At 57.0% G+C, this 56,353-nt stretch carries 53 protein-coding genes, 1 tRNA gene and 1 pseudogene (1 of these 55 cut by a window edge); 34 read left to right on the plus strand and 21 right to left on the minus strand.

The genetic code is table 11. The annotated features are described in order from the left end of the window. A partial coding sequence (locus tag Q1J88_RS01260) for a DOPA 4,5-dioxygenase family protein (protein WP_301115586.1) occupies positions 1–209 on the minus strand: 209 nt, incomplete at its 3' end. Positions 210–272: 63 nt separating this feature from the next. On the opposite strand from Q1J88_RS01260, the gene Q1J88_RS01265 reads away from it, so the two are divergent. From Q1J88_RS01265 to Q1J88_RS01295, 7 genes are all read left to right on the plus strand, one after another. Beyond that, positions 273–1,469, plus strand: a complete 1,197-nt coding sequence (locus Q1J88_RS01265) for a benzoate/H(+) symporter BenE family transporter (RefSeq protein ID WP_301115587.1) — start codon at positions 273–275, stop codon at positions 1,467–1,469. Positions 1,470–1,671: 202 nt separating this feature from the next. Next, on the plus strand, positions 1,672–2,466 hold the full coding sequence (locus Q1J88_RS01270; protein WP_301115588.1) for an ABC transporter ATP-binding protein: 795 nt from the start codon (positions 1,672–1,674) through the stop codon (positions 2,464–2,466). Then, a complete protein-coding gene (locus Q1J88_RS01275) occupies positions 2,463–3,458 on the plus strand; it encodes an ABC transporter substrate-binding protein (protein ID WP_301115589.1) in 996 nt (331 codons plus the stop codon). The genes Q1J88_RS01270 and Q1J88_RS01275 overlap by 4 nt, the downstream gene beginning before the upstream one ends. Before the next feature lie 110 nt (positions 3,459–3,568). Continuing rightward, entirely contained in the window at positions 3,569–4,342 is a 774-nt protein-coding gene (locus tag Q1J88_RS01280; protein ID WP_301115590.1) for an ABC transporter permease subunit, read from the plus strand. A gap of 22 nt (positions 4,343–4,364) precedes the next feature. After that, a complete protein-coding gene (locus Q1J88_RS01285; protein ID WP_301115591.1) occupies positions 4,365–5,213 on the plus strand; it encodes a transporter substrate-binding domain-containing protein in 849 nt (282 codons plus the stop codon). Positions 5,214–5,253: 40 nt separating this feature from the next. Continuing rightward, positions 5,254–5,775: an RNA 2',3'-cyclic phosphodiesterase gene (gene thpR / locus Q1J88_RS01290; protein WP_301115592.1), complete on the plus strand. Its 522-nt coding sequence runs from the start codon at positions 5,254–5,256 to the stop codon at positions 5,773–5,775. Between the two features lie 39 nt (positions 5,776–5,814). Beyond that, positions 5,815–6,342, plus strand: a complete 528-nt coding sequence (locus Q1J88_RS01295; RefSeq protein WP_301115593.1) for a histidine phosphatase family protein — start codon at positions 5,815–5,817, stop codon at positions 6,340–6,342. A 66-nt stretch (positions 6,343–6,408) separates the two neighbouring features. Here the strand turns inward: Q1J88_RS01295 and infA are convergent, their stop codons facing one another. Beyond that, positions 6,409–6,666, minus strand: coding sequence for a translation initiation factor IF-1 (gene infA / locus Q1J88_RS01300; RefSeq protein WP_301115594.1), 258 nt, complete (start codon positions 6,664–6,666; stop codon positions 6,409–6,411). A 562-nt stretch (positions 6,667–7,228) separates the two neighbouring features. Here infA and sodC point away from each other — a divergent pair. Continuing rightward, positions 7,229–7,831 carry a superoxide dismutase [Cu-Zn] SodC gene (gene sodC, locus Q1J88_RS01305; protein ID WP_301115595.1) on the plus strand — a complete coding sequence of 201 codons (603 nt, stop codon included), beginning with the start codon at positions 7,229–7,231 and terminating at the stop codon, positions 7,829–7,831. Between the two features lie 2 nt (positions 7,832–7,833). Here sodC and Q1J88_RS01310 read toward each other — a convergent pair whose 3' ends face one another. Then, positions 7,834–8,376, minus strand: coding sequence for a hemerythrin domain-containing protein (locus Q1J88_RS01310; RefSeq protein WP_301115596.1), 543 nt, complete (start codon positions 8,374–8,376; stop codon positions 7,834–7,836). Positions 8,377–8,541: 165 nt separating this feature from the next. On the opposite strand from Q1J88_RS01310, the gene Q1J88_RS01315 reads away from it, so the two are divergent. Beyond that, the gene (locus tag Q1J88_RS01315; RefSeq protein ID WP_301115597.1) at positions 8,542–9,372 is read left to right on the plus strand and encodes a ferritin-like domain-containing protein; all 831 of its coding nucleotides are present in this window, start codon (positions 8,542–8,544) and stop codon (positions 9,370–9,372) included. A 57-nt stretch (positions 9,373–9,429) separates the two neighbouring features. On the opposite strand, the gene Q1J88_RS01320 is transcribed toward Q1J88_RS01315, so the two are convergent. Continuing rightward, positions 9,430–10,053 (minus strand): LON peptidase substrate-binding domain-containing protein, encoded by a 624-nt coding sequence (locus Q1J88_RS01320; RefSeq protein WP_301115598.1) that lies wholly within the window; start codon positions 10,051–10,053, stop codon positions 9,430–9,432. A gap of 161 nt (positions 10,054–10,214) precedes the next feature. On the opposite strand from Q1J88_RS01320, the gene Q1J88_RS01325 reads away from it, so the two are divergent. The 3 genes from Q1J88_RS01325 to Q1J88_RS01335 are packed head-to-tail and all read left to right on the plus strand — an operon-like array spanning position 10,215 to position 13,939. Next, positions 10,215–12,056, plus strand: coding sequence for a feruloyl-CoA synthase (locus Q1J88_RS01325; protein WP_301115599.1), 1,842 nt, complete (start codon positions 10,215–10,217; stop codon positions 12,054–12,056). 2 nt (positions 12,057–12,058) lie between these two features. Continuing rightward, entirely contained in the window at positions 12,059–12,970 is a 912-nt protein-coding gene (locus tag Q1J88_RS01330) for a shikimate kinase (RefSeq protein ID WP_301115600.1), read from the plus strand. A gap of 27 nt (positions 12,971–12,997) precedes the next feature. Continuing rightward, positions 12,998–13,939 (plus strand): 3-hydroxyacyl-CoA dehydrogenase NAD-binding domain-containing protein, encoded by a 942-nt coding sequence (locus tag Q1J88_RS01335; protein WP_301115601.1) that lies wholly within the window; start codon positions 12,998–13,000, stop codon positions 13,937–13,939. Between the two features lie 31 nt (positions 13,940–13,970). Here Q1J88_RS01335 and lon read toward each other — a convergent pair whose 3' ends face one another. The 4 genes from lon to Q1J88_RS01355 form a co-directional block, all read right to left on the minus strand. Further along, on the minus strand, positions 13,971–16,382 hold the full coding sequence (gene lon / locus Q1J88_RS01340; RefSeq protein WP_301115602.1) for an endopeptidase La: 2,412 nt from the start codon (positions 16,380–16,382) through the stop codon (positions 13,971–13,973). A 47-nt stretch (positions 16,383–16,429) separates the two neighbouring features. Further along, positions 16,430–16,831: an Hsp20/alpha crystallin family protein gene (locus Q1J88_RS01345; protein ID WP_301115603.1), complete on the minus strand. Its 402-nt coding sequence runs from the start codon at positions 16,829–16,831 to the stop codon at positions 16,430–16,432. A gap of 140 nt (positions 16,832–16,971) precedes the next feature. Then, entirely contained in the window at positions 16,972–18,678 is a 1,707-nt protein-coding gene (gene recJ / locus Q1J88_RS01350; RefSeq protein ID WP_301115693.1) for a single-stranded-DNA-specific exonuclease RecJ, read from the minus strand. Further along, positions 18,660–19,604: a hypothetical protein gene (locus tag Q1J88_RS01355; protein WP_301115604.1), complete on the minus strand. Its 945-nt coding sequence runs from the start codon at positions 19,602–19,604 to the stop codon at positions 18,660–18,662. Before Q1J88_RS01355 ends, recJ begins: the two co-directional genes overlap by 19 nt. 78 nt (positions 19,605–19,682) lie before the next feature. Here Q1J88_RS01355 and Q1J88_RS01360 point away from each other — a divergent pair, with 78 nt between their 5' ends. Genes Q1J88_RS01360 through Q1J88_RS01370 form a run of 3 tightly spaced genes read left to right on the plus strand, consistent with a single transcriptional unit; the run spans position 19,683 to position 22,554 of the window. Beyond that, positions 19,683–20,954 carry a lipoprotein-releasing ABC transporter permease subunit gene (locus tag Q1J88_RS01360; protein ID WP_301115605.1) on the plus strand — a complete coding sequence of 424 codons (1,272 nt, stop codon included), beginning with the start codon at positions 19,683–19,685 and terminating at the stop codon, positions 20,952–20,954. Continuing rightward, positions 20,947–21,684 (plus strand): lipoprotein-releasing ABC transporter ATP-binding protein LolD, encoded by a 738-nt coding sequence (gene lolD / locus Q1J88_RS01365; RefSeq protein ID WP_301115606.1) that lies wholly within the window; start codon positions 20,947–20,949, stop codon positions 21,682–21,684. Before Q1J88_RS01360 ends, lolD begins: the two co-directional genes overlap by 8 nt. Positions 21,685–21,726: 42 nt before the next feature. Beyond that, positions 21,727–22,554 carry a TatD family hydrolase gene (locus tag Q1J88_RS01370; RefSeq protein WP_301115607.1) on the plus strand — a complete coding sequence of 276 codons (828 nt, stop codon included), beginning with the start codon at positions 21,727–21,729 and terminating at the stop codon, positions 22,552–22,554. Positions 22,555–22,560: 6 nt separating this feature from the next. Here the strand turns inward: Q1J88_RS01370 and Q1J88_RS01375 are convergent, their stop codons facing one another. Further along, the gene (locus Q1J88_RS01375) at positions 22,561–23,820 is read right to left on the minus strand and encodes a flavin-dependent oxidoreductase (RefSeq protein WP_301115608.1); all 1,260 of its coding nucleotides are present in this window, start codon (positions 23,818–23,820) and stop codon (positions 22,561–22,563) included. Positions 23,821–24,076: 256 nt separating this feature from the next. Here Q1J88_RS01375 and Q1J88_RS01380 point away from each other — a divergent pair, with 256 nt between their 5' ends. From Q1J88_RS01380 to Q1J88_RS01390, 3 genes are all read left to right on the plus strand, one after another. Next, positions 24,077–26,542, plus strand: a complete 2,466-nt coding sequence (locus tag Q1J88_RS01380) for a DNA internalization-related competence protein ComEC/Rec2 (RefSeq protein WP_301115609.1) — start codon at positions 24,077–24,079, stop codon at positions 26,540–26,542. Positions 26,543–26,654: 112 nt separating this feature from the next. Continuing rightward, positions 26,655–27,581: an alpha/beta hydrolase gene (locus Q1J88_RS01385; protein WP_301115610.1), complete on the plus strand. Its 927-nt coding sequence runs from the start codon at positions 26,655–26,657 to the stop codon at positions 27,579–27,581. 55 nt (positions 27,582–27,636) lie between these two features. Then, positions 27,637–28,488, plus strand: coding sequence for a 3',5'-nucleoside bisphosphate phosphatase (locus Q1J88_RS01390; protein WP_301115611.1), 852 nt, complete (start codon positions 27,637–27,639; stop codon positions 28,486–28,488). 3 nt (positions 28,489–28,491) lie between these two features. On the opposite strand, the gene Q1J88_RS01395 is transcribed toward Q1J88_RS01390, so the two are convergent. Both Q1J88_RS01395 and Q1J88_RS01400 read right to left on the minus strand, forming a co-directional pair. Beyond that, positions 28,492–29,286 (minus strand): BPSS1780 family membrane protein, encoded by a 795-nt coding sequence (locus Q1J88_RS01395; protein WP_301115612.1) that lies wholly within the window; start codon positions 29,284–29,286, stop codon positions 28,492–28,494. 36 nt (positions 29,287–29,322) lie between these two features. Continuing rightward, positions 29,323–30,291: a homoserine kinase gene (locus tag Q1J88_RS01400; RefSeq protein WP_301115613.1), complete on the minus strand. Its 969-nt coding sequence runs from the start codon at positions 30,289–30,291 to the stop codon at positions 29,323–29,325. 160 nt (positions 30,292–30,451) lie between these two features. Here Q1J88_RS01400 and dusA point away from each other — a divergent pair, with 160 nt between their 5' ends. Continuing rightward, complete coding sequence (gene dusA / locus Q1J88_RS01405) at positions 30,452–31,432, plus strand: tRNA dihydrouridine(20/20a) synthase DusA (RefSeq protein WP_301115694.1); 981 nt, start codon at positions 30,452–30,454, stop codon at positions 31,430–31,432. Positions 31,433–31,480: 48 nt separating this feature from the next. Here the strand turns inward: dusA and Q1J88_RS01410 are convergent, their stop codons facing one another. Continuing rightward, entirely contained in the window at positions 31,481–31,951 is a 471-nt protein-coding gene (locus Q1J88_RS01410) for a CBS domain-containing protein (protein ID WP_301115614.1), read from the minus strand. Further along, the gene (locus Q1J88_RS01415; RefSeq protein WP_301115615.1) at positions 31,935–33,332 is read right to left on the minus strand and encodes a YihY family inner membrane protein; all 1,398 of its coding nucleotides are present in this window, start codon (positions 33,330–33,332) and stop codon (positions 31,935–31,937) included. The genes Q1J88_RS01410 and Q1J88_RS01415 overlap by 17 nt, the downstream gene beginning before the upstream one ends. A 72-nt stretch (positions 33,333–33,404) precedes the next feature. Between Q1J88_RS01415 and Q1J88_RS01420 the strand changes: the two genes are divergently transcribed. The 11 genes from Q1J88_RS01420 (at position 33,405) to Q1J88_RS01470 (ending at position 45,358) form a co-directional block, all read left to right on the plus strand. Then, positions 33,405–33,800 carry a DUF2069 domain-containing protein gene (locus Q1J88_RS01420; protein WP_301115616.1) on the plus strand — a complete coding sequence of 132 codons (396 nt, stop codon included), beginning with the start codon at positions 33,405–33,407 and terminating at the stop codon, positions 33,798–33,800. Then, positions 33,797–35,275, plus strand: coding sequence for a protein adenylyltransferase SelO (locus tag Q1J88_RS01425; RefSeq protein WP_301115617.1), 1,479 nt, complete (start codon positions 33,797–33,799; stop codon positions 35,273–35,275). Before Q1J88_RS01420 ends, Q1J88_RS01425 begins: the two co-directional genes overlap by 4 nt. 126 nt (positions 35,276–35,401) lie before the next feature. Further along, positions 35,402–36,454 (plus strand): chorismate synthase, encoded by a 1,053-nt coding sequence (gene aroC, locus Q1J88_RS01430; protein WP_301115618.1) that lies wholly within the window; start codon positions 35,402–35,404, stop codon positions 36,452–36,454. Positions 36,455–36,478: 24 nt separating this feature from the next. Further along, a complete protein-coding gene (locus Q1J88_RS01435; protein ID WP_301115619.1) occupies positions 36,479–37,384 on the plus strand; it encodes a M48 family metallopeptidase in 906 nt (301 codons plus the stop codon). 256 nt (positions 37,385–37,640) lie between these two features. Next, positions 37,641–39,044, plus strand: a complete 1,404-nt coding sequence (leuC, locus tag Q1J88_RS01440) for a 3-isopropylmalate dehydratase large subunit (RefSeq protein WP_301115620.1) — start codon at positions 37,641–37,643, stop codon at positions 39,042–39,044. Positions 39,045–39,052: 8 nt separating this feature from the next. Next, complete coding sequence (leuD, locus tag Q1J88_RS01445; RefSeq protein WP_301115621.1) at positions 39,053–39,703, plus strand: 3-isopropylmalate dehydratase small subunit; 651 nt, start codon at positions 39,053–39,055, stop codon at positions 39,701–39,703. Between the two features lie 45 nt (positions 39,704–39,748). Then, positions 39,749–40,825: a 3-isopropylmalate dehydrogenase gene (gene leuB / locus Q1J88_RS01450; RefSeq protein WP_301115622.1), complete on the plus strand. Its 1,077-nt coding sequence runs from the start codon at positions 39,749–39,751 to the stop codon at positions 40,823–40,825. 37 nt (positions 40,826–40,862) lie between these two features. Beyond that, on the plus strand, positions 40,863–41,993 hold the full coding sequence (gene asd / locus Q1J88_RS01455; RefSeq protein WP_301115623.1) for an aspartate-semialdehyde dehydrogenase: 1,131 nt from the start codon (positions 40,863–40,865) through the stop codon (positions 41,991–41,993). 56 nt (positions 41,994–42,049) lie between these two features. After that, a complete protein-coding gene (locus Q1J88_RS01460) occupies positions 42,050–43,810 on the plus strand; it encodes a FimV/HubP family polar landmark protein (RefSeq protein WP_301115624.1) in 1,761 nt (586 codons plus the stop codon). A 6-nt stretch (positions 43,811–43,816) separates the two neighbouring features. Beyond that, positions 43,817–44,629, plus strand: a complete 813-nt coding sequence (gene truA / locus Q1J88_RS01465; RefSeq protein ID WP_301115625.1) for a tRNA pseudouridine(38-40) synthase TruA — start codon at positions 43,817–43,819, stop codon at positions 44,627–44,629. A gap of 75 nt (positions 44,630–44,704) precedes the next feature. Beyond that, entirely contained in the window at positions 44,705–45,358 is a 654-nt protein-coding gene (locus Q1J88_RS01470) for a phosphoribosylanthranilate isomerase (RefSeq protein ID WP_301115626.1), read from the plus strand. Positions 45,359–45,402: 44 nt separating this feature from the next. Here Q1J88_RS01470 and Q1J88_RS01475 read toward each other — a convergent pair whose 3' ends face one another. Continuing rightward, positions 45,403–47,328, minus strand: a complete 1,926-nt coding sequence (locus tag Q1J88_RS01475; RefSeq protein ID WP_301115627.1) for a 5'-nucleotidase C-terminal domain-containing protein — start codon at positions 47,326–47,328, stop codon at positions 45,403–45,405. A 143-nt stretch (positions 47,329–47,471) separates the two neighbouring features. Between Q1J88_RS01475 and Q1J88_RS01480 the strand changes: the two genes are divergently transcribed. Both Q1J88_RS01480 and Q1J88_RS01485 read left to right on the plus strand, forming a co-directional pair. Further along, positions 47,472–48,089 (plus strand): class I SAM-dependent methyltransferase, encoded by a 618-nt coding sequence (locus tag Q1J88_RS01480; RefSeq protein ID WP_301115628.1) that lies wholly within the window; start codon positions 47,472–47,474, stop codon positions 48,087–48,089. A gap of 131 nt (positions 48,090–48,220) precedes the next feature. Then, positions 48,221–48,297, plus strand: a tRNA-Val gene (locus Q1J88_RS01485). 61 nt (positions 48,298–48,358) lie between these two features. On the opposite strand, the pseudogene Q1J88_RS01490 reads toward Q1J88_RS01485, so the two are convergent. The 5 genes and pseudogenes from Q1J88_RS01490 to Q1J88_RS01510 form a co-directional block, all read right to left on the minus strand. Then, a pseudogene (locus tag Q1J88_RS01490) lies at positions 48,359–48,530 on the minus strand (transposase); the annotation flags it as partial. A 298-nt stretch (positions 48,531–48,828) separates the two neighbouring features. Further along, positions 48,829–49,740, minus strand: a complete 912-nt coding sequence (gene prpB / locus Q1J88_RS01495; protein ID WP_301115629.1) for a methylisocitrate lyase — start codon at positions 49,738–49,740, stop codon at positions 48,829–48,831. A gap of 89 nt (positions 49,741–49,829) precedes the next feature. Then, entirely contained in the window at positions 49,830–50,450 is a 621-nt protein-coding gene (locus Q1J88_RS01500; protein WP_301115630.1) for a VOC family protein, read from the minus strand. A 124-nt stretch (positions 50,451–50,574) separates the two neighbouring features. Then, positions 50,575–52,170, minus strand: a complete 1,596-nt coding sequence (locus Q1J88_RS01505) for an AMP-binding protein (protein ID WP_301115631.1) — start codon at positions 52,168–52,170, stop codon at positions 50,575–50,577. 9 nt (positions 52,171–52,179) lie between these two features. Further along, complete coding sequence (locus tag Q1J88_RS01510) at positions 52,180–52,509, minus strand: hypothetical protein (RefSeq protein ID WP_301115632.1); 330 nt, start codon at positions 52,507–52,509, stop codon at positions 52,180–52,182. A 248-nt stretch (positions 52,510–52,757) separates the two neighbouring features. On the opposite strand from Q1J88_RS01510, the gene Q1J88_RS01515 reads away from it, so the two are divergent. Then, positions 52,758–53,594: a fumarylacetoacetate hydrolase family protein gene (locus Q1J88_RS01515; protein ID WP_301115633.1), complete on the plus strand. Its 837-nt coding sequence runs from the start codon at positions 52,758–52,760 to the stop codon at positions 53,592–53,594. Between the two features lie 46 nt (positions 53,595–53,640). Next, positions 53,641–54,267 (plus strand): nitroreductase family protein, encoded by a 627-nt coding sequence (locus Q1J88_RS01520; RefSeq protein WP_301115634.1) that lies wholly within the window; start codon positions 53,641–53,643, stop codon positions 54,265–54,267. An 11-nt stretch (positions 54,268–54,278) separates the two neighbouring features. Here the strand turns inward: Q1J88_RS01520 and Q1J88_RS01525 are convergent, their stop codons facing one another. After that, positions 54,279–55,187 carry an ABC transporter permease gene (locus tag Q1J88_RS01525; RefSeq protein ID WP_301115635.1) on the minus strand — a complete coding sequence of 303 codons (909 nt, stop codon included), beginning with the start codon at positions 55,185–55,187 and terminating at the stop codon, positions 54,279–54,281. A gap of 15 nt (positions 55,188–55,202) precedes the next feature. Further along, positions 55,203–56,353, minus strand: partial view of an ABC transporter permease gene (locus Q1J88_RS01530; RefSeq protein ID WP_301115636.1) — the 3' portion only. Its footprint extends 91 nt past the window's final position; 1,151 of the gene's 1,242 nt are visible here — the last part of the coding sequence; its start codon lies off the right edge, out of view — the gene reads right to left on this strand; its stop codon occupies positions 55,203–55,205.

The following is a 56,353-nucleotide window of genomic DNA, read 5'->3' on the forward strand; positions in this document are numbered from 1 at the left end:
CGGTAAGCCAACTGGCAGCTCCAGTCGGGGTGAGGGCCGACCGGCCGCTCATGGACCCGCCCCATTTTCAGTTCGAATCGCCTGGCTGCTTCGAAGCATAGCCGTTTTGCTTGCTCGACGGAGTGAGCATCAAAATACACATGCGAGTGGTATCCGGCGACAATGCGCTCGGACCAACTGGACGATTGAGCATCAAAATTCGTTTCCATCCTTATACATTAGCATGGTTACAATGCAGCGAACCGGTGTCGCTCACCAGCACCGGAACAATAATGCAAATGAAAGGGGGGTGCCAGGTGTTATTGAAGGACTGGTCTGTATCAGCGGTTGCAGCGGGTTTTCTGGCGGTACTGATCGCCTACGCCGGCCCGGCGGTGATTTTCTTCCAGGCGGCGGCCGTTGCAGATATTTCTACCGAGATGCTGTCGTCGTGGATATGGGCCATATCGATCGGGCCGGCCATCACGGGCATTTATCTGAGCTGGAAATTCAAGACGCCAATTGTCACCGCTTGGTCAGCGCCGGGCACAGCGCTGCTCGTGACGTTGTTTCCGGCCATAACCGTAAACCAGGCTGTGGCTGCCTACATTACCTCGGCCGTGATCCTCTTCATCATCGGCGTGTCCGGGTGGTTTGATCGCATCATACGGAGTATTCCACGGGGAATTGCGTCAGGCATGATGGCCGGAATTTTGTTTCAGTTCGGTCTTGATGCCTTTCGTTCGGCCGCGACGGCTCCGGCGCTGGCATTTGGGATGATCGCTGCATATATCGTCTTTCGACGCTTCTGGCCGCGCTATTGCGTTGTGCTGGTACTGATCGCGGGGATTGCACTGGCGGTGCTGATGGGACAGACAAGCTTGTCCACGCTGGATCTTGAGCTTGCCACACCCGTGTTCATCATGCCCGAGTGGACCTGGGACAGTACGCTCAGCCTGGCGCTGCCTTTGGTTCTGGTCAGTCTTACCGGGCAATTCTTGCCAGGCATGGCTATCTTGAAAGTGTCGGGCTACGACATGCCCGCCCGACCCATCCTCGTTACAACCAGCGCGGCCTCGGTCGTGGTGGCACTGTTCGGTGGCATCAACGTGGTGATCGCTGCGATTACAGCCGCGCTGTGTACCGGAAAGGATGCACATGAAGATCCTTCACGCCGCTACGTGGCGGGCATCGCCAACGGTGTGTTCTATTTGATCGGCGGTCTGTTCGCAGGAACCATTGTGCTGCTCTATACCGCGTTGCCAAAAGAATTCATTGCGGTGCTCGCGGGTCTGGCGCTGGTAGGTGCCATTACCAGTAATGTTGCGGGAACGATACAGGACGAAGAGAACCGTGAGGCCGCGATGATTACCTTCCTCGCGACGGCGTCCAATATGCAGTTTCTGGGCCTGGGTTCGGCGTTCTGGGGGGTCGTGATCGGCGGTTTTGCCTATGGAGTATTGCGCTTGCGTACGCGCCGGGCCGTGTAGCGGACAAGAGGGTTTATTAATAAATTGCTTGGGGTTGATCTCTTTTTATAACGTCAAGGCATAAACAAAGACCTCAAAATTTGTTCGTGAACCGCAACTAAAAAAGTACAGTTTCATATATGTCAACCAATGTGTTTGGCGTGGGTTTAATACCCATCCGGCTATAAGGCCGCATTTGAGCCAAACGCATCGAGAATCACTTATGAAACTTGAATTCAAACACATCAAGAAGAGCTTTGGCGATCTGAATGTCGTCCAGGACTTCAGCCGCGAAATCGATTCCGGCGAGCTGGTCGCCCTTGTTGGACCTTCTGGATGCGGCAAATCCACACTTTTACACATCGCGGCTGGTCTGGAGCACCCCACTGCGGGCTCCATGCTGGCTGGCGGAAAGGCGGTGCGAGGCCCAAACCCCGAACGTACACTCATGTTCCAGGAAAATGCTCTTTATCCCTGGATGACGCTTGTGCAAAACGTTGCATTGGCCCTGGAGTTCCAGAATATTGACAAGAAGCTGGCTGACAAACAGGCTCGTGAATGGCTCGAGAAAGTCAACCTGAAGAGCTTCGAAGATTATTACCCGCATCAGGTGTCGGGCGGGATGCGCCAGCGAGCCGCCTTGGCACGCGCGTTCATCACCCGGCCAAAGGCTTTGCTGCTTGACGAGCCCTTTGGTGCCCTTGATGCGCTTACACGCATGACTCTGCAGGACGCTCTGCGACAGTTGATTCGCGAGGCAGGTCCTACTGTGTTGCTGGTGACGCACGACGTCGATGAAGCGCTATTTTTGGCCGACCGGATTCTGGTGTTCAGCAAGCGCCCGGCAACCGTATTGAAGGAATTCACCTTGTCCGAGCACGAGAAAACGCATGATCTGTCGCAGTTCGCGGATATGCGCCGCGAGATTCTGGGGCTTTTGGGCATTCATGCCGAGCATGATCAAAACCCCGGCGCAGAACCGCAAACACAGGATTCACTTGAAGGAGTTGCAGTATGAAGTTCTTACGCATGTTGTTGCCGGCCTTGGCCGCACTGGCGCTGTCCAGTCAGGCGATCGCGGCAGAAAAGTTCAAGATCGGCTATCTGCGCGTCATGGATGACGCTCAGGTCATGGCTGCCTACGAAGGCGGCTTTTATAAGAAACACGGCCTGGACGTCGAGCTGGTGGAGTTCAAATCGGGTACTGACCTGATCAAGGCTATTGTGGGCGGTCAGCTGGATACGGGTGTCCTTGGCTTTACGAACGCGGCTTCGTGGTCGTCGCGTGGCGCCGACCTTAAAGTGGTGGGCGGTGCCCAACACGGATATCACGCCATTGTTGTGCGCGATGATGCCAACATCAAGACTGTTGCCGACCTTAAAGGGCGCACTCTTGCATCGCAAAAAGAAGGCAGCACCGCCGACACCGTGCTGCGCGGTGTGGTACTGAAGGACGCCGGTCTGGCGCCCACTGACCTGAATATCATGGGCGTCAGCCCGCAAGTTGCCGTTCAGTCTCTGGTAGGAAGCCGTGTGGACGCAGCATTCCTGTTCGAACCGCAGGCCAGCATCGCCAAGCTGGTGGCTCCCGTTACGGAAATCTACGAAATCGGCGAAGTATGGCCATTTCCCTGCATGGTCGTCATTACTTCCGGCGAGACGCTGCGCAAGAACAAGGAAGGGGTCTGGGCTTCCATGGATGCCCAGCGCGAGGCCATCGAGTTGCTTACCAATAATCCGGAAGAGGGCGCAAAGCTGATCGCCGGCTATTTCATTGCCGAACCCAAGCTCAAGACACTCGAGCATGGTGAGATTGCACGCGAAGACGTTATTCGCGACGCTATCGCAAGCCAGACTTTCAGCCCCATTCTTACGCCCCAGGAACTGGACCGCATGCAGGAGATTGCCGACATCATGCAGAGCCAGGGTTCGCTCAAGACACGTGACGGATCGCCATTTGATGTGAACACCATTGTCGATCTCAGCTGGCAGAAAGCTCGCCAATTGTAATCCGCTCGATTCTTACCAACCCGGGCGTAGCGGCACACGGCAACTGCCTTGTGTGGCTGCGCACTGAAGATGGCCGGTAACCTTCCGGCCATCTTGTTTTAAAGCCATTCATGAGTTCACGTTCACAATTATCAAGGTTCCAGAAAGCCACTGCGATGACGGTGGCGATATTGTTCATTTTGCTGATCTGGCAGGCTGCGGCCTGGACACTGCCCGACTTCCTGATGCCTGGCGTACCGACAGTCATCATGCGTTTGTGGGAAGAAATCCAGACCGGCGAGTTTCGTCAGGTTCTATCTGGCAGCCTGGCACGGCTGGGGCTGGGCTATGGGTTTGCGCTGCTCTTCGGGATAGGCCTGGGTTTGCTGGGCGGTGTACTGTTTTTTTTCCGCGAGGTGCTCAAGTCGGTGATCATCATCTTGCAGTCGATCCCGTCTATCGCCTGGGTGCCGCTGTTCCTCATCTTGATGGGCTTTGGCAATGTGCCGATCATCGTTGTCATTGCACTGGCCGCATTTTTTCCGGCTGCCTTGTCGGTGATGAATGCGACCGAGAGCGTCCTGAAGGTGCATGTCTCGGCTGCGCGTGTCATGGGGGCTTCGCGTTGGGGAATGATCAAGCGCGTCTACCTGCCGGCAGTCATGCCCGAACTGATTACGGGGGCGCAGCTTGCCTTTGGCAATGCATGGCGCGCCCTGATTTCTGCGGAAATGCTGATCGGCTTTGGGCAAGGCCTGGGCAGATCTCTTGCCTATGCGGGTGAAACAGCGGACATGACCGGCGTGATGGCGAACATTCTCACGATTGCCATTCTCGCAACCTTGATCGATCAGGTTCTGCTGGAAAACCTCAAGCGCAAGTTGCTGCGGTATCAATACGTTTAAGGACCGGCACGAGCGTGCCGGCATGAGCATGTCGAATTATCTGTTGCGAACGGTCGTGTGTGTGTGGTTGGCAGGTTGTGGGCTTGGCGCCGTCGGCGCCCAGGCGTCGCCCGGCGCACCGACCCAACGCCCCGACGTGGCCAGTGAGAGTGACGGCGAAAGAGCCGGTGAACTTGTTGTCGGAGTGCGTCACGTCGTTCCGCCTTTCGTTGCCGGAAGCAAAGTCAGAACGCCGGAAAACATAGAAACACTGCTGGTGGACGAGGTAGCAAAAAGCATGCAACGCACGCCTCGATACATTGCTGCCGACGCAAGCAGTAGCTCGGTATCGCCCGAGACCTTTGATTTTGTCGTGGCGGATCTTCCCAAGGGCAGTCCCCCGGTCTTTCCGTCCATGACCGCCATCGCCACCGGTCAGGTGACACGGCCCATGGCCATCATGCGCACCGACACAGACATCAAGTCGTGGACGCAGCTGAAGGGCAGGACAGTCTGTCTGGCTGAAGATGGGAAATACGTCGGGAAGATTGCACAGCAGTACGGAGCCATCGAGCAGGTTTATCGAGCTCCCGCCGACTCCTTGCTTGCCCTGCGCATCGGTGAGTGCGACGCTGCAGTGCATGACGACACGATGCTGAAGGCATTATTGCGCTTTCCGGAATGGAAGAAGTTCTCGGCAAGTCTGCCGCCCGGTAACGCCTCCGCGCAATATTTTCTGGTGCCTGCCCAGCGCAAGGAACTTGCAAATCGACTTCGCAAATTGGTGGCGGGATGGCAAAGTAAGGGGTATTACGGCAAACTGATTGCAGATATGACGCATGATATTGCGTTCGAAGTGTATCTGGATCAGACCGTCCCTGATTGCCATTAATGTACATGGCAAGTTTGTTAATCAAGCATTTAGCCTGCTCATGTCTTCAGATTCCGATCGAACCGGCCGCCTTTTTTTTGCCCTTTGGCCCGATGAACAGACAGCCGGCCTTCTGGCACAGAGGCAAGCCGTGCTCGAGGGCGCGCGGCACACCCACGCGCGTGACTTCCATCTTACCCTGGCGTTTCTGGGCGTTCAGCCGATGTCACAGCTGGCTGCTTTACAAGCCGTGGTTGAACAGATTGAATTCAGCGCGATTTCAATGACGTTGAACACATACGGCGAGTTCGCACGCCAAAAGGTCGTGTGGGCAGGCATGACAGACGTTCCGGAGTCGCTGCGGGAGCTGCGTGTTCGTCTATTGGCAATGCCAGCCTTGTCCGCAGTCTCATTTCGACGAGAAGCCGGGTTTGTACCCCATGTTACTTTGGCGCGAAAGGCGGCGTTGCCGCGTGCCGGGTTCGAACCAATACACTGGACAGCCCGACGCATTGCACTGGCCACCTCGCAAGAAGCCGGTACGATGCCACGCTATCGCCTGTTGGCTTGTCGAGACGTTTAGGGTGGGTTACCTTTTAGCCTTTGTGCTTAAGGATCCTGGATGTCCGGTTCGAATCGTCGCCTGTTTTTACTGCGCCACGCCGAGGCGGCGCGCCCACCCGCCATCCATGACCATGAGCGTCCCCTTAGTGCGGTGGGTCAGACCGATGCTGCGTCCATGGGAATTTATATGGCGCGAGCCGGTCTGGTCCCCGATTTCGCACTGGTATCGACGTCAGCGCGCACGCGCGAGACATGGGCTCTGGTCCAGAAATCCCTGCCAGAGGTGGTTCCCGCGGTATTTGAAAGTCGAATCTACGAATCTGGCCCGGACGATATCCTGACGGTGATCCGTTCTGCTCCCGCAATGGAAGAGAAGCTGATTGTTGTGGGACATAACCCCGGCATGCACCGGCTGGCGCTGTATCTCGTGGGCAGTGCCCAACGAAATGCATATGCCCGTTTGCATGCGGATTACCCGCCCGGTTCGCTGGCAGTCATTGATTTTGACGTTGATTCCTGGAGCGCCATCGGCGAGCAGCAGGGTGTGCTCGAACGATACGCCACGCCGGCCAGTCAATCAGAATAAAGCGGATGCGGGGTGTGTTCGGTGCGCGGTCGAACGCCTGGCAAGACGTCGCCGGCAAGCAAAGTTTTAGTTGCGCCTGCGTGCGGGCGAGTAGGCAGGACGATTTGGCAGATGACGGAAGGTGATTCTTCCCTTGCTCAAATCGTAGGGTGACATTTCGAGGGTGACCTTATCACCAGCAAGGATGCGAATGTGGTGCTTGCGCATTTTTCCGCCAGTGTAGGCGATGACGGGATGCCCATTATCCAACGTGACGCGAAAACGCGAATCAGGCAGGACTTCGGTAACGGAGCCGCTCATTTCCAATAATTCTTCTTTAGCCATATGTGATTCTCCTGTAAAAAACAGTGCAGCAAATCCACGCTGGTGGCGCGGTTTGCCAATGTTTCAGTGCGCGGGTAGCGCAGGTTGAGTAAAGCGACGGAACCTGGCGGTTCGTAAAGGGAAGGTCGCCGGCTGTAGTGGCAGGCGAATCGAGAAGGGCCCGTATGTAGGTCGGGGTCGAAAAAGCTGAATATCAGCTTTTGAACGTGCCCTTATATAACTTGCCGCTATATAACTGGTTTGTCTTTTGAAAGACTTCTATTTAACTAAAAATAGTAACCGATACCGCGGCGTTGGTCAAGGTTCCGGATTCGCTTTATTTCGGGGGGTCACGGGGCTGGCAAAGGGAACGTAGTTTGCTGGCGCCATATGGCCATATGGTCCGGCGTTATAGGGTCCGTTGGCGCTATGGGGTCGCATGCGGGCATACGGTGGCATACGGTTCCAGCGGCCTTCGAGGCTGCATTATTGATCTGATCCCCAGGCATGTATCGACGCGCCGTGTATGTATCGACGCACCGTGCATGCATCGACGCGCCGTGTTTTTGAACAGGAGATTTCCATGCACACACTTGCAACGTCTCGCATTAATTCCGCAGACAGACGATCAAATGCTTTACGCCGCCGTCGCTCGCGACAATCCTCAGGTGCGCTGATTGCAATATTGCTATCGGGCGGAGTATTTGCCACAGCGGCACACGCTGATGTCACCGTTACGATGCACAAGGTGTCCCAAGAAGGAATCACTGACGAGATTGGCAATATCAAGGTGTCCGAATCGGAATTCGGTTTGGTGTTTACGCCTGAGCTCAAAGGGCTGTCGCCCGGAGTGCATGGATTCCACGTTCACCAGAACCCCAGTTGCGATCCGCTGGAAAAGGATGGAAAGGTCACACCGGCTGGTGCGGCGGGCGGTCACTACGATCCCGATAATGCCAAGAAACACGCAAGCCCGTGGGGTGACGGACACCTGGGCGATCTGCCTGCCTTGTACGTTGACGCAGAGGGCAATGCACGGTTGCCGGTATTGGCTCCTCGACTCACAAAACTCGACCAGATCAAGGGACGCGCATTGATGGTGCACGAGGGAGGCGACAATTACTCTGACCACCCCATGCCGCTTGGCGGAGGGGGTGGGCGCATGGCCTGCGGGGTAATCCGGTAAGCTCAGTCGGGGTTGCGCCGATGGTGCATCGACTTGCCCATCTGGTCCAGGGCGCTGGTGGGCAAAAGCCGCTGCGCCATGGGCAAGAGCTCTTCATCTTCAGTTATCAGGTGCGCGGCATACTCCTGGATGAAGCGATCGACGTCGTCCAGGGGAAGCTCGGCTGCCGATCCACTCTGGATTTGCAGCAGAACGGGACGCAGACGCTGCCACTGAGCTTCCAACTGGCGATGCTCGGCCGAGAGCCGCCCAAACAGTTCGCGCATACACACGGCGTCGGAACCGGCTACGGCCTCCAGCAGCGCTGGGAACAGGTCCTGTTCTTCGTCCGCGTGATGAAACAGGGCCGGGCCGTCGAAGTAGCGCAGTATGCTCTGGGCCGCGCTTCTGGCTTGCTCGTCGGCTCCATGAGCCGCAATATGCGCGGGCAGGCGCGACAAGGTATCGCAGCGGCTTCGAAGTTTGTCGTGGCATGCCGAAAGCAGCTGGATGGGTTCATCAAAACCTGCAGCGGGAGCGTTGAATCCGGGAATGGATTGAGTCATGGCATGTCCTTGAATCGAGCGGGTGTAGCGGCTTGCCGAGCACGGGTGCAATGGTCGCCGGCCATTGTGTGCCAGGCGTTTTTATCGTCCAGATTTAAGCGTACACTAGCAATGATTCGAAAGTCACGCCATTCATAGCGCAACCAATTTACGCGGGAACAAGCGATGCAAGAGTCCACCATTCAGGCTCCACGATGGGGGCTGGATAACATTCCTTTCGAGCAGATTGATGTTTCAAAAGCGCGCGAGAACGAAGACCTTTTCTATCTGGTAACCAGCGCATCTTTTATCGAGATTGCTTCAGATCTGTACACCAGCAATCTGATCCAGCATTTTTCGGGCGATGACGACGTTGTGCGTTGGTTGGAAGATCATTGGCAGCACGAAGAGATGCGGCACGGGTATTCGCTGCGAGATTACGCATTGAAAGTGTGGCCGGAATTCGACTGGCAAAGCGCATATGGATCGTTTTTTGAAGAGTACTCCAGCATGTGCACGATGGAGGAATTCGAACCTACACGAGGCCTCGAAATGGTGGCACGATGTGTGGTCGAGACCGGCACCGCCACGTTCTATACAGCGCTGAGCCAGCATTCCACCGAGCCGGTACTGACCGGAATCGCCGCCCGGATCCGGGCCGAAGAGGTGGGCCATTACAAGCATTTCTTTCAGTACTACAAGCACTATTGCCAGCACGAGTCGCCAAGCCGTTGGCGCGTCTTGGGTGCCATTCGTCGGCGCGTGGTCGAAGCGCGTAATTCTGATGCAGAAGTCGCTTTGTGGCATGTCTATGCACACCGCCATCCGGGTGCCGACCGAACCCGGGACAGGCAAGCCTTCAAAAAAATGATGTCAGGGCTGGGCAAGGCCGTCAAGCAACACTATCCGGTCAGCATGGCGGCCAAGATGGTGCTGCGGCCGTTGGGTCTGCCCGCACGCGTAAATCACGTCATCGAAGGGCCCTTGTCACGGGCAGCCAGCCTGTTGCTTCGCTAAATACTTTCTACCGGCCGGCGAGTCGGCTTCAATGGCCCCCGGATCTGTTTATTGCGCTTACGCGCCGGGCCCCAACACACCCTGCAGCAGGAGATATTTCTGAATGCGCTCCAGGCGCGCCTGCGGATCTCGCATATGAAGCAGGTGCTGACGCTGAAGGGCAGTCAATGGAAGCATTTCGGCCCAGCGGTCGGCTACCCAGCCGCACTCATCCAACCGGAACGGGGGGCAGATCGGCATGGCGTCCGCCGGCGTTCCCTCTTGCTGAAGACGCGCTATGACACGGCCCAAGGCGTCAGCACAAGCTTGCAGAGACGATGGGATCGCTACGGGAGAGTCAGTTGCCAGAGGGGTGCTCCGGCCCATCCATAGACCAAACTTTTCCTGACGGCTGTCCTGCAGTTCGAACGGGGAGGTTCCAATGCACCGCAAGTGAATCAAGGCAGGAATGGGTGCATGCCAAGCATCAATACGCGCCATGGTTCCGGCATTGCTGAGTTTCTCTACCCCTTCGGGCGATCTGACCTCGCGACCTTCAAGCAGGCCGACTACCCCGAATTCCTTCCCCTCATCGATGCAGCGTCGAATCATGTTCAGGTATCGAACTTCGAATACGCGCAAGTGCAGGACACCATCAGGAAAAAGTGCGCGGCCGAGAGGGAATAAAGGGATTTCTTCCATGAAAAGATGCCTTCGAAAAGAAACTTGAGAGCGGTCTAGGGGTTAACTATAAATTGTTAGGCGGCAGCGAGTTGCGTATAGTATTTGTATCCCGGCAGCAACCGACTGCCTGCGGCGCGATGGCTGGCGTCGCCATAAAATCAATGGAGACAATAGTGAATATGCCCGAAATTCAAGGCGCGCGCTTGTTCGCTGACCCCGCCGTAAAGGTCGAAACCCGGGCCGACGGCGTTCTGGTGCTTGATAACCCTGTTTCGCTTGAGCCGTATGCCAGATGTGTGGGGCAATACCTTGAGCATTGGGCAAGAGTCGCTCCCGATCGCAAGTTCCTGCAGGAACGCGGGCCGACCGGCGAGTGGACGGGGGTTACTTACAAAGTCGCTCTTGGGCAGGTGCGCCGTATTGCGGGCTGGCTTCTTGAGAATCATAAACGTCCTGACCATCCGGTATGCGTGCTTACGGACAACACCGTCGAACATGGCTTGCTCATGTTGGCATGCATGCACGTGGGCATTCCTTACGCGGCCCTGTCGCCCGCCTATTCACTGGTGTCCAGAGACTTCGCCAAACTCAAGAACCTGATACAGCGGCTGGACCCGGAGTTCATATATGTGGGTGGCGTCCAGCGCTTTGTACCTGCCCTGGAGGCCATCAAAGGCTTGCATCAGGCGAACCTGATTGTATCTGACGCCGATACGCCACCTGAATCTGCGCTGCGCTTCTCTGATTTGCTGACGGGGAGCGACGGACCGGCGGTCGAAGAGGCATTTCTTCGAGTCGGGCCCGATACCATCGGAAAAATTCTATTCACCTCCGGTTCAACCGGTTATCCCAAAGGGGTCATCAACACCCAGCGCATGATGTGTGCGAGCCAGCAGGCAAAACGCCAGGTGTGGCCGCTATTGCTGGACAATCCCCCCATTTTGCTCGATTGGCTCCCGTGGAATCACACCTTCGGTGGAAATCACAACTTCAATATGGTGCTGGCTAATGGGGGGACCCTGTACATTGACGGTGGCAAGCCGCTTCCGGGCCTGTTTGATCAGACAGTACGAAACCTGCGCGACATTGCGCCTTCTTTATATCTGAACGTACCTCGCGCGTTCGATATGTTATTGCCTGTGCTTCGCGCCGACGCCGAACTGCGCCGCCATTTTTTCTCGAATTTGCAGGTGATCTTTTACGCTGCGGCTGCGTTGCCCCAGCACCTTTGGGACGGCCTGATCGAGCTTTCGCGGCAGGAGCTCGGGCATCCCGTTCCCATGGTTACGGCCTGGGGCTCGACGGAAACCTCTCCGTTGGCAACAGACTGCCACTACCAGGCCGATCGCTCGGGCGTAATCGGCTTGCCGGTGCCTGGCGTTTCCATCAAGCTCATTCCCAGTGGCGACAAGCTCGAAGTTCGTGTCAAGGGGCCGGTCATCACTCCAGGGTATTTCAAGCAGCCCGAAGAAACCGCCAAAGTATTTGATGACGAGGGCTACTATCGAATTGGTGACGCAGCCAGGTTCGCTGATCCCGAGAATCCCGCGGCGGGCCTGATGTTCGACGGCCGGGTCTCTGAAGATTTCAAGCTTACGACAGCAACCTGGGTCAGTGTTGGGGCGCTGCGGGTCAAGGGGATAGAAATGATGGCCCCCGCAGTTCAGGATATCGTCGTGACGGGTCACGATCGAGACTCTGTTGGTTTCTTGATCTTTCCCAATGCCGCAGTATGCCGCAAGCTTGCCAACCTGCCCGAGGACGCTTCATTGGAGCAAGTCGCTTCTCACCCTGCGGTGCTGGACCACATCACCAGGGGCATGAAGGCTTTGCGGGATGCAGGTACCGGCAGTTCAACCTTCGCCGACCGTGCCATGATACTTACGAGCCCGCCGGCCGTTGACCGCGGCGAGATCACCGACAAGGGCTATATCAATCAGGCGGCCGTGCTGAAGGCGCGTGCCGATCTGGTGGACAGACTGTATAAAAGCGACCCCGATCCTCTTATCATCCGGTTGTAAGCATGGATTCGACAGCATCATTTTCCATCGAGGTTCCTGACCTCCAGCAACGTGTCGCGCAGCGGGTGCGGGCTGCGAGGGCGGCAAGAGCCATGTCCATGAAGCAACTGGCTCATGAGTCCGGTATTTCGTTGCCATATTTGTCCCGTGTTGAGCGCGGGGAAGGCAACATTTCGCTGGCTGTGCTTGCCAAACTGGCGGCGGCGCTGGGTTTGTCCGCTGACAGCATGTTGGCTGATGATGAGCGCTACGGCGCTGACTATGCCCTGATTGTCGAGCTGCTCAAGCGCCAGACTCCGGCTCGACTGCGCGAGCTTCGCAAAGCCCTGATGGACGGAGATCCCCCGCACAGGAAACCCAGACGCATTGCCCTGACAGGATTGCGTGGTGCCGGAAAGTCCACTCTTGGTCCCTTACTTGCTCATCGGCTCGGGCTGCCCTTTGTGGAACTCAATGGCGAAGTCGAAAAAGAAGCCGGCATCTCATTGGATCTGATCTTTTCCATTTACGGACAAGCAGGGTTCCGGCAGCTTGAAAAGCGATGTCTTGATCGTGTCATTGGCCAGTATCCCGAAGTTGTTCTGGCCACGGGCGGAGGCATAGTCGTCGAACCGGCTACATACGAATTGATCCTGCACACGTTTTTCTGTGTGTGGCTGCACGCCGAACCGTCCGAGCATTTCAGACGCGTGATGGCCCAGCACGATGCGCGAATTGCCACGCCCGAACTTCAGGAAGAAGCTTTGGCCAACATTACCGCCGCTGTTGAGGCTCGTCGCAAACTGTATGCCTTGGCTCACGCCAACGTCGATACAACCGGGCGCGATGTGGAAACCCTGGTCCAGGAGCTCGAGTCTTTGGTGTTGCAGCGACCCACTGCGGGTCACAGTCTTCAGCAGGCCTTGTGCGCCTGAACCCTTACAACCATCCGGAGTCAATCAATGCGTCAGGAGATAAAACGGGTCGCCGTTATAGGTACAGGTGTTATCGGATCAAGTTGGGCGGCCTATTTTCTGGCGCGTGGCCTTGATGTGATCGCTACTGACCCTATGCCGGATGCCGAAACACGCCTGCGGGAAACCGTAGCGCGACTGTGGCCCACCATGCAGGCGATCGGGGTAAGCGTCGGCGCGTCGCTGGATCGTCTGCGCTTCGAAACAGATATGCTCGAGGCCGTTAAAGACGCTGACTTCGTTCAGGAAAACGGTCCCGAAGAAGAAACGCTCAAAATTGACCTTTTCCAGCGCATGGATTCCGTTGCACCGGCCGACGTCGTGCTCGCCTCAAGTTCCTCCGGGCTGCTGATCAGCAAGGTGCAGTCGGCCTGCAAGCATCCGGAGCGTGTTGTTCTGGGGCATCCTTTCAACCCGCCACACCTCATTCCGCTGGTAGAGGTCATCGGTGGAGACCAGACGTCCCAAGCCGCGCTAAAGGCTACCATCGATTTTTATAGTTCCATCGGCAAGAGCACGGTCAATCCTCGCAAGGAGGTGAAAGGCCATATTGCCAATCGCCTGCAGGCCGCTCTGTGGCGGGAAGCTTTTTACCTGGTAGAGCAGGGCGTCGCCACCGTACATGACATCGATGTAGCGATCTCTCATGGACCAGGCTTGCGCTGGTCGTTGCTGGGGCCATTCATGAACCTGCATTTGTCCGGTGGGCAGGGTGGTATCGAGCACATGCTGGAACACTTGGGCGGCCCGATACAGGACTGGTGGGACGATCTGGGATCGCCCACCATGACGCCCGACCTCAAGCGGAAAGTCGCCACGCAGCTGCGGGAGGTTTTGGCCAGTACGGATGAATCCCGGTTTTTACCCGAGCGCGATCGCATCCTGCTGGAACTGATAGCGGCAAAAAAAGCCTCGGGCAAGTTGCCTTGAGTTCTGCCCCGGGCCCCAAAGAAGCTTGGCCCTAGCTGACGCTTGCGGCCGCCTCTTCTAGCGCGACCGCCAGTGCCTGCTCGACGTTTTCAAGAAACACAAACTGCAATTGCTGCCGCGCCTCTTCCGGGATGTCTTCAAGGTCTTTTTCGTTGCGCGCCGGCAAAAGCACGGTGCGAATCCCTGCTTGTAGCGCTGCCAACACCTTTTCCTTGATTCCCCCGACAGGCAGGACTAAACCTCGCAAGCTGATTTCGCCTGTCATTGCAAGGTCATAACGGACCGGTCGCTCGGTCATGAGCGACGCCAGGGCCACAAACATTGCAGTTCCCGCGCTGGGTCCATCTTTAGGAATGGCACCCGCCGGGACGTGAACGTGAATATCCTGTTTCTCGAAGCTCTCCGGTTCTATTCCCAGGCTTTTTGCTTTTCCTTTCAACAAGGTCAGGGCAGCCTGGGCACTTTCCTTCATCACGTCTCCGAGCTGACCGGTCAGTATCAGGCGCCCATTGCCGGGAGCCCGGCTTGCCTCGATAAACAAAATATCGCCGCCCACGGGGGTCCACGCAAGGCCCGTTGCCACCCCCGCCAAACTTGTGCGCATGGCAAGCTCACTTTCGTACTTGCGCGCCCCCAGGATTGAGTGCAAATCGCCTTCATCTACGGTGACGCGCTTGTCAGTGCCTTCGGCTATCCGCATGGCGGCATGGCGAAAGACACTGCCAATTTCTCGCTCGAGATTCCGAACCCCCGCCTCGCGCGTATAAAAATGAATGATTGCTCGCAGTGCAGCGTCGGTCAGTTCGCATTGTTCTGAAGTAAGTCCGTTCGCCTCGAGTTGCCGCTGAACCAAGTAACGGCGAGCGATCTCCATCTTTTCGGATTCGGTATAGCCAAGAAGCTGGATGACTTCCATGCGGTCTCGCAGCGGTCCGGGAATGGCATCCAGAACGTTTGCTGTCGTGATGAACATGACTTTCGACAGGTCAAACGGCACCGCCAGGTAGTTGTCCCGAAACGCTGAGTTCTGTTCCGGGTCAAGTACTTCAAGCAGCGCCGCTGCCGGGTCCCCGTGCACTCCGCCGCCGCCCAGCTTATCGACTTCATCGAGCATCAACACGCAATTGCGCGAGCCCGCCTTGTGAATGGCCTGAATGATGTTGCCGGGAAGTGCGCCAATGTATGTACGGCGATGTCCACGGATCTCTGCCTCGTCATGGACGCCGCCCAAACCCAGACGCGCGAACTTGCGCCCGGTTGCCTTTGCAATACTTTGGCCCAGGGATGTCTTGCCTACGCCAGGCGGGCCGACGAAACACAGTATTGGGCTGCGGCCTTCGGGGTTGAGCTTGCGTACAGCCAAATATTCCAGGATGCGCCGCTTGATTTTCTCGAGCCCGAAATGATCGGCGTCGAGCGTTTCACGCGCCTCTGAAATATCAATGCGCTCGTCGGTCGTGATGTTCCACGGTAATTCTGTCAGCCAATCGAGGTAGGTTCGTAATGACGAGTATTCGGCTGATGCATCGGGCATATTGCTGAGGCGGCGCAATTCTTTACGCGCAATTTTTTCGACCTCCTCAGGCATCTGCGCCTTTTCGATATTGGCTTCAATCTCAGCGATTTCTGCCGCGTTGCTTTCAGTTTCGCCAAGCTCCTGCTGTATTGTCTTGAGTTGCTCGCGAAGCAATACTTCGCGTTGGCGATCCTCGAATCGTTCCTTGGTCTGCTTGTCGATATCCTGGCTGATACGCAGGACCTCGGCAAAATGCACCAGAAAGCCAAGAACCTTGTCCAGTCGCGGCAATAAATCAAAGGTTTCGAGTATGTCCTGCTTTTCGGCGGGCTTGATATCCATCAGGCCCGACACAAAGTCGGCCAGCACTGCGGGCGACGTGATACCCGCAGCTGTATTGGCCAGCTCCGGCGGAGCCTGTGGCAACATGCGCAAAATATCGGCTGTCCTGGTCTTGAGCTGCAACATCCGCGCTTCGATCTCGGGATCGGTTGTCTCGGGCTCTTCGTAAGTTTCCACCCGGGCGACCAGGAAAGGGTAGTCAGGCAGATATTCCTTGATGACGAAACGCTGTTCGCCCTGGCATATCAAATGGTGCTGGCCGTCCGGGGTTGTCACATATCGCAGGATGCTCGCAAGCGTTCCAACCCGGTGAAGGTCGACCCCCATGGGTTCATTGTTGTCGGCGTCTCGTTGCAGGACGATACCCACCTGGCGCCCCGAGCGAGCCGCATTCTGTGCCGCCTTTATCGAGCTTTCGCGTCCGATGCCAATTGGCGCAACCATCTGCGGGAACACGACCAGGTTGCGGACCGGAATGATGATCAGCGCGTCGTCGGGAATATTGAGTTCTGTTTGATCTGCAGCGGCTGCCTGAGAGTCTTGCGCGTGGTCAGTCGAGATTGGATCGTTCGTCTTTGTGTCCATGGCTTTCCCTTGTAATTGCTGGATAAGCACCTTTGAAGAGGCAGGCCCTACAGTTTGCGCAAGGTAAGTACCAGGCAACCGTTGGCCAAGGAGGACTCTTGTATTTCGAATTGCCCGGAAGGCAGCTCGATACGACGTTCGAACCGGCCGTACGGAATCTCGATTCGGCGTATGTGTGTAGAAGCGGGTGCGGGCATCGGGCGCTCACCCACCACAATCAGCGTGCCTCCGTCTATCAATACCTCGACCCGGTCAGGAGCGACCCCGGGCAGGGCCACCACGACGGACAGATGGGTAGCAGTCTCGAAAATGTCGGCGGGTGGTTCCCAGGTGGGACCGCGCGACGGATGTGGGCTGAGCTGGAAGAATTGCCGATGAAGCCGGTCGGCTTGCTCCAGCATTTGCACGGCTTGCGCCAGCATCAGGTTTGGCGATTTTCGATACGTCATGTTGGTGTCCCCAAAATCGGCATGTCGGCAGCTGTATGGTCAACTATAGAAGCAAACCGGGGACCTTCGCAATTGGACTCATGGCATGGGCGACGCGGTGAAACTGGGCAGACGCGGCATGGCTGGCACTTATGGTGAAATCAGGCGGGGCAGGCGTACTCGATGATCAACTGCGCCGAGACTGTTCCGTTCCAGACGTTTTGCTCCAGGCGGTATGCGACGTCCACGTGCTCGGGCAGGAGTTCCGCATGGTTGAACCAGATTGCATCAAAGCGTTGATGGCTGCGTTCCAGGCTAAGTTTCAAATGTTTGTCCTTGAGCAGGCGCTGATGCTGCACTCGGAAAACGTCGCGAAAGACGGGTGCTGGAAACCCGGCTCCCCAAACCTGTTCTGAAAGCATGCCGGCCACCTGTGCGTTGGCATAGCCGGTCTCAAGCGACCCGTCTGTTTCTATTACGGGTTCAAAGCTGCTTCGGCCTGTTAGGTGAACGACAGCATCGTCGAATCCTCGCAGGAACTGTTCGTAAGCGTCTTCGCGCAGGGTAAGCCCCGCTGCCATGGCATGACCCCCGAACTTGAGGATAATGCCGGGATGTTGTTTGGAGACCAGATCCAGCACATCGCGAAGATGCACGTCCGGAATGGAGCGCCCTGAGCCGCGCAGCTGTCCGGGCTCGGACCGGGCGAAAGCCAATGTGGGGCGCCAGTATGTCTCTTTCAGACGAGAAGCGACCAACCCAACCACACCCTGATGCCAATCGGGGTGATAAACGCAGACGCTGGCGCCTGTAACGGGCTGGTTCTGTTCGACGGCCAGCAGAGCCTCCTCTCGCATGGTTCCCTCGATGCCGCGCCGCTGCTGATTCATTTCGTCGAGTTCGCGAGCCAGTTTGAGAGCAAGGTTTTCGTCATCGGTAATCAGACAGTTGATACCCAGACTCATATCGGCAAGGCGCCCGGCAGCGTTGATGCGAGGGCCCAGAGCAAAACCCAGGTCGAATCCGGAAGCCTGGCGCGGTTCGCGACCGGCCACGGCAAACAGGGCACGCAAGCCTGCTTGCATTCGCCCTGAACGCATCCTTTGCAGCCCCTGTGTCACCAGGAGGCGATTGTTGCTGTCCAGTTTGACTACATCGGCAACAGTGCCAAGCGCGACGAGATCAGACAGGGCATCCAGCCTTGGTCCGCCGTCGGCCGGGTACACGCCTCGCCGTCGCAGTTCTGCACGCAGTGCCAGCATGAGGTAAAAAATGACCCCTACGCCAGCCAGGTTTTTCGAGGGGAAGCCGCAGCCGGGCTGATTGGGGTTGACTATGGCCACGGCATCCGGAAGGACCGGTCCTGGCAGGTGGTGATCGGTAATCAATACCTCGATTCCGGCCTGCCGCGCTGCTTCCACCCCATCAACGCTGGCAATCCCGTTGTCGACAGTAATGAGCATGTCGGGCTTGCCGGAAGGGTGCGATACGGCAAGTTGAACCACCTCGGGAGACAATCCGTAACCGGTTTCGAAGCGATTGGGCACGAGAAAATCGACATCTGCGCCCATGGCTCGCAACGCGCGAATTCCCACAGCGCAGGCTGTGGCTCCATCACAATCGTAGTCGGCGATGATAAGCAGTTTCTTGCCAGCCCGGATCGCATCAGCCAGGATTCGTGCTGCCGTTTCAACGTGCGTGAGCCGCGACGGGGGGATCATTGCGCCCCATTTGAGCAAGGTCTCATCCGCGCTGCGCACGCCGCGCGCCGCCCACAGACGACAAAGAAGGGGATGTATTCCCGCCGCTTCGAGTGCCTTCAGGGCATCTTGGTCAGCTTGGCGGGTACTTAGTTTTGGGACAACCACCATTTACTCCACGAATTACGACCTCGCCCCATCCATTTGCTCAGGCGAGCGAAGGGCCTGGGGGTTAGCGTAACAATACTGTTGCGGCCCGTCAGGACCAGCACCGGCGCTTGGCCATGCCTGGCCATCGGCTTGAATACTTGTGTCTCGAGTTGTGAAAGAGTTGCCAGCCAGGCACCCCAGTCCTGCGCCAGGAATGGGCCGAGCAAAGCGTCATGGCTGAGCGTATCATCGGTGGTCGGCGACATTCGTAACTGGCTCGGTCTGGCACCACCGAACAGCCACAGGCCGTTGATGGGGCGTTCGCCTTGTCGATGCCTGCTGACATTGACGGGCGAATCAAACCACAGCATTTGTATCTCGTTGAACAGGCGTCTCCAGGGTCGAATGGACGCATCTTGCGGCCACCAGTCGTTGACGGATGCTGTGGAGACCAACGAGGGACTGCTGCTGTTGAATGTGAATCCTGGAGGAGGGATCACCCTCCAGCGGGCCACGCCATCCGGATGCAGTTGGAAACCAGTTCCTTCGAACAGGGAATGTGCGGAGTCGAACAACGCTACACTCTGTTCTCGTGTAATGTTCAAGTCGTCCGAAGTCAGTAAAGCTGCACTGCTTTGCGTGGGTGCCATATGAACGAGCTCGGCCAGCCAGACGGGTTCCTGAGGGTCGATTTTGTGATTTTCCGACCACAATGGACCCAGCCCCGCGCTAAGATTCTGATTCGCGTCGGGCGTGAAGCCGGCTTTTTCCAGCTGCCACTGTTCAATCGCAGTGCAGCCCGATTTGGCAGGATCCACCGATTGCGTCCGGGCACTTCCGGCTGCAAGCCACCCTACAAAGGTGGGGGCGGTTTTTTCCAGGTGGGAAAGTAGGGCGCGCGCCGCGTCAGGACCAGGGAGCGCGCCAGGAAGTACGATGTGCATGCGTGAATTGTAGTGTCTGTGGAACAGGGCGCGAAATCCTCACAGGTACGGACGAGAACAAAAAGGTGGTTTCTAAGAATGTCTTATGAATTTTGGATAGGTTCACGCTATGCCGGCGTTTCGCGGGGCGCGCGGCGCGGCGGTCGCAGAGACCGCTTCGTGTCATTCATTGCCGGCACATCGATGGCTGGAATAGCGTTAGGCGTTGCAGCGCTTATCGTGGTGTTGTCCGTCATGAACGGCTTTCAGACCCAGGTTCGCGACCGGATGCTCTCCGTGCTGCCCCATATCGAAGTGTTCGTGCCGGGCGTCGAACCGGGACAGGTTCTGGATCGCTGGGAAGATTTGGCACAAGATGCCGCCCGAAATCCCGCGGTACGCGGAAAGGCTCCATTTGTTGCCGCCCAGGCCATGCTGGTTCGAGGCCAGTCGCTTAGCGGCGTGCAGCTGCGCGGCATTGATCCCGGGCGTGAAGCTGAGGTTTCCGATATTGCCGCCCAGATGACCGATGCCGACTTGGGCGTGCTTGAGCCCGGCTCATTTGCCATTGTCCTGGGAAGCCATCTGGCAGATGCGCTGGGAGTACGCGCTGGAGACACGCTGCTGGTGTTGGCCCCGCAGGGGTCGGTATCACCCGCCGGCTTTACGCCTCGTATGCGCCAGTTCACGGTAAAGGGTATTTTTTCATCTGGCTACTACGAGTACGATGCGTCAATGGCGTTCATCAACGTGCAAGATGCAGCTCGTGTATTTCGTGAGAGCGGTACCAGTGGCGTGCGCCTGAGCATTGATGACATGCAGCGCGCCCCTCAGATTGCGCAAGCACTTCGGAGCGAGGTTCCCGGCTATGCGCGTGTACGCGACTGGACCGAGAACAATCGAACCTGGTTCGCAGCGGTGCAAACCGAAAAGCGCATGATGTTCCTGATTCTGGCGCTGATTGTCGCAGTGGCGGCTTTCAATCTCTTGTCCTCCCTCGTGATGGCCGTGAAGGACAAGCAATCTGACATTGCCATATTGCGAACGCTGGGTGCCACGCCTCGCGAAATAGGTCGCATCTTTCTGGTGCAGGGAGCACTCATTGGCGTGATTGGCACCCTTGTGGGCGTGGGCCTGGGAATGTTGCTGGCCTTCAATATTGATGTCATTGTCCCGTTCATCGAGCGCCTGTTCGGAATTGAATTTCTTCCTCAGCAAATTTACTTCATCAGTGAGCTGCCCTCGAACCCCCAGGCCAGTGACATCTTGATTGTCACCATCACTTCTTTAGTCCTGTCGCTGCTTGCCACCATTTATCCAAGCTGGCGGGCATCGCGGCTCCAGCCTGCGCAGGTGCTTCGCCATGACTGATACGAACACGCCACTGTCTGACCACGTTCTGGTCGCCCGGAACCTTGTCAAATACTATGAAGAAGGGGGGCAAAGAGTCGACGTGCTCCGTGACGTGAGCCTCCATGTGGCCCGAGGTGAAATGGTTGCGGTAGTCGGTGCGTCCGGCTCAGGAAAAAGCACCATGCTGCACCTGCTGGGCTTGCTGGATCAGCCTACCTCGGGTTCGGTGTGGGTCAATGGTGTGTCCACCGAGGGGCTTTCCGAGGCACGGCGCAGTCAACTGCGCAACCGCAGTCTGGGCTTTGTGTATCAGTTTCATCATTTATTGTCCGAGTTCTCAGCGCTCGATAATGTTGCCATGCCGCTGATCGTACGTCGCGAGCGTCGCAGCGACGCTCGCGAGCAAGCGGCCGTCATGCTTGAGCAAGTCGGGCTGGCACACAGGATGACGCATTATCCTGGACAATTGTCCGGAGGCGAGAGACAGCGTGTCGCCTTGGCGCGTGCTCTGGTAAGCCGGCCTGCCTGTGTGTTGGCAGACGAGCCTACCGGTAACCTGGATCGCCACACGGCACACTCCATGTTCGAATTGCTGGTGCGGTTGAATCAGGAATCAGGTACAGCGTTTGCCATCGTGACCCATGATCCTTCGCTGGCTGCGCTGGCTCATCGGCAGCTCCACATGAATGATGGTTCGCTTGTTGATGCCGATCCGGCAGAAACTGCAGAAGCAGGGCGTGGTGGCTGACGTGTCGCCGCCTGGCCTACACGACAGAGCAAGGGTGGATTCATGCTTATCGACACGCACTGCCATCTTGATGCAGGCGAATTTCAGAGCGATCGCGACGAGGTTCTGAAGCGGGCTCACGACGCACGGGTGCATGCGATTGTCATTCCGGCAATTGCCCGCAGTAATTTTGATCGGGTTCGCGAACTGGCTCACTCATTTGCTGGCGGTGTGTATGCACTGGGCATTCACCCGATCTGCGTGCCGCAGGCGTCGATCGACGATCTTGCCGTACTGGAGTCCGAAATCCGGGCGTCGTTGTCAGATCCCAGGTTTGTCGGCATCGGTGAAATCGGTCTTGACTTCTTCTTGCCCGAACTCAAGACAGATGCCATGCGGCGACGTCAAGAGGAGTTCTATTCAGCGCAACTGGACTTGGCCGTTCAATTTGATTTGCCGGTAATCCTGCATGTACGCCGCTCTCACGACATTTTGCTCAAACACTTGCGTCGCCGTCCTCGCATAGGCGGTATTGGCCATGCCTTCAATGGAAGCTTTCAACAGGCAGAGCAGTTCATTGCGCAGGGGTTTGTGCTGGGAATGGGCGGGGCCATGACGTTCGACCGCGCCTTGCAGATCAGACGATTGGCCCAACGCCTTCCGCTTGACGCCCTGGTTCTTGAAACTGACGCACCGGATATTCCGCCGGCATGGCTGGAGTCGGGCAGTAGAAACGAGCCCTCAAGCGTTGCGGGTGTGGCCAGGGTGCTGGCACAGATCCGTGGCACCACCCTGGACGAGGTCATCGTCCAGACCGGGGCAAATGCCCTTAGAGTATTGCCCCGACTTGCGACAGTGCTGCCTCGGCAAGCGCCGTTTCAGGCTTGCTGAACGTGTTCAGGCTTTGTTGGCCTTCAGTTTTGATGGATCAAAGCCGGCTGCACGCTTGTACCGCAATGACACCTCTTCCAGCACCTCTTGGGGGATGACGTCATTGATGTGCGCGAATCCGTCGGGAGCACGCTCGTGCGCCATCTGCATGACTTGTTCCGGGCCATTCAGGCGATTGCGCAAGATGATGCCCGTGGTGGCGGGCAGGCGTTCAGCCTCGTATTCTTTTAGTGCCGCCTCGACATTGCGATGGTGCTTTTGCACGGTTTCGAGCAGCCTGTCGGCCAGGCAGCGTGCGTCGAGAATGGCTTGTGCAGACCCGTTTGACCCGATGGGATATAAAGGGTGGGCTGCATCACCCATCAATGTCGCCTTGCCGTGAGTCCATCTGGGAAGCGGATCTTTATCAACAAGGGGAAATTCATAGATCGCCTCTGTTCCGTCAATCAATGCCGGGATATCGATCCAGGGCCATTTCCAGCTTTGAAATTCGGAGGCGAATACCGACTTGTCGACAACCCGGTTCCAGTCGGTATACGAGACGCGGTCTTCGGGAACGCTGAGCTCGGCAATCCAGTTGATGGCAACGGTACCTGCCGGTGCCGCTTCGTCCACGATAGGATAGGCGACGAATTTCTGGTCCTGGTAGCCGGCCATGAACATCGTGCGGCCATCCAGGTAGGGCCGGGTATAGGTCACCGCGCGCCAGAGAATGCGTCCCGAAAAACGGAATTCGTCACGGTCTGGGTAGAAGCCTTTGCGCACCGCCGAATGGATACCATCGGCGCCAACAAGGACGTCACCCCGAAAGTCGACAGCAGCGCCATTGTTGGAGCGATCCCGGAAAAGAGCAGTGACGCCATCGGCGTCCTGTGTCAATGATTCGAAGGCCTTGCCGGTATGGAGCTTGTCGGCACCCAGGCGCTCGCGCACGGCCTCGGCGAGCAGAAGCTGCAGGCGGCCCCGATGTATGGAAAGCTGCGGCACTGCATAACCCGCAGCCAGACCTCGCGGCTCTTGCCAGATGCTTTGACCGAAGCGGTTGTAATAGTGCAGGGCGGAGGTCTCCACAGCGTTGGCTTGCAGCGTCTCCAGCATGCCCACATCTTTGAGTTCGGTCGCGGCATGCGGCAGCAGATTGATGCCGACGCCGAGGGGTTTGAGCTCGCGCACGCTTTCAAATACTTCGCATTCGATGCCGCGCTTGTGCAGCATAAGTGCCAGAGTCAGGCCACCTATTCCGGCGCCGACGATGATGACTTTCAAGATCTTCTCCTAAAACGTGGCGCAAATAATAACAAAACACTACGGGTGGTGTGGGAAGTTGCGGTCAACTGAGTGCAGCGGCTGGCAGCTGGGTTTCTCTGGTTACTTCGTGGAAACCTCGCTGGACGCAACCGTCACGTATGGGGACCCGGAATGATTTGACCGTCCTACCATGGGCAAGGGAATGTCGCCGGGCTCATCGTCGCATGGGGCTTCCCGGGTTCCCATTTATTTTTGAATGGATAAAGGGCATCGTATGCTTGGGCGACTGAGTGTGTTGTCTGGCCTGACCGCCGCCGCTCTTGCGCATGGCCTGCCGCGTTCGCCCGATGCAGTCGAGTGGGCAGGTCTTTGGGGTGCCGTACTTGTCGCCGCCTTCGTCCTGCGTCGACGTCGACCCACCTGGATCATGCCGGCGGTTGCGTTTTTGTCCGGGTGGGCATGGGTGTCGGTGAACATCGATCATCGATCCGCGGAATTCCTTAGAGATTCCGACGAAGATAAAGTGTCGAGGGTGGTATTGCGTATCGAGACCCTCCCTCAAGTGTCTTCAGAAAGTCGACGCTTCGATGCGTATGTTCTTGAGTCATTGCCGGACGGCGTGCCGCGGCGTATACGGGTATCGTGGCATGCACCCGGCTATAGCGGTCCGTACGGAAGACGGCCAAACGCACAGAAGGCCTACAACGACGAGCCGGAATTTCCTTCGCTGGTTCCTGGGCAGGTGTGGCGCATGTCGCTGAACCTGCGTCGTCCTCACGGACTGTCCAACCCTCATGGCTTCGATTATGAGAAACACGTGTTCGCTGCTGGTGTGCGAGCAGTGGGCAGCGTACGTGGAACACCTCGCTATTTATACGACCAGCCCTGGTCCAGCCTGAGCGTTATTGCTGAACGTACACGTCACAGGGTGCGCGAGGCCATGGCACCGTATCTTGAGAACAAGCGATATGGGCCGGTATTGCTTGCGCTGGCCATTGGAGACCAGGCAGGTGTGCCGGCGGCTGATTGGCTGACCTTTAATCGAACTTCGATTACCCATCTGATATCAATCAGTGGAAGCCATATCACAATGATCGCGGCGCTGGGCGGAATGTTGACGCTTTGGCTGTGGCGACGCCTGAGCCTGGGCGGTGTATTCCTCGCTGAACGCGTTCCGGCGCAAGTGGCCGCCTGCGTGGCGGCGCTGCTTGTTGCCTGGCTATATTGTCTCTTGGCGGGCTGGGGAGTACCCGCGCGACGCACATTTCTGATGTTGTGCGTTCTGGCCTTTGCCCATGTTTCCCGACTTCCGCTCGGTCCCTGGCGCGTGCTGCTTCTGGCTGCCACTGCTGTCGTGATCCTTGATCCGTGGGCGCTGCTGGCCAGCGGCTTCTGGTTGTCCTTTGGAGCAGTGGCCGTACTGCTGACAAGTGGCCGCTGGATTGGTGAAGCTATTGATGGAGCGGAATCATGGCGTCACTGGCGCTGGTTGGTCACCGCGGCCAAGTTGCAGTTAACCGTCACGGCCGGGTTGATGCCGGTTCTGGCATTGATGTTCAACGAAGTTTCCGTCGTATCTCCTTTCGCCAATGCCTATGCGATTCCTGTGATCAGCCTGGTCGTGACACCATTGGCGCTAGTTCTGGCGGCTGTTGCGATGGTGCCAGGGTCGGGTCCGGCAGCAGGCGTCCTTGCTTGGCTGGCACATCTGCCCTTGAGCTGGATGATGGCTCCCACGCATTGGCTGGCCGGTTTGAAACTGGCCAGCATTGACGCCGCCGCAGCGCCCGGATGGGCGGTGGGGCTTGCATTGATCGGGCTGGCATGGGCGTTGATGCCTCAGGGATTGCCATGGCGAGGGATGGGGTGGCTATTGATGCTGCCGGCCTTGTTCTGGAAGCCCGAGCGTCCGCCTCGGGGCAGCTGGGATATGGTGGCTCTGGATGTCGGTCAGGGTTCAGCGGTGCTGTTTATGACGCAAAATCATACCCTGCTGTTCGACACCGGTATCAGGCATGGTCCGGAGACTGACGCCGCGGCCCGCAATATTGTTCCGTTTCTTCGCGCCAGGGGCATTGGCCGAATAGATGTTTTGGTAGTATCGCACGCCGACATCGATCATGCAGGTGGCTTGCGCAGCGTGCTTGAATCCAGGCTCGTAACGCAGTCATACAGCTCTTTTGATATGGTGGCTTATCTCAAGCGGGAGGCAAGGCTGTTGGGAGTTTCCCGTGATCTTCCGGTCTTGCCCGCGGTCATTTCGCGTTGCCACTACGGTGCGCGGTGGGTTGTGGACGGGGTGAAATTCGAATTTCTGTGGCCGCTTCCGACAGCGCCTCTTGTAGGAACGAATAGCGATACCAAGCTGCGTAATGCCCAAAGCTGCGTGCTACGGATACAGGGCAGGCATCACTTCGCGTTGCTGACAGGCGATATCAGTGCTGCCCAGGAGACGGAACTGGTTGCGCGTGACATCGGACCGATTGACGTACTGGTGGCTGCACATCATGGTTCGCGAAGTTCGTCCGATCCGGAACTGGTTCGACACACCGGGCCCTCACATGTCATCGCGCAGGCAGGCCGCTGGAATCGATATGGGCATCCCCATGCGGTTGTTGAACGCCGGTGGCAGCGCAGCGGAGCCACATTCTGGAGGACCGACCAGGATGGAGCGATTATGGCCAGTTCACGCGATAGCGGCCTTCAGGTAAAAGCCAACAGGAGTGGGCGAAACCCATAGGGTCAGAGATCGGTTACTATTTTTGAGCTCTGCCTTGGCTTGTTGCCAACGGCAGGCCTATCGCCCAGATTGGCATTCTTTGAGTTGTGCTTTATTTCGCATAGGTCCAACCATGATCGAACCCCGTCTCAAGTTTGTTACCTGCGCCAGCCCTTCGGGTGTCCATCGTATGGCGTATTGGGAGTGGGGCGATTCCTCTAGCAGTAAAACCCTGATATGCGTACACGGCCTGACGCGCTGTGGCCGGGATTTTGACGAATTGGCTCAAAAGCTGGTCCCGGAGTACCGTGTGGTGGCGCCGGATATCGTAGGCCGTGGACGTTCTGACTGGCTGGACGACCCCAGTGGTTATGCCGTACCCCAATACGTTTCTGACATTCTGACCTTGATCGCCCGACTTGACGTGACCGAGGTCGATTGGCTGGGTACGTCCATGGGCGGGTTGATCGGCCTGGGGCTGGTGGGCGCGCTCGCGGCATCTGCAGCCGGTCGCATTCGACGTGAAGGGTTAGGGTTGCCCGTCGATAGCGCACTGAAATTACGTAAGATCGTACTGAACGACATTGGCCCCGGACTCGAACGGCAGGGACTGGCGCGCATTGCGTCTTATGTTGGCACCGACGTTACCTTCAATACCTTTGACGAGGCGGTCGCCTACGTTCAGTCAGTGTCATCAGGTTTTGGGCCGCACTCTCAAGCGCAGTGGAATCGCCTGACCCGGGACGTCTTTGTGCAGAAAGACGGGCGATGGATACGACACTACGATCTGCGCCTGGCCCAGCCAATGATGCAACAAGATGAAAGTGCTCTGGATGCAGCCGAAAAAATGCTCTGGTTCGCCTATGACAGCATCACTTCTCCCATTTTGGTGATTCGGGGCTCGGAGTCTGATGTACTGACCAGGGAGACGTTGAAAGACATGAGCCGCCGTAACCCACAAACCCGGTCTGTCGAGTTTGCAGGGGTCGGACATGCGCCAACGCTCATGATTGACGAGCAGATCCAGCCTGTCGTGGATTTCCTGCGCGGCTCTGTCTGAGACGATGGGTCCGGTTCTTGCCGGTAGGCGTGTCCAGACAAGTACAATGATTTCAATGACTGGAACCAGACTATCCATCAATGCTGATCTGCATTGTCACTCGCGGGTATCAGATGGGGTGTTGACTCCGACTGCGCTGGCGCAGCGTGCCCGCGAAGGCGGGGTGCAATTATGGTCTCTTACCGACCACGACGAGCTTTCGGGCATCAGCGAAGCGCAAGAGGCATGCTCCCGGTTTGATCTGGCCTTCGTACCGGGTGTCGAAATATCCGCGACGTGGGCCAAGCGCACGGTGCACATCGTCGGTCTCAATATCGATCCGTCGAATCTCGTTCTCCGGCAAGGGCTGGCGTCGGTCCGCGAAGGGCGTGTGGCCAGGGCTCGCCGTATTGCCGAACGACTCGAGAATATGGGTATCCAGGGAAGCTTTGAGGGCGCGCTCCGCTACGCGTCCAATCCTCAACTGCTCAGTCGCACCCACTTCGCCCGATACATACTCGAGCAGGGTTATTGCTCAACCATGCAAGAGGTATTTGATCAATATCTGGGCGAAGGTCGGGCCGGGAACGTCCGTGTTGACTGGGCGAAGCTCGAAGACGCCGTGCAGTGGATAGTTGGAGCCGGCGGCAGGGCAGTTATTGCTCACCCCGGTCGTTATGCGTATGACGCGACCCAGGCAGATGCCTTTTTTGACATTTTCAAGCAGCTGGGCGGAGAAGGTATCGAGGTGGTAACCGGCAGCCACCGGCCAGAGCAATTCAAGAAGTACGCCGACGTCGCCCGTCAATATGGCTTTCTGGCATCACGCGGGTCGGATTTTCATGCACCCAGCGAAAGTCATATTGATCTGGGTTCATTACCCCAGCTGCCGGAGGGCTTGAAGCCGGTCTGGCACGACTGGGTCTGAGCCTTACGTCTCTGAACCGGCAGCGTCGTAGGCGCGCTCGTAATTGACGCCAAAAACACTCATGTATGTGGGATAAAAACTGCAATATAGAATCGCCACTACCACGATATTGACCGGCATCAAGACCAGCTGCACCACCCCTGCGGGCAGGCCCAGCGATGTCAACAGGCTTCCGCTGGTTTGCACAGCAACAAAAATTGCACCCCAACTGACGCCATATAACAAGAACGGCCATTTGTTGCGCCAGCATGCGACCATGGAGTAAAAAAGCGCCTGCACCAGTCTGATTCCGTGCCAGCCTGTCAAGGCCGGCGCATGCCAGAACAAGGCCGAAATCAGTATATAAAGGATGGCGAAGGTAATCAGCGGAGGGAGCAGGGCGTCAAACAAGACCGCGGGATCAATGTTGCTGCCATCGCCGATAGCGGTCGACAGCTGACCCAAAAATGGCAAGGTCGAGATAAAGCCGGCAATCATGCAGCATCCCAGGTAAGCCAGACCCAAACGAAAAAGGCGGCGTCGTACCGCCTTATCGCGTAAAGGCTCAAGCCACATGCCAGGCATCATCTGGCGACCCTTCGAAATATTCCTGCAGGCGCAAAGTGTGATGAAAGTAAGGACTGGGGTCGCCGCAATCAGAACCATCTGGCCGATGATCGGGATCGCCGAAGATATGGTGATGAACAGGCTGGTCAGAAGACCCCAGAAGAACATTGCCAGAGGCTGTTGCCTGAATATCCGGCCGCCTTCCTGAATCCAGGACCAACCGGAACGAAAGGGAAGTTTTGCTGCTTGCATGAGATTTCCTGCTTGACGGTGCCCGTGGACTGCAGATCAGGGCAGCGCCGGCGCGGGCGTTTCACGCCGTTTTCGCAAAATGCGCTCGAAATGTCTCGGATCATGTGGCTTGAGCGTTTGAGCGGGCCGAGGCAAAAAGAAGTCGAACAGTCTGGAAGTCCAGAAACGAAGGGCGGCTGCTTGCAACAGCAATGGCCAGGCTTCCCGCTCTTCAGCCGTGAACGGCCGGACTTCTGCGTAGGCCTTTAGCCAGGCATTGATCTTATCTTCGATGAATGCACCGCTATTGCGTTCGATACACCAGTCGTTGACGCTTACCGCAACGTCGAAAAGCCAGGTGTCGCATCCCGCGAAGTAAAAGTCGATAAAGCCACCCATGCGAGGGTTTTCGTATGTGCCATCGAACAAAACGTTGTCGCGAAACAGGTCGCAGTGTGCCGGGCCGAAGGGCAGCTTTGCATAAAGCTCAGACGCAGCAAATGAGATCTGCTCGTCAAGCACCGTGTTGATCAGGTCGGACTGATGCTCGTCGAGAAAGGGCACGACTTTCGGAATGGTGGATCGCCACCAGTCCAGGCCTCGCAGATTAGGTTGCTTCAGGGAAAAATCCTGCGCGGCAAGATGCGTCCGGGCAAGCGTTTGGCCTGCCAAGGCACAGTGCAAGGGGCCGGGGTCTGGTTCGTAGCCTCCTGAAAGGCGACTGACAATGGCGGCCGGCTTGCCATGCAGGACGCCCAGTCGCTCGCCGTTCTTACGGGTTTGAGGCTGGGGAACCGGAATTCCCCTGTTGGCCAGGTGATGCATCAGCTCGATGTAGAACGGCAATTGCTCGTATGTGAGCACCTCGAATAAGGTCAGTACATACTCGCCCTGGGTGGTTGTCAGGAAATAGTTGGTGTTCTCAATACCGGCGGTAATTCCCCGCAGAGTAACCAGCTCGCCCAGAGTGTAATGATGCAAAAGCTCGCGTGCGTCGTCGTCGCTGACAGGGGTGAATACGGCCATAAAGAAAATAAGCAGTCAAGGATTTTGGGCACTGCCTGGAGCAGCAATGCCGGATTGTAAAGCAGTGGGTTCAAAGGGGGAAACGTGCCTCTATGGCTCCGAACGTTAAAATCGGCTCTGATCCCTAACTTATTCACTATACCGTATCGTGAAATCCACCTTGCCTGCCGCTTCAGGGTGGCGCTTGTGCGTTGCTCCCATGATCGACGTTACTGATCGTCATTGTCGCTTTTTTCATCGTCTCCTGGCACCCAGGGCACGACTCTATACCGAGATGATTACGACCGGCGCCCTTATGCACGGAGACGTCGCCAGACACCTGGATTTCAATGAATCCGAAACGCCGGTGGCACTTCAACTGGGGGGCAGTGATCCGGCGGCATTGGCAGAGTGTGCCAAGCTTGGCGAGCAATGGGGCTACGACGAGATCAATCTCAATTGCGGTTGCCCTTCGGATCGTGTTCAACGGGGAGCGTTTGGCGCCTGTCTGATGGCAGAGCCCCAACTGGTGGCCGATTGCATAAAGGCCATGCAAGATGCAGTCACTGTTCCGGTCACCGTCAAGCATCGGCTTGGCCTGGACTACGATGACTCGTACAGCTTTGTGAGAGATTTCGTGGGGCAGTTGCATCGGATTGGCTGCAGGGTATTTATCGTCCATGCCCGTAACGCGGTGCTCCAGGGATTGTCTCCCAAGGACAACCGCGAAATCCCTCCATTGCGGTACGACGTCGCCCACCAGCTCAAAATTGATTTTCCGGACTCTGTCTTTGTGTTGAATGGCGGGCTGGCACAGCCTGATCAGGCTATAGCCCAGTTGCAGCGTTTTGATGGCGTCATGCTGGGTCGAGCGGCATGGCACACTCCCGGGGTGCTTTCCGGGATTTCCCGAGACCTGTACCCGGAAGAACCCCTGCTGGAGCCAGGCCAGGTCGTGCATGCAATGGTGGAGTATGCGCAGGCTCAGGTCGCGCGGGGCGTTCCCTTGCGCATGGTATTGAAACCCATGCTTGGCTGGATGTCGGGCAGGCCGGGGGCGCGATACTGGCGCCGCATGCTTTCTGATGCCTCGTTGTTGAACAGGAATGATCCCGGGATGCTCGAACAAGCGTGGCACGATCTTGTACGACGGGCCGAATAAAAAATAATGGCGCCTTTGCGGCGCCGGTTAATCAGGCCAGGGCTGCGATCAATTTCCTTCTTCTGTCTGAAGGGCCTCGCCATCGCCCGGCCAATCGCGAATGTATGCTTTCAGCATGTTGTTCTCGAACTGCTGCGCCGCCACGATGGCCTGCGCCATATCGTAAAACGATATGACGCCTTGCAGGACGGGCCCGTCCATGACAGGCATATACCGTGCGTGCTTATCCAGCATCAGGCGCTGGACCTCTTGTGCGCTGGTGTTGGGTGTGACACTGACGGGTGCATCGTCCATGATGCTGCGAATGGTGTAGTTGCCGGTGTTTCCGCCGTTGGCATGCAGATGCCGGATGATTTCGCGGAAGGTGAGCATGCCGACAAGTTCGCCGTGCTCCATGATGACCAGCGACCCGATGTCTTGTTCGCTCATGGTTTCGAGCGCTTTTGTAATGGGCATGTCAGGGGTGGCGGTATAAAGGGTGTGTCCCTTGACGCGCAATATCTCACTGACTTTCAACATGGGGGGCCTCCTCCGTCTGCCTGATTTTATTTGTATTTTGCCTGAGATCCGCAATTTGGGGTAGAACACTTCCGGTTTGTGAACCATCGTTGCTGCGTGCTACAGGAGTTTGCTCCGGCAATCCGGAGTCGATCAGGTCGCCTAACGACAGGTCGGGGTCGCTGGTAAGCACCGCTGCGATACCCGTCAAGAGGTAGGGCACGTTGTCCAGTCCTGACTGGTGACGATCAATCAATAACAAGTCGACCAGGCGTCCCAGCTTGGCCTGATTCAGATCACATGCAAGTACCCATTGATCGGAACCCTTGTCCTTGTCCTGGGTGGGGACCGCATAGCCCAGGCCATGCAGCGTCGCCAGTATGTGATTGAGTTCGTCGGGATGCAGCCTCAGGTGTGCACTGAGAAACCGCGAGCTGCGTCCAGGGGTGGGTGTTCCTTGTGCGCTTCGCAATAGACGCATGATATTGATGGCGTCCACAATGGCTGCGCCAGGCTGGCGCTGCTCGGCCCATCTTCTCATGCGCAATGCCGGCAACGTGGCTGCAACGGTGGCACCCAGCAAAATACCCAGCCAGGAAAGATAGATCCAGAGCAAGAAGATGGGTAGCGTTGCAAACGCCCCGTAAATGATCGTGTACGACGGGAAGTGCGAAATATAAAGTGCGAATCCCCACTTCATGATCGCCAGCACCACAGCGGTACCCATGCCGCCCACCAGTGCATCTCGCCAATAGACTTCCCGATTAGGGACATAGACGAAGAGGGCGGCAAATCCCAGGCCAGTGAACAGAATCGGTGCCACCGACAACAGCAGATTCATGGCCGCTGACATTTCACCGACCAAGCCCAGCGACTGCTGTGTAAGAACAGTTGTGGTCCACAGGCTGGCGCCCGCCAATATCGGCCCCAGCGAAATAATCGCCCAGTAAACCAGAATGCGCTGACGCAGTGGTCGGCGATGTTCGACGCTCCAGATGTCGTTGAGCACCCCATCTATGGTCATGATCAGCATGATCGACACGATGACCAGGAAGGCCGTACCCACTGCGGTCAGCCCCGACGCCTTGGCGGCAAACTGATTCAGATACGCCATGACGTTGTCGGACACGGCAGGTGGCATCAGGCTGGTGGTGAGGAAGTTTTCAAGCGCCAGTTTGAATTCCGCAAAAAGCGGAAAGGCCGTGAACAGGGAAAGCACGACGGCAAGCAGCGGGACGATGGCCAGGACGGTTGTGTAAGTCAGGCTTGCGGCGATCTGTGGCAGCCTTTTTTCGCTGGCACGCTGCAGCGCGTATTGCACCGCCTTGCCCAAGCTGCTTAGTCGGTCGGCGCTTGCTGGCGGGATTTCGCGATTGGAGTCGGTACCGTCTTCATGTTGCATGATGCATGCCGATTGCGGCCTGTATGCCACTGTGCTGGAAACTCGTTCGTCAATCCGGGTAATAATACCAGTATGACTACACCCCGACTCAATCCTGTACTGCGCCATGGCGCCTCGGTATCGCTGCTGGCGCTGATTGCGCTGTGCCTGTTGTGGGAGCTATGGCTCGCACCATTGCGCCCAGGGGGCTCCTGGCTGGTATTGAAGGTACTGCCGTTATTGCTGCCATTGCGGGGTGTACTCAAAGGCAATCTTTACACCATGCAATGGGCGTCGATGCTCATATTGATCTATTTCATGGAAGGTGTGGTTCGCGCGTACTCCGACCCTGCGCCGGCGTCGGTGGCCATGGCAGGCCTCGAGATTGTCTTCAGCCTTGTCTTTTACCTTTGTTCCATTTTTTACCTGAGGCCCGCAAAGCGTGCAGCGAAACTCGCGGGGCGCACCTCGAACGGGGTGCGGTCATGAGCGTTGACTCCATCGACGATCTGTCAACCGACAACTCATTTGCTCGCCTGCCTGGGCAGTTTTATACACGTTTGAACACCCAGCCCCTGGATCGTCCCCGTTTGCTGCATGCAAACGTGTCTGTTGCGCACATGCTTGGGTTATCTGACGAGGCTTTGACCCGTCCAGAGTTCCTGGATGTCGTTTCAGGCAATAGGGGTTTGCGCGGTGGTGACACTCTGGCGGCCGTCTACAGTGGACATCAATTCGGCGTATGGGCAGGCCAGTTAGGAGACGGCAGAGCACATTTACTGGGCGAAGTCCTTACGCCACAAGGCGGGCTCGAGCTTCAGCTGAAGGGCTCCGGTCTTACACCGTACTCCAGAATGGGAGACGGCCGGGCTGTAATTCGTTCATCGGTGCGTGAATACCTGGCTAGTGAAGCCATGGAGGGCCTGGGTATCGCAACCACGCGTGCACTGGCCGTGGTTACTGCCCAGGATCCCGTCTACCGCGAGACCGTAGAAAGGGCGGCTGTTGTCACCCGGGTGTCGCCTACCTTTGTCCGCTTCGGTTCGTTTGAACATTGGACTCAGCATCCAGAGCTGATGCAAGCGCTGCTCGATTACATCGTTGATCGCTTCTACCCCGAATGCCGCGTCGACTCCGCCGGTGACACTCGGGGCACGCATGCAACCATTCTTCGGTTTCTACGGGCCGTTATCAGGCGTTCTGCCAAGCTTGTCGCCGATTGGCAGACAGTGGGCTTTTGCCATGGCGTGATGAATACCGACAATATGTCGATCATTGGCGTGACCCTTGATTACGGTCCCTATGGCTTCATGGACGCCTTTCAGATCGGCCACATCTGCAACCACACTGACACCCAAGGTCGTTATGCCTGGAATGCGCAGCCGTCGGTCATGCATTGGAATCTGTACCGGCTAGCCAGTGCGCTGGCCGTTCTCGGGCCCGAGCCCGACGACCTGCGTGAGCAATTAAGCGGTTTTGAGCCTGATTTTCTCGACGCATATCATAGCAATCTCGTCCGAAAGTTCGGCTTGCGCGCCTGGCAGGACGCAGACGAGGCATGGGTCGACGATTGGTGGCGGCTGCTGCACACCCAACAAGCTGATTTCACCTTGAGTTTTCGTCGTCTCGCGACGGTGACGACCGATCCGGAATCTTTCCTGGGCCTATTTTCGGATCGTGAGGCAGCCAAGGCCTGGCTGGAAAACTATCATGCGCGAATCGAGCGTGACGCGCTTCCCGAGCAGGAGCGAATCGCGCAGATGAATCAGGCGAATCCCGTCTATGTGTTGCGGAATCATCTTGCCGAGTTGGCGATCCAGGCCGCCGAGAAGGACGATGCGACCGAAATCGATACGCTGCTGAAGTTGCTCAGAACGCCCTACGTCGAACGGCCAGGGTACGAAGCTTATGCCGCGCCTGCTCCTGATTGGGCCAGGGATCTACATGTGAGTTGCTCATCGTGATCCTGTCTCGTAAAGCATGAAGTCACCCCGGCTCATATTATGATGTCGAAATCCCCGATACCTGGCGCTGCAAGGCGCAGCGTCTGAACAGTTTGCAGATCTTTCTCTACTATCCAAGTACCTACTATGTCCGGCAACACCCTAGGCAAGATTTTTTGTGTCACTAATTTTGGCGAGTCCCACGGTCCCGCAATCGGTGCCGTTGTTGATGGTTGCCCGGCCGGCATGGCGCTGACAGCCGAAGACATACAGCTGGAACTTGACCGGCGGCGTCCCGGTACTTCCAGGCACGTTACGCAACGGCAAGAAGCCGACAAGGTCGAGATTCTTTCGGGTGTCTATGAAGGCGTGACCACCGGGGCGCCTATCGGTTTGCTTATTCGTAATACCGACGCGCGAAGCAAGGATTACAGCGACATCGAAAACACATTCCGCCCCGGCCACGCCGACTATACGTATTGGAACAAATACGGCGTGCGTGATCCGCGCGGAGGCGGTCGCTCTTCGGCACGCCTGACAGCGCCTACCGTTGCAGCCGGAGCCATAGCCAAGAAATGGCTGGCACAACAGTACCAGGTTCGCATTCGAGGATACATGAGCCAGCTTGGTCCGATTGTCATTCCGTTTGAAAGCTGGGACGAAGTCTCGAATAATCCGTTTTATGCGCCCAATGCCGCCATCGTTGAAGAACTCGAAGCCTATATGGATCAGCTTCGACGTGACGGTGATTCGATTGGCGCGCGTATCGAGGTTGTCGCGGAAGGCGTGCCTGCAGGTTGGGGCGAACCGCTATACGACCGACTTGACGCCGATATTGCCCATGCGATGATGGGACTTAATGCGGTTAAGGGCGTATCGATCGGTGCCGGTTTCGAAAGTATCGCCCAGCGCGGTTCGGAGCACGGCGACGAAATCACACCCGAAGGGTTCATCAGCAACAATGCGGGCGGTATATTGGGCGGCATATCTTCGAGTCAGCCCATCACCGTTTCCTTGGCCATCAAGCCCACATCCAGTATCCGGATCGAACGGCGATCCGTCGACAAACAGGGTAATCCGGTGCAGGTCAAGACACTTGGGCGGCACGATCCTTGCGTCGGAATCCGGGCAACGCCCATTGCCGAATCATTGTTGGCCATTGTGTTGATGGATCACGCCTTGCGTCAGCGCGCATCGTAAATACTTGCCGTCGCGGAGATGAATATGAAGACAGTTCAGGTTCTTAACAAACATTTCCAGTCCGTAGCGTCGTATGTATGTGCGAAGTCACCAGCGGAACTGCACACAGCCCGGCTGCTGAGGCGTGCCTTGACCGTGCTGGGTTTGTCTGGTGCGGCACTGCTGGCCGGCTGCGCAGCGGTGCAGACGACCGGCTCCGGCGCGGTAGGCGTTGATCGCAAGCAGTACATGTCCAGCCTGGTCTCTGAACAAGCCCTTGTCCAAGAGGCCCAAAAGCAATACACCAGTATCGTGGCACAGGCGCGGGCACAAGGCGCACTTGATACAAACGCCGCCCAAACGAATCGCGTCCGGACCATCGCTCAGCGGCTCATTGGCCAGGTCGGGGTGTTCCGGCCGGATGCCGCTCACTGGAACTGGGAAGTCCATGTATTGAATTCAGACGAAGTGAATGCCTGGTGCATGCCCGGTGGAAAGATCGCTGTCTACAGCGGAATGATCAACAAGCTCAAGCTCACGGATGCAGAGCTTGCGGCAGTTATTGGCCACGAAATGGCACACGCCCTGCGCGAGCACTCGCGCGAGCAGGTGTCACAACAGGTTGCTGCCGATGTCGGACTGAGCGTGTTGTCTGCCTTGACAGGCAGTGCAGCCACCGCAGACCTCGGGGGCAAGCTTACAGAAGTCATGTTTACCTTGCCCAACAGCCGGACACACGAAACCGAAGCGGACCGCATGGGCGTCGAGCTGGCAGCCAGAGCGGGCTACGACCCTCGCGCAGCGGTAACCTTGTGGCAAAAAATGGGCTCCTTGAGCGCAGGCAATGCACCACCGGAGTTCCTGTCGACCCATCCTTCGGCCGCTTCTCGAACTGCAGACCTTACCCGGATTGCAGAACAGGTCATGCCTTTGTATGAAGCGGCCAAATAATGTCGTGCATGTCCGGAACGATGCTTTGACCGGTGCGTACGTTTCAGTGCGCCTGCACCGGGGTTGAGTTATTTCGGGGGCCCAAATTGGGCCCTTTTGCCGGCTGGCGCACTCATTATGGGATCGTAAGCACTTGATCCCACAAGGATATCACTATTAATACTAGTATAACTGCTGCACTTGTACTAGGTTGAGAACTTGCGATAATAGTCATGACTCTTTCGCAGTTAGAACGCACATCCTTATCGAGATCCCTATGGCCCAGACCCTTTACGACAAATTGTGGGATGCCCACGTCGTTGATCAGGATGCCGATGGCACCTGTCTTATTTATATCGATCGCCACCTGGTGCATGAGGTGACCAGCCCTCAGGCATTCGAGGGCCTGACTTTGGCGGGTCGTAAACCTTGGCGCGTCAACGCCAACCTGGCGGTGTCCGACCATAACGTACCGACCGCAGGACGGGATCAGGGTATCAAGGACCCGATCTCGCGCCTTCAGGTCGACACGCTGGACGAAAACTGCGCGACGTTTGGCATAACGCAGTTTCGAATGAATGACATTCGGCAGGGCATTGTTCACGTTATTGGCCCGGAACAAGGGGCGACTCTTCCCGGCATGACTGTTGTCTGCGGCGATTCCCATACCAGTACGCACGGTGCGGTCGGAGCACTGGCCTTCGGAATCGGAACCTCTGAAGTCGAGCACGTTCTGGCGACGCAGACCTTGCTCATGAAAAAGAGCAAGAACATGTTGATCAAGGTCAACGGCAATCTGCCGTTCGGTTGCACGGCCAAAGATCTGGTCCTGTATGTGATTGGCCAGATCGGAACTGCCGGCGGCACCGGATACGCCATCGAATTCGGTGGGTCGGCGGTCCGCGAGCTGTCGATCGAAGGGCGAATGACTGTTTGCAATATGGCAATCGAGGCGGGCGCGCGATCCGGTATCGTAGCCGTCGATGACAAAACCATCGACTATTTCCGTGGCCGCCCGTATGCGCCCACCGGCGAACTGTGGGATCAGGCAGTTGAATACTGGAAGACCCTGCACTCAGACGAGGGCAGCCATTTTGATCGTATCGTCGAACTGGATGCCGCCAATATTACGCCGCAGGTAAGCTGGGGTACGTCGCCCGAGATGGTTTTGTCGGTCAACGACCGGGTACCTGACCCAAGCCGGGAAACTGACGAGGTAAGGCGCTCCGGAATGGAGCGTGCACTGCAGTACATGGGGCTCGAGGCCAATACGCCGCTTACCGACATCAAGATCGACAAGGTGTTTATCGGTTCGTGTACCAACTCGCGAATCGAAGACTTGAGGTCGGCCGCCGAAGTGGTGCGCGGCAAAAAAGTGGCTGAAAACGTCAAGCAGGCCATGATTGTTCCTGGTTCGGGCCTGGTCAAGAAGCAGGCCGAACAAGAAGGATTGGACAAGATCTTTCTTGAGGCCGGATTCGAATGGCGTGACCCTGGTTGTTCGATGTGTCTGGCCATGAATGCCGACCGCCTCGAGCCGGGCGAACGTTGCGCTTCAACATCGAACCGTAACTTTGAAGGTCGCCAGGGGCAGGGTGGGCGTACCCACCTGGTCAGCCCCGCGATGGCCGCCGCTGCAGCGATTGCCGGTCATTTTGTCGACGTCCGCACATTTGGATAGGATCCGCCATGAAAGCATTTACCACGCATAAGGGCCTGGTGGCCCCTCTCGACCGCGAAAACGTCGACACCGACCTGATCATTCCCAAGCAATTTCTCAAGTCGATCAAGCGCACCGGCTTCGGTCCAAATCTTTTCGACGAACTGCGATACCTCGACCACGGCGAACCGGGCATGGATAACTCCAAGCGTCCCCTGAACCCGGATTTTTCCTTGAATCAACCGCGTTACCAAGGCGCTTCGATCCTGCTGACGCGCAAGAATTTTGGCTGCGGCTCCAGCCGGGAGCATGCGCCCTGGGCTCTGGATCAATATGGCTTTCGCGCGATTATCGCGCCTTCATATGCAGACATCTTCTTCAACAACAGTTTCAAGAATGGTCTGTTGCCCATTGTGCTTCCGGAAGAAGAAGTGTCTCGTCTGTTCGAAGAGCTTTACGCAAACGAAGGCTACAGCCTCGAGATCGACTTGCCCCGCCAGGTGGTCATCACACCCGACGGACGCGAGCTGGCGTTCGAGATAGAACCATTCCGTAAGCACAGCCTGCTAAACGGGCTGGACGAGATCGCCACCACACTGCAAAAAGCCGACAAGATCCGTGCCTTTGAATCCGAGCGTCTGGCCCGCCACCCCTGGCTGGCTGTCGCACCTCGCGCCTGATTGTCGCCTGAATCTGCTTATCGAAAACATAACGACACAAATACCATGACTCATAAGATTGCTGTATTGCCCGGCGACGGCATAGGTCCCGAGATTACCGAACAGGCTACCCGGGTCCTGCGTGCGCTTGACCTGGATCTTGATCTTCAGACAATGCCTGTCGGTGGTGCAGCGTATGACCAATTCGGTCATCCGCTGCCACCGCAAGTGCTGGAACTGGCAAAAAGTGCCGACGCCATCCTGTTTGGAGCCGTCGGCGACTGGAAATACGATTCGCTAGCCCGTGAGCTGCGTCCCGAGCAGGCCATCTTGGGGCTGCGCAAGGCACTGGGTTTATTCGCCAATTTGCGTCCCGCCATTTTGTATCCCCAACTGGCCAATGCGTCGTCACTGAAACCTGAAGTCGTATCGGGGCTTGATATCCTGATCGTGCGTGAACTGACTGGAGACATTTACTTTGGCCAGCCGCGAGGCGTGCGCGAAGTGGAAGACGGACAATTCAAGGGGGAACGTCAGGGTTTCGACACCATGCACTATGCCGAAACCGAGGTGCGTCGCATTGCCCACGTCGCGTTCCAGGCTGCCCAGAAGCGGAGCAAGAAGCTCTGCAGTGTCGATAAGTCCAACGTGCTCGAGACCTCGCAGTTCTGGCGCGAGATCGTCATTGATGTTGCCAAGGAATATCCCGACGTGGCGCTCTCCCACATGTACGTCGATAATGCCGCCATGCAGCTCGTTCGCGCACCCAAGGAGTTCGACGTCATCGTCACGGGCAACTTGTTTGGCGACATTCTTTCCGACGAAGCGGCCATGCTTACCGGTTCCATCGGCATGTTGCCGTCAGCGTCTCTCAACTCGGCCAACCAGGGCCTGTACGAACCCAGTCATGGGTCGGCTCCGGACATCGCCGGCAAAAACATGGCGAATCCGCTGGCCACCATCCTCTCTGCGGCGATGTTGCTTCGATACTCCTTGGGCAAGGCTGATCAGGCCCAGAAGATTGAGCAGGCAGTACAGGCGGTTCTCGAGCAAGGACTGCGTACCGCCGACATTTTCGAAGAGGGTCTTACCAAGGTGTCCACGTCCGAAATGGGCGACGCCGTATTGAAGGCGTTAAAATAACAGGAGTTTTCCTGATTACTAACACAAAGTGAGCCATATGACCCAGGCAGTAGGTTTGGTCGGCTGGCGTGGCATGGTGGGTTCGGTCCTCATGCAGCGCATGCGCGACGAGAATGATTTTTCCTTGTTTCAACCGGTGTTCTTTTCCACCAGCAATGCGGGTGGAAAGGCACCAGCCTGGGCGGAAGGGGCCGATGCGCTGCAAGACGCCTACGACATTGAAACGCTCAAAAAGCTGCCTGTCATTGTGACCGCGCAGGGGGGTGACTACACCTCGGCGGTGTATCCCAAGTTGCGTGCAGCGGGCTGGGATGGCATCTGGATCGATGCCGCCAGTACCCTTCGCATGGCAGAGGACTCCATCATTGTCCTCGACCCGGTCAACCGGTCGGTCATCGACGCAGCCCTTCAGCGTGGGGTCAAGAACTTCATCGGCGGCAACTGCACCGTCAGCTGCATGCTGATGGGCTTGGCCGGATTGTTCAACAACGATCTGGTCGAGTGGATGACCAGCATGACCTACCAGGCTGCTTCCGGAGGGGGTGCGCAGCACATGCGCGAGCTGCTAACCCAGTTTGGCTTGCTCAACCAGGCAGTTCGTCCTTTGCTGGACGACCCCGCTTCGGCAATTCTGGAAATCGATCGTGGCGTCCTGGCCAAGCAACAAGACGTTGATCTGCCCCGCGATCAGTTCGGTGTTCCCCTGGCCGGCAGCCTCATTCCCTGGATCGACAAAGATCTGGGAAATGGCGTTTCGCGCGAAGAATGGAAAGCAGAGGCCGAAACCAACAAGATTCTTGGTCGAGGCGAAGCGTTTGGTACTGCGCCTACGCCTATCGATGGCCTGTGCGTCCGTATCGGAGCCATGCGTTGTCATAGTCAGGCCCTTACCATCAAGCTAAAGCGCGATGTACCCCTGGACGAAATCACCGATCTTTTGCGCGAAGGGTCCAACTGGGCCAAAGTGGTGCCAAACGAACGCGAGGCCACCATGCAGCAATTGACGCCGGTGGCGGTTACAGGTACTTTGGACATTCCAGTAGGTCGCTTGCGCAAGATGTCCATGGGTCCCGAGTACCTTAGCGCTTTCACCGTGGGCGACCAGTTGCTGTGGGGGGCGGCAGAGCCACTGCGCCGCATGTTGCGCATTACTTTGGGCGAACTATAAATATGGGGAAATCTTGTTGTGCGGCCGCCGGCTCACCGGTAGTCCGATACACGCCAGTGGCTTTTGCCCTGGCCGCACTGCTGGCGATGGTGTCGCCGGCCGACGCAGCAAGCATAGGTCATTCGCGTCTGGTTTCCGCGCCGGGCCAGCCCTTGCGCATTGATGTCCCGATACGTGACCTTACCGAGTCCGAACAACAATCGTTGCGCGTGACCGCTGCTCCATTGTCGTCATGGCAGCAGGCCGGCCTCACTCCACCGGTCGAACTCAGCACCTTGCAAATCAGCGTCGAGCCCGGGTTCAGCGCTGATTCACGTCGGATTCAGGTGCGGTCAAGCCAGCCGTTTACGGGTGTCGTTGCCGATCTTCTGCTGCAGATATCCACGTCAGTTGGCAGCCAGCAGCATCAGGTCAGCCTCTTGGCCGGAGCGTCTCAAGTCGCCTCAGACAGCGGTCAATCCGTCTCAAGTGTTTCGGGTCCATCCGGTGTTTCTGTGGGCGCGCAATCGTCCCGCGGAACGATTACAGTGCGACGAGGCGATACGCTGTTTGCCCTGGCGCGAGCCAATGCCGTCGAAGGCGTCACCGTCTACCAGATGATGGTTGCCTTGCAAAAGGCCAATCCACAAGCCTTTATCGAAGGAAACATCAACCTTGTCAAAGCAGGGGCAACGCTGGCCATACCTGATACGGCCGCGCTGCGGGCGATTTCCGACCGCGAAGCCCGGCGCATTTTCCAACAGCATACCCAGGCGTTTGCCGAATACCGGCAACGCATTGCTTCCCGGCAGGGTGGGGCTGTAGCAGGTGGGTCGACGCAAAGCGGCCCGGTTGTCGCAGGCGAATCTGAAGCGCCCTTGCAGGTGGCTCCGCCGGCGTCCGGTGACCAGGTAGTCCTATCCAGTGGATCCGGTGCCGATCCAGACGCACAGGCCGACGAGCAACACGCAACACAACGCAACATCGAGGAATCCCAGGCCAGGGTATCGCAGCTTGAACGGAATGTGCAAAGCCTGAATCAGGCACTGCAGATGCAGGGCGAGGCCGCCAAGGATGCTGTGGTTGAAGGCGCTGCCGCGGTGGGACAAACGCTCTCAGAGGCAGCTGCCAGTATCGGGTTGTCGTCAGGCGAACCCGAATCCGCTTCAGTTCCGGGCCAGTCTGCTCAAGCCGTTGACGGCCAATCAGGCGTACAAGGTACAGTCCCCGCTGGCCAGGCAGGTACCAGCGGTGATCAGGCCGCGGGCCTGGCACCGCAAGACAATGGTCAGGCTCAAGCTGGAAGCACGGCGGGCACTGAAGGTGATCCAGCCTCTTCGCCGACCTCCCAAGCGGGTTCCGACGCGGGCAACGAATCCGTGACCACGCCGCCGGCTTCGCCTGCAGAGGCATCCACCCGGGCAGATACATCGCAACCCGATGCATCAACTTCCGATACGGTTTCGGCTCAATCTGGCGCACAGTCACAATCTGGCTCAGCTGCCAATGGTGGTGCAGGCGCAATGGCTCCAGATAGTGGTGTGGCCCTTTCAGTACCTGGCCCGTCTGGTGCCGCTCAAACCAACGAATCCAACCCATCCATTTCCAGCAAGGCAGAGCAACCCGTGTCCTGGATTCAGCAAAATCTTTTAGGCGTCATTACGGCGATATTGGCGCTGGTCGTACTGATTATTGCCTGGGTATTGCGCCGGGCAAGTGCTTCCCGCAGCGAAGGGCAGGGCGTCGTTACCGAGGCAATGGTCCAGGAGCGCCTCGAGCAGATCGATCTCGATCTTTCGAATCCGCCAAGCGACGAGCGCCCGCCCAAAGCCGGTTAATCACGTATGCCTCGTGTGGCGTTGGGCCTGGCATACGATGGTGAGCCCTGGCAAGGGTGGCAAACCCAACCCGGCGGGCTCACTGTTCAAGATGCCCTGGAAGCGGCGTTGGCACAATTTCTTGCCCACGCTACGCCGACTATCTGTGCCGGCCGTACCGACACTGGAGTTCACGCGCTTTGCCAGGTCGTCCACGTCGACACCGAGGCTCAGCGGTCTTCCGAGTCGTGGGTCCGGGGTCTTAACGCGCTTTTGCCCGATAGCATCGCTGTCCAATGGGCCAGGCAGGTCGACGACGACTTCCACGCGCGCTTTTCGGCTCTTTCGCGTACGTATGTGTACGTACTTCGACAGGCTCGCATACGATCTCCCTTTACTCATGGACGTGCCGGTTGGTCTTTTCGACCGCTCGAACTGCAACGCATGCGTCAGGCGGCCGAGCGCCTCATCGGGGAACATGATTTCAGTGCCTTTCGCTCGTCGCAATGTCAGGCAGCCAGTCCGGTGCGTACCCTGTACAGCCTGGATATAGAGCAAACCGACGGCAGCTTCATCTTTACATTCAGGGCTAATGCTTTTTTGCATCATATGGTGCGCAATCTGATGGGTGCCCTGATATACATCGGTCAAGGCAAGCACGCGCCCGGCTGGATCGATGTTTTGCTAGAGCAAGGTGACCGTCGCCTGTCGGCGCCTACCTTTTCGCCGGCGGGCCTGTATTTGGCGAATGTTGAGTATCCGGAACGTTTCGGATTGCCAATCTTCGACTTGCAGGATCTGATGGCGACTCACCATTTGCCGGTGGTTCGGAATTGCTGACCTCGAGCCTGTCAGGTGGCCGGAAGGGCGAGGGTAAAATGCTTCTTTGGTCTTTTTGAATCCGGGTCTCAATCGATGCTTCGTCCTCGCGTAAAAATTTGCGGAATCACGCGTGCTTCTGATCTGGCTGCTGCGGCAGATGCCGGTGCCGATGCTGTCGGGCTTGTGTTTTATCCCAAGAGCTCACGACTGGTAACTGTAGAGCAGGCGCGAGAATTACGTCGTGCAGCTCCGGCCTTCGTTAGTGTCACCGCCTTGTTTGTCAACGCAGACACGGCACTCGTACGCCAGGTACTCGCCGAGGTCCGGCCTGATCTACTTCAGTTTCATGGCGATGAAACACCCGACTACTGTGACAGTTTCGATCACCCCTACATGAAAGCATTTCGCGTGGGGGGGCCAGGTCTTGAGGATGCGACGCGTGTACGCAATGCCTGCAACCAATACTCGTCCGCTGCGGCATGGTTGTTCGACAGTTTCAGCCCCGGCTATGGTGGAAGCGGATTGACATTCGACACGACATTGCTCGAACAGGTTCGTGCCTGGGACAGTGCTCGGCCTTTGATCTTGGCCGGTGGGCTCAGACCGGACAACGTAGCGGCCGCGCTGCAGGAGGTTCGACCGTATGGGCTCGACGTTTCGAGTGGCGTGGAGGAGTCCGGGGGCATCAAGTCGCCCGAAAAAATCACCGCCTTCATGAAGGCGGTGTATCGTGCTTCCCTGGTGTAAATCACGCCTGGCAATCAATGAAGCGTCCCTGACTTTGTATCGGTTCAGGGTGACTCCAGGAAACCCTGCGTGCTGTAAAGGCTGACTGGCAAGGGTTTTAACGAGCGACCGGAATCGGCGAGCTCGCGGGCATAGTCCAGAAACAGCTGTGTCGCATCCAGGCCGACGTCGACCCGTTGCTGTTTTGTCAGGCCAGAGAACGGCGTGTAGTGATCTTTTCCATCGGCTATGAAGTCGATTGTCGCGACCGAATACACATGATCAGGGTCGAGCGGAGCGTATCGACCGCTAGCGTCCGCGACTTCAATTTGCGAAATACGGGCTTCGCCGGGTCTGGTTGCGTCCACAACCCACCGCATCCCTGCCGCATAGGGATAGGCACCGGTATTGCGGCCCGGCCCCAGCGCGGCTTGTACTGCGCTTTCAACTGCCGCGCGCAGTGTTGAACCGGGGATCTTCAGTTGTACCAGCGTGTTCTTGAACGGCAGCAACGTATGAACATCCTTGACAACAAGGGGGCCGGCTGACAGATCGATGCGTACCCCCCCGGCATTGATCAGGGCAAGATCCGCGTCGAAGTACTTGGTGGCCTGTTCAAGAAATGCCTGTGCAACGATCTGCTGGGCGTCGCCACCATGCTCGAGACCGGGGCGATTCTTGCACTCCTGGTCATGGCCGGCCCCCGTATGCTGGCCAAGTCGTCCGGGAATCCGTCGCGCACACAAGGTTTGTGCGACCTGAGCGATGACGGTGGACCCAAACTCCACTTTTTGCTGCTGGTAGGGGGCTAGTACCTGCAGGGCAACGGGATCAGGCGTGGTGATGCGCAAAGAACGGGAATTCGCCACATCGTTCATCACAGCGTCCAGTTCGTCCGGATCCAGCGCATTGACCTGGCCGCGGTCGCGTGCAAAGTCGTTTCCTATCAAGATATGGGGGGTGCCGCTGCACTGGACGAGCCTCCCATCTTCGTCAAAGGACAGCTTGAGCTCGCCCACTACAAATGAGTAGTGTCCAGCCTGCGCCACACAGACCGGATTGCCATCGGCATCGGTGGTGCGGGTGGGGTAGGGACCTTTGGGAGACAGGCCGAACCTTTTGAGCCTGTCCGGACCCAGCAGGGTGTGGGAGTCACCCCCAATAATGACATCCACTCCGCGAAGACGCTGTGCGAGCTCGAGATCGTTCTGATACCCATAGTGGGTCTGAAGCACGACGATATCGACCCCTTGGCGCGTCAGTGCATCAATTTGTTCTTGTGCAGCCGTGGCTTCGTCCAGAAATGTGGTTCCCGGGTCTGGGCGCGACGCATTTTGCGTCTTGTCGGCGACAGTTATCCCGACAAGTCCGATGCGCCGGCCGTTACGTTCGAGCACCATCGAGGGCTTTACATATCCGGCCGATAACGATTCTCGCAATGGCGAATCCGGGCCGAAACTGACATTGGCGCTCAAGATCTGGGTCTGACAGTTGTCAGAACGAAGATGGTCTAGAAATGTCTTGAGGCCGGCGTCGCCATAGTCGAATTCATGATTGCCCAAAGTGAAGGTGTCGAAGCACACGGTATTCATCAGATCCGCGTCGGCCTGTCCATGGGTAAGAGAATAATAAAGATCGCCTGTAATGGCGTCGCCGGCATGAATCTTGATCGTAGGGCCTGCGGTTTGATCGGACAGCGCGCGCATTGCCGAGGTCACACGGGCAAATCCTCCGGCCGTCACGAAGATCCGTTCGCGCCTGCCTCCGCCGGTGTCCATAGACAATGGAACTCTCGTCTCATCCAGGTGAGAGTGGTGGTCGTTGACGTGGAGCAGGGTGAGCTCGAAGCCGGCGTGCTTGTCGGAGTCGAGAACTGCGCGGGCTGTGATAGTGTCGGGATGAATACAGGAAGCAAGCGCAATAGCCAGCAGTGCTGCGCCTGCCGTGCTAAAAATTCGGCGTAATAAATGGATCTTGAATGATAGATACATGGCAAAATTGGGAACACGAAGCGAGAGTTCTTGTAGCTCTGCTTCATCGTGATGAGGAACACCTGAGCGAAGCTGCCGTTATTCAAAGCAAATGCTACGAACAATTTCAGTAGAATATATGCAGGCCACAAAGGGTTATCAAGGTGTTCAAAAAAATTAGCTACAAATTAAAGCGGATATTGTTCAAGTTGTCTCCCAAACTGGCCGAGAAACTGAATATCTCGTTCCCGTTTCGTTCGCGTGACCGTGATTTTCTTGAAAATGAAGTCTTCGCCTACCTGAATACATATTTGGGCACGGCGGACAAGTCACGCAGACTGTTGTTTGTTGGACTGGACAAGCATAACTGGCACTACCATCGCCTGTTGAACCTGACATTCCACACGATCGACATCGACAGGCGAAGTGCCCGCTATGGCCAGGAGGGGTTGCATTGCACGGGTAGCGCAACAAGCCTTCAAGAGTATTACGAGCCAGAATATTTTGACGCTGTCGTGGCCAACGGCATGATCGGTTTTGGCATCAACACCTTAGAAGATTTTGATGCCATGCTCGCCGGAATTGCCCATATCAGCAAGCCTGGCGCCGTCGTGGTGCTAGGGTATAGCGATCTTCCGGAGCGCGTCCGGTTTGTACCGTCTGGCGCCGGCTCCCTCGGGCGATTCCGCGAGTTCACTCCGCCAATTCCCGCCATGGACTCCCCACAGCATCAAGTCTTAAATGAGTTCAGGCACAGATACTGGTTTTTGCAGCGCCTGTAATGCATACAATGCCGATGATTCATATTCGTGGGGTTCGCAACAGTATGCGAATGCCACATGCCAATGTTTCGTACCAACTTTAAATGTATCTTGCGCGAGATTAAAAAACACGCTATAGTTACGTTCTTTACAGGCGGTTAGCTCAGTTGGTTAGAGCGCTACGTTGACATCGTAGAGGTCGCTGGTTCGAATCCAGTACTGCCTACCATCCCCACCTCCCGCACCGGGCTTTCCCAGGCCCTTCCCAATAAACGGGTGAAGGGCACTCATCAGACACGGTGCATCACGCCGTCCCAACCGCGTAGGGCCAGGACCCTTAGCCGGTAATTTTCAAAAATTCCTTAAGCCAAACGCCCTGCGCGAGATCATTTCCATCTTGGTATGGAAGCCCTCTGTGATGCCGTTGGACTTGGTGAAGCGCCACATTCGCACGATCAGTTCGAGCTACGCCCGAAGCGTTTGGGCCAACGGCCTGTAGCCTTGATCTGCAGCCCCACCCGGAGGCCACGCCCGGAGCGCTTGGGCCAACGTCTGGCTATTCCCCGTTAAACGGGGATGCGCATTTCCGAGACACGGTTGATCACACAGTTTCAACCACACTGGGTTGGACCCTGCTAATTGTCATGAACCGGGGATGAGCAGTGGTTGCAGGCGGTGGTCGCACCCGTTCCAACCGCAGGGCGCCAGAGGCACATTCCATTAGCGGGGAATCCGCTCAGCCTATTGGCTTTTGATTGCACTAGGTATTTTCAGCGCCCTTGCGAAAAAGTGAGTCCAGGTGCTGTTCAAATTCGTGGTATCCGATGCGCTCGTAGAGTTCTTCTCGAGTTTGCATCAAGTCGACCACATTTCGTTGATGCCCGTCTTTACGAATGGCCTCGTATACCGATTCTGCCGCTTTGTTCATCGCCCGGAAGGCCGATAGTGGATACAGAACCATGGCCACCCCGACGCTAGCCAGTTCCTCGACGGAAAACAGCGGGGTCTTGCCGAATTCGGTGATATTCGCCAATACCGGGACTTGCAAGGTATCGGTAAAAGCGGCGTAAGTATCAAGATCGGTTACTGCCTCGGCAAAAATAGCGTCGGCACCTGCTTCAACACAGGCGCCGGCGCGATCAAGCGCTGCCCGAAGCCCTTCTGACGCCAGTGCATCTGTTCGGGCGATCAGGTAGAAATTGTCGTCCGTGCGTGCGTCGACCGCAGCCTTGATCCGGTCGGCCATTTCCTGCGTGCTGACGATCTCTTTACCGGGTCGGTGGCCACATCGTTTCGCCCCGACCTGGTCTTCGATGTGGCAGGCGGCCGCACCAAACTTGATCAGACTCTTGATGGTGCGCGCAATGTTGAATGCTGATGGGCCGAAGCCCGTATCGATGTCTACCACCAGAGGCACATCGCATACGTCGGTGATTCTTCTTACATCTATCAGGACGTCGTCGAGCGTATTGATTCCGAGATCCGGAAGGCCCAATGACCCGGCAGCAACGCCTCCGCCCGAAAGATAGATAGCCCGATAGCCGGCCCGCTTGGCCAGCAGTGCGTGATTGGCATTGATGGTGCCGATGATTTGCAGGGGAGACTCTGCAGCGAGGGCGGCGCGAAACTGTGCTCCGGGGCTTGGAAGGGGCGACGTCTTGTTCTGGGGCATGGGTGCAAGAAAAGGTTCATGCCGCAGGCGAGTTGGTCTGTATGCCTGCGGCCAGTAAGTATGACTTTAGCCGATAGCCTGGGGTTGCGTCATGCCCGTTCAACATAGGGAGACATTTCCTGGCCAATTCGGGCTCGCCATTGCGAATAGGGCTCATAACCCTCGCTTTCCTCACACATTTTGTGCGTGACTTCGTAAATCTGCTCGTCAGACTGAGTCAGGTCGAGGGGAATCAGGAAGGGCTGCTTTATGTACCAGTCGGTATCAACAAAAAACTCGAGGTTGTTTCCCTCGGGGTCGTGTGCGTAGATGCTCCAGGCAATGCCGTGATTTGCGGGGAAAATGCTTTCTCCGCCATATTCGAGCAACTTGGCATGGACGTGGCGAAGGTCGTCAAGCGTGCCCAGCTTGAAGGAAATCTGATTGATGCTGGGCCCGAATTGGGGATTTGCTGTGTTGCCAGGAAGATTGTCCGGCCGCCCGGTGGCCAGCACGATCTGGTGATGGTCGAGCGGATCGCGTGAAAGAAATACCAAATTCATGCCGCCGGCATGACCGCGGTCGGTAACTGTGAATCCCAGTACGTTCGTGTAGAAATCCTCCATTGCCGACAGGTTCCTGACGCTGATGCCCATGTGGCTGAACTTGAGATTGACGGCACGCTTTGTGGCTTGGGATGGCGAACGGACTTGTGCGGTAACGTCGTTCATGTCCTTGTCTCCTTTATGGATTGTAATGATCAGCGCCGGACTCAGACGCAATTTGGTGCAGCTCCAATATCTTCCGGCCACGGCCTCTTGCTGTCAATGTGCAGTGGTTCAACAAGGGGCTTGTTTATGCCGGCTTTTTGGCCGGTTCCAGGATTGTTTGGGGAACCAGGCCGTATAGCTGACGTTTCAACACTTTGCCCGTCGCATTCTTGGGCATTTGATCGATGAAAACATAGTGTTTAGGACGTTTGAACCGGGCTATCTGGCTGAGGCAACGGGCCTCAAGCGCTTCGGCCGTAACCTGTGAGTCGTCCTGGCATACGACAAATGCAAGCACCGATTCGCCCCATTCCGGGTCGGGAATTCCGATGACGGCTACCTCGGTTACACGCGGGTCCTGCATCAATGCTTCTTCGACTTCACGTGGATAGATGTTGGTTCCACCACTGATTATGACGTCCTTTGAACGGTCCATCAGGTAAAGCAACCCACGCTCGTCGAGCATTCCCACATCGCCGGTATGCAGCTTTCCGTCGGCGAGCGTGTCTTCGGTGGCTTGAGGCTTATTCCAGTAACCCTGCATCACTGTGGGCCCGGCCACCAGGATTTCACCCGCCTGACCGATACCTAGTGGGTGCCCGGAGCCATCTGCGATGGAGATCTCGATGCTGGTCTGGGGATAGCCTACAGAAGAGAGAAAGTCGTCGTCGCCAAGTTCTACCGCGCGGGCTATCTGGCTTGCTGTTTGAGCGGTAATTGACATCGGGGATTCGCCCTGACCGTAGATCTGTGCAATGCGAGGGCCCAAGGCCTGTACGGCTCGCTTGATATCCTCGACATAGAATGGCGCGCCAGCCACGATTACTGTGCGCAGCCCCGGAAGCGCGATGGCGTGTTCCCTTACATATTTTACGAGCCGATTGACCATTGTCGGTGCTGCAAAGAGGCTGACGTTATGGTGTTGCTGCAGCAGCCGGCTGGTTTCCGAGGCGTCGAATCCGCCGCTCGATGGCACCAGCTGGAGGGCTCCCTTGAGGAAAAACGGCACGCTGTACAAGCCACTGCCATGTGACATTGGCGCGGCATGCAGCAGCACATCCGATTCACTTACGGCCTGAACGTCGGCATAGAAGTTCAGTGCCATGTTGACCAGGTTAGAGTGAGACAAGACCACCCCCTTGGGGCGCCCCGTCGTGCCACTGGTATAAAAAAGCCATGCCGGCAGTTCGCCATGTTTGCCAGGGTTCGACATATTTTCAAGGCAGGGCCCGGTTTTTGCTTCCTGGAAGCTGGTGGCGCCAACATCCATCACCTTCAGATCTTCAATGGACCGCGTCAGGGGAAGCAGATTGTCGTACAGGCCACTGTCAGTCAGGCAAAGCCTGGATCGGGAGTCTTGCAAGATGAATTCGATCTCTTTGGCATGCAGCTTGTTATTGACCGGAACCACACACAATTGTGCGTGCCAGGCGGCCAGCATTGCCTGCGCATAATCGCTGCAGTTCCTCATGACCAGTGTCACCCGGTCGCCGGGATTCAATCCCAGGTCCCGCCGCAGCAGATACGCCAAGGCTCGAACGCTTCGGTCGAGCTGTGCATACGTGATAGGCGTTGAGGTGCCCGAGGCTAGTGCGGGCCTGTCGGCGTATATTTGCACACTTCGCTGAAATAATCGGCCCAGATGCATCGCAGACTCCTGCTTGAGAGGGGAGGTCGACAAGACACCTGTTTACTTGAACTCAGTGCTTTCGTAATTGATGTGAGTCACCACACCATTGAAAAGCGGTTTCACACGTTCGGCGAACTGCGCCCGTAGTTCCTGACGCCTTGTGGTGGCCAACGCGGCGTCAATGGCTTCTGAAGATTCGAAGCTGATCCGGACGGTTGCATATATATCAAGGTCGTCCGTTTCGAAGTAATAGGGTCGTTCGAGCTGGGCCGACACCACACCCGGGAGGCCGGAAAAACCTGCAACGACTTCACCGAGTTCGTGCAAAAACTGTTCTGATTTTCCTTCAATCGGACGACCCAGGAAGTAGGCGTAGCGTGTTGCAGGCATGTTTTTGTCTCCTAAGCAGGTGATTGAACCACGAACCTTTTGACCGGCAAGTGTATGCGTAGCCAGCCGGTGGACAAAGTGTTTTCGTCAGTGAGCGGAAAATGCAACGCCGATCAGATCGTTCACCGGGATTGATTTTCGTATTGGCATAGTTTCGGACTGTGTGTACGATGAAGCGCGCATGACAAGCGGACGTATCGCTTCCGCTTATACTGCAAAGCATCGACGAATAACAATCAGGAGGAACGATGAAACTACTGCGATTTGGCCCGGTTGGGCAAGAAAAGACGGGCGCACTTGATGCTCAGGGCGGCATCCGTGATCTATCAAGCCTGGTGCCCGACCTTACCCCCGAATGGCTGGCGCCAGACCGCCTCAAAGCCCTGCGGGCGGTCAATCTTGAAGCATTCCCCGTGGTCAGCAGTTCGGTCAGGCTAGGTACGCCCATCAGCGGAGTACGTCAGTTTCTTGCTATCGGGCTGAATTATCGCAAGCATGCTGAAGAAGCCGGAATGGACATTCCCAAAGAGCCAGTGGTGTTTACCAAGGCCATTACGTCGCTGTCTGGTCCCAATGACGACATTGTCCTGCCAGATGGATCCCAAGAATGTGACTGGGAAATAGAACTGGGTTTTGTCATGGGCACTACGGCGCGCAAAGTGCCGGTCGATCAGGCCCTTGATTATGTTGCCGGATATTGTCTCGCCAACGATGTCTCCGAGCGTCATTGGCAGATCAAGCGAGGCGGGCAGTGGACAAAAGGAAAAAGCTTTGACACGTTTGGCCCAATAGGCCCGTGGCTGGTCACCACCGACGAGATTCCAAATCCGCAAACGCTTGAAATGGAGCTCAAGGTCAATGGTGAAACGCGGCAAAAAAGCAATACGGCCGATATGATTTTCACGGTGGCCGAAATCGTCTCCCATTTGAGCCAGTTCATGACCCTTCTTCCGGGTGATGTCGTCATCACGGGCACCCCCTCTGGCGTAGGCTTGGGAATGAAGCCGCCGCAATTCCTGAAGAAGGGCGATTTGGTCACCTTGAGTATCGAGCAACTGGGCACCCAGACGCAAAAAGTGGTCTAGTCCTGGTCCGTTCTTTCCCATGTTGCCGTTACATCAAGGAGACCCTATGGATGTGCTCGACGCAATAAAGACTCGCACCACCACCCAGTTTTTTGACAGGGAAAAATCCTTGTCCGACGCCGAAATCAAAGAGTTGGCAGAGTTCGCTCTCGAGGCGCCTTCATCGTTTAACTTGCAGCAAACGCGGCTCATCGCTGTAACCGACCCGCAAGCCAAAGAGCGACTCAAGGCGGCGGCATGGAATCAGCCCAAAGTGGCTGACGCCGCAGCAACGTTTATTATCCTGGGCGATCTCGGGGCGCTTGACAAGCATCCCGAGCTAATAGAGCGTGCCATGCGTCAAGGGGTGGTGCCCGAGCCAGTAGGGGCCAAAATGATCAAAGGGGCCCGGGATTATTACAGCGTCGGCCGGCAACGCATTCATGAAGAAGCCATACGTTCAGCATCGCTGGCGGCGATGAACCTCATGTTGGCAGCCCATGCCAAGGGATACGGTTGTGGGCCGATGATCGGTTTTGAGGCCGACAAGGTTAAGGCGGAATTCAATATTCCTGACCGCTATGTGGTCGTGTTGCTGATAGCCGTTGGTTACGCGCTGCCGGGTAACCCGGCCCGAAAACCCCGCCTGACCGTCGACGAGGCGCTATCGTTTAATACTTGTGGTTCGTTTTGACGCGTACGTGCTTATTTGCCGGCCCTGATTCGTTCTGACCTGCGGCGCAACAGTTCGAGTACCAGCAGCAGGCAGATCGACATCAGGATCAGCAAAGTTGCCACCGCTAAAATACTGGGATTGATCTGTTCGCGCAGGCCCGAGAACATGCGTCGGGGAATGGTGGTTTGTTCCGGGCCGGCAAGAAACAGTACCAATACGACCTCATCGAAAGAAGTCACGAACGCAAGCAGGGCGCCGGAAATCACTCCCGGCCGTATGACCGGCACCACAACGTCGATAAAGGCGCGTACCGGAGAGGCCCCCAGGTTCAGGCCTGCATGGTAAAGCGAGCGGTCAAAGCCGGATAAAGTGGCAGTGACTGTCAAGACAACAAAAGGGACTCCCAGCACAGCATGGGCAATGATCACCCCCGGAAAGGTGGCCACCAGATTGAATCGGGTGAAAAAGAAGAACATGCCGGCAGCGACGATAATCAGGGGTACGATCATCGGTGCCAGCAATAGCGCCGTGATGGGGCGCCGCCAGGGCATGTCGGGGCTGGATAACCCCAAGGCGGCCACTGTTCCCAAGACAGTGGCAATAGCTGTGGAACTCAGCCCGATTACAAGACTGTTTCGAATTGCCATGAGCCAGATGTTGCTCTCGAACACCGCGTTGTACCACTTTGTCGAATAAGCACCAGTTTCCAGGCGTAGCATTCCAGGCGTGAAGCTGAAAAATGGCTCCGCATTGAAAGACAGGGGGATCACAACCAGGATGGGAACCATCAGGAACGCGAGCGCACCCCATGCGGCGATGCGAAGCGCCCACCGGCCAACCGCCTGGCTTGCAAGTTGGCCCGGCCCGGGCTGAAGCCTGAGATCGTTTCGCGGTATGGAGTGCCTGGTATCCTGGTTCGGACTCATCGACTTGCGCATGATTCTCGATTTGAATTACGTCAGCTTCAGCTTACTTGCGCCCACCAACTTGTCGTAGACCCAGTAAAGGATGACGATCACCACAAGCAGTAAAGAGCCCAACGCTGCAGCCAGGCCCCAGTTATTGGAGCGCTGCATATGAAACGCGATGATGTTGGAAATCATTTGCCCGTCGGTTCCTCCAACAAGCGCAGGAATGATGTAGTAGCCGATCGAGATGATGAATACCAGCAGCGCGCCGGCACTAAGGCCGGGCATGCTTAGTGGCAAGAACACCCGCCAGAAGGCCGACCACGGTGTACTGCCCAGTGATTGTGCGGCGCGCTGGTAGCTGGGGTCGATCCCGCGCATGACGCTATATAGCGGCAGCACCATGAACGGAAGCAAAATATGCGTCATGACGATGACTGTCGCGGTCCCTGTGTACAGAAGCTCAAGTGGCCGGCTAATGACGCCCAGCCACAGAAGCACCGAATTTATGATGCCGTGTGGTTGAAGCAGGGCAATCCACGCGGTGGTACGTGCCAGCAACGAAGTCCAGAACGGCAGTAGAACCATGGCCAGAAGCAAGCCGGCGACGCGCTTCGGTGCGCGGCACAAGTAATACGCCAGCGGATAGCCAAGTGCGATACATAGCAGGGTTATGGCCAACGCCATACCCAGAGTACGCGTATACAGCTGAACATAAATACGCGCGGACTCACGCTGGCCAATTTCACCCTTGGAGTTGCGTTCAAGGTCCAGGGCCGTAAGATAGTGGCTGACGGTATAGACTTCGCCGGCACGCTTTACAGCCCGCCAGAGATCGGGTTGGTCCCACCGCGAATCGGCCTCCCGCAAGGCACCCGCGGCCAGAACGGGAGCCAGGTTATCTTCAAGGTTGCGCATGCGCCGGGCCGAGGCGTTGATCAGGCTCGATGCCCCCGGATAGGCCTGGTTTACCGATGCGGCAAGAACTCCTGCCTTGCGTTGTCCGGAAAGCAGTTTGAGCTCGGCTGCCATGGCGGCATACGCTTCGGTTGGGGGCAACGATCTGCCATCCCAGTCTGAAAGTTGTTCAAGCGTATTGGGAATCAGCTCGGCAAGCGTCGGGTTATAGATGCTGCGATACAGCATGCTGGCTATCGGGGTAAAGAAAGCAACCAGCACAAAGGCCAGCAACGGCG

It is taken from the genome of Pusillimonas sp. (assembly GCF_029263785.1).
Taxonomy (GTDB): Bacteria; Pseudomonadota; Gammaproteobacteria; order Burkholderiales; family Burkholderiaceae_B; genus Pusillimonas.

What these genes read in the sequence shown, in the direction of transcription:
- Q1J88_RS01265 (WP_301115587.1), top strand. Translation starts at nt 273, where the DNA reads ATGCAAATGAAAGGGGGGTGCCAGGTGTTATTGAAGGACTGGTCTGTA.
- Q1J88_RS01270 (WP_301115588.1), top strand. Translation starts at nt 1,672, where the DNA reads ATGAAACTTGAATTCAAACACATCAAGAAGAGCTTTGGCGATCTGAAT.
- Q1J88_RS01275 (WP_301115589.1), top strand. Translation starts at nt 2,463, where the DNA reads ATGAAGTTCTTACGCATGTTGTTGCCGGCCTTGGCCGCACTGGCGCTG.
- Q1J88_RS01280 (WP_301115590.1), top strand. Translation starts at nt 3,569, where the DNA reads ATGAGTTCACGTTCACAATTATCAAGGTTCCAGAAAGCCACTGCGATG.
- Q1J88_RS01285 (WP_301115591.1), top strand. Translation starts at nt 4,365, where the DNA reads ATGAGCATGTCGAATTATCTGTTGCGAACGGTCGTGTGTGTGTGGTTG.
- thpR (WP_301115592.1), top strand. Translation starts at nt 5,254, where the DNA reads ATGTCTTCAGATTCCGATCGAACCGGCCGCCTTTTTTTTGCCCTTTGG.
- Q1J88_RS01295 (WP_301115593.1), top strand. Translation starts at nt 5,815, where the DNA reads ATGTCCGGTTCGAATCGTCGCCTGTTTTTACTGCGCCACGCCGAGGCG.
- infA (WP_301115594.1), bottom strand. Translation starts at nt 6,666, where the DNA reads ATGGCTAAAGAAGAATTATTGGAAATGAGCGGCTCCGTTACCGAAGTC.
- sodC (WP_301115595.1), top strand. Translation starts at nt 7,229, where the DNA reads ATGCACACACTTGCAACGTCTCGCATTAATTCCGCAGACAGACGATCA.
- Q1J88_RS01310 (WP_301115596.1), bottom strand. Translation starts at nt 8,376, where the DNA reads ATGACTCAATCCATTCCCGGATTCAACGCTCCCGCTGCAGGTTTTGAT.
- Q1J88_RS01315 (WP_301115597.1), top strand. Translation starts at nt 8,542, where the DNA reads ATGCAAGAGTCCACCATTCAGGCTCCACGATGGGGGCTGGATAACATT.
- Q1J88_RS01320 (WP_301115598.1), bottom strand. Translation starts at nt 10,053, where the DNA reads ATGGAAGAAATCCCTTTATTCCCTCTCGGCCGCGCACTTTTTCCTGAT.
- Q1J88_RS01325 (WP_301115599.1), top strand. Translation starts at nt 10,215, where the DNA reads ATGCCCGAAATTCAAGGCGCGCGCTTGTTCGCTGACCCCGCCGTAAAG.
- Q1J88_RS01330 (WP_301115600.1), top strand. Translation starts at nt 12,059, where the DNA reads ATGGATTCGACAGCATCATTTTCCATCGAGGTTCCTGACCTCCAGCAA.
- Q1J88_RS01335 (WP_301115601.1), top strand. Translation starts at nt 12,998, where the DNA reads ATGCGTCAGGAGATAAAACGGGTCGCCGTTATAGGTACAGGTGTTATC.
- lon (WP_301115602.1), bottom strand. Translation starts at nt 16,382, where the DNA reads ATGGACACAAAGACGAACGATCCAATCTCGACTGACCACGCGCAAGAC.
- Q1J88_RS01345 (WP_301115603.1), bottom strand. Translation starts at nt 16,831, where the DNA reads ATGACGTATCGAAAATCGCCAAACCTGATGCTGGCGCAAGCCGTGCAA.
- Q1J88_RS01355 (WP_301115604.1), bottom strand. Translation starts at nt 19,604, where the DNA reads ATGCACATCGTACTTCCTGGCGCGCTCCCTGGTCCTGACGCGGCGCGC.
- Q1J88_RS01360 (WP_301115605.1), top strand. Translation starts at nt 19,683, where the DNA reads ATGTCTTATGAATTTTGGATAGGTTCACGCTATGCCGGCGTTTCGCGG.
- lolD (WP_301115606.1), top strand. Translation starts at nt 20,947, where the DNA reads ATGACTGATACGAACACGCCACTGTCTGACCACGTTCTGGTCGCCCGG.
- Q1J88_RS01370 (WP_301115607.1), top strand. Translation starts at nt 21,727, where the DNA reads ATGCTTATCGACACGCACTGCCATCTTGATGCAGGCGAATTTCAGAGC.
- Q1J88_RS01380 (WP_301115609.1), top strand. Translation starts at nt 24,077, where the DNA reads ATGCTTGGGCGACTGAGTGTGTTGTCTGGCCTGACCGCCGCCGCTCTT.
- Q1J88_RS01385 (WP_301115610.1), top strand. Translation starts at nt 26,655, where the DNA reads ATGATCGAACCCCGTCTCAAGTTTGTTACCTGCGCCAGCCCTTCGGGT.
- Q1J88_RS01390 (WP_301115611.1), top strand. Translation starts at nt 27,637, where the DNA reads ATGACTGGAACCAGACTATCCATCAATGCTGATCTGCATTGTCACTCG.
- Q1J88_RS01395 (WP_301115612.1), bottom strand. Translation starts at nt 29,286, where the DNA reads ATGCAAGCAGCAAAACTTCCCTTTCGTTCCGGTTGGTCCTGGATTCAG.
- Q1J88_RS01400 (WP_301115613.1), bottom strand. Translation starts at nt 30,291, where the DNA reads ATGGCCGTATTCACCCCTGTCAGCGACGACGACGCACGCGAGCTTTTG.
- Q1J88_RS01410 (WP_301115614.1), bottom strand. Translation starts at nt 31,951, where the DNA reads ATGTTGAAAGTCAGTGAGATATTGCGCGTCAAGGGACACACCCTTTAT.
- Q1J88_RS01415 (WP_301115615.1), bottom strand. Translation starts at nt 33,332, where the DNA reads ATGCAACATGAAGACGGTACCGACTCCAATCGCGAAATCCCGCCAGCA.
- Q1J88_RS01420 (WP_301115616.1), top strand. Translation starts at nt 33,405, where the DNA reads ATGACTACACCCCGACTCAATCCTGTACTGCGCCATGGCGCCTCGGTA.
- Q1J88_RS01425 (WP_301115617.1), top strand. Translation starts at nt 33,797, where the DNA reads ATGAGCGTTGACTCCATCGACGATCTGTCAACCGACAACTCATTTGCT.
- aroC (WP_301115618.1), top strand. Translation starts at nt 35,402, where the DNA reads ATGTCCGGCAACACCCTAGGCAAGATTTTTTGTGTCACTAATTTTGGC.
- Q1J88_RS01435 (WP_301115619.1), top strand. Translation starts at nt 36,479, where the DNA reads ATGAAGACAGTTCAGGTTCTTAACAAACATTTCCAGTCCGTAGCGTCG.
- leuC (WP_301115620.1), top strand. Translation starts at nt 37,641, where the DNA reads ATGGCCCAGACCCTTTACGACAAATTGTGGGATGCCCACGTCGTTGAT.
- leuD (WP_301115621.1), top strand. Translation starts at nt 39,053, where the DNA reads ATGAAAGCATTTACCACGCATAAGGGCCTGGTGGCCCCTCTCGACCGC.
- leuB (WP_301115622.1), top strand. Translation starts at nt 39,749, where the DNA reads ATGACTCATAAGATTGCTGTATTGCCCGGCGACGGCATAGGTCCCGAG.
- asd (WP_301115623.1), top strand. Translation starts at nt 40,863, where the DNA reads ATGACCCAGGCAGTAGGTTTGGTCGGCTGGCGTGGCATGGTGGGTTCG.
- truA (WP_301115625.1), top strand. Translation starts at nt 43,817, where the DNA reads ATGCCTCGTGTGGCGTTGGGCCTGGCATACGATGGTGAGCCCTGGCAA.
- Q1J88_RS01470 (WP_301115626.1), top strand. Translation starts at nt 44,705, where the DNA reads ATGCTTCGTCCTCGCGTAAAAATTTGCGGAATCACGCGTGCTTCTGAT.
- Q1J88_RS01475 (WP_301115627.1), bottom strand. Translation starts at nt 47,328, where the DNA reads ATGTATCTATCATTCAAGATCCATTTATTACGCCGAATTTTTAGCACG.
- prpB (WP_301115629.1), bottom strand. Translation starts at nt 49,740, where the DNA reads ATGCCCCAGAACAAGACGTCGCCCCTTCCAAGCCCCGGAGCACAGTTT.
- Q1J88_RS01500 (WP_301115630.1), bottom strand. Translation starts at nt 50,450, where the DNA reads ATGAACGACGTTACCGCACAAGTCCGTTCGCCATCCCAAGCCACAAAG.
- Q1J88_RS01510 (WP_301115632.1), bottom strand. Translation starts at nt 52,509, where the DNA reads ATGCCTGCAACACGCTACGCCTACTTCCTGGGTCGTCCGATTGAAGGA.
- Q1J88_RS01515 (WP_301115633.1), top strand. Translation starts at nt 52,758, where the DNA reads ATGAAACTACTGCGATTTGGCCCGGTTGGGCAAGAAAAGACGGGCGCA.
- Q1J88_RS01520 (WP_301115634.1), top strand. Translation starts at nt 53,641, where the DNA reads ATGGATGTGCTCGACGCAATAAAGACTCGCACCACCACCCAGTTTTTT.
- Q1J88_RS01525 (WP_301115635.1), bottom strand. Translation starts at nt 55,187, where the DNA reads ATGCGCAAGTCGATGAGTCCGAACCAGGATACCAGGCACTCCATACCG.